Below are 57,671 nucleotides of genomic sequence, written 5' to 3'. Positions count from 1 at the left end.
TCGTAGACAGGCAAGCGAACCTCGACGGCGAGGTAGGCATAGCAATCGGGGTCGAGGATTCCGACAGAGAGACCCGGACGGACATCATCATCGATCCCGCCACAGGGCTGCTGATCGGAGAGCGAGTCGTCACTTTGGCGGCAGGAGAGACCTTCCCAGCCGGTACAGCGACCGCGTGGACGTCGGTCAAGACTTCTGTGGTCAACTCAGCACCATAACCATCCACGCAGCAGCGCGAAAAGGGAGGCGCGGCCGATCACCGCTTGGGTGGTCGGCCGTTTGCTCCCCTAACAGCAAGCAACGGACGCCGAATCGAACGGACGGATCCCGCCGTCGGCGCATTTTTTGTTCCCGGTGATCGCGTCAGCGTCCCCGACCGCCTCACAGCATGCGTTGCGGCCCGAGTCCGCCGCCAAAACCGGGGCGAAACGGATCGGCTGGCCCCGCATCACGATTTGTGTGGCGTCTCCTTTCCTCCACAGAATGGCCCATTGACGAAGCCGTCCACATCCGTGTTCCTCGGCCTGCTCACAGAGTGAGGCCGCGTCACGCTGGAGAGCATGAGAGCGAAAGACGAACTGGGCCGACGCGGTGAGGAGATGGCTGCGTCCTATCTTTCCGGCGCCGGCCAGCGTGTCATCGACCGAAACTGGCGCAGCCCCGACGGCGAACTGGACATCGTCTCCGTGGACGGGGCGACCATCGTGGTCTCCGAGGTCAAGACCCGGCGCAGCACCGACTACGGCCACCCCTTTGAAGCCATCACCGACGCGAAGGTCCGCCGTCTCCACTCCCTGGGGCACCAGTGGCTGCTCGACCACGGCATGACCGGTACGGCGATGAGGGTGGACGCCGTCGCGGTGCTCTACGGACAGGCACGTTGGCCCGTGATCGAGTACCTGAAGGACGTCGGCTGATGGGACTCGGACGGACGTTCTCGGTGGCGCTGGTGGGGCTGAACGGGCATATCGTCGAGGTAGAAGCGGACATCGGCCAAACCCTCCCGGCTTTTATTCTTCTGGGGCTGCCGGACGCGGCCCTGACCGAAGCCAAGGAACGCATCAAGGCCGCTGCGAAGAACGCGGGGGTCCCGCTCAGCAGGCGGAAGATCACGGTCAACCTTGTCCCCGCTTCGCTGCCGAAGAAGGGTTCCGGCTTTGACTTGGCCATCCTGATGGCCTCGCTCCAGGCGGCGGGAGACGTCCGGCCCAGCGGCCGCAACATCTTCCTGGCCGAGCTGGGTCTCGATGGGAGGCTCCGGCCGGTCAGGGGTGTACTGCCGGCGGTGATGGCGGCCGTTGAAGCCGGGTATCCGCATGTTGTCGTTGCCGACGCCAACGCCGCCGAGGCCGCGCTGGTGCCCGGCGCCCAAGTGCGCAGCTTCAGCAACCTGGCTGAGGTCCTCATGGCCTTCGGCGCCGACGCGAACCGGCTCAATCTCGCCCCGCAAGACCGGTTGGCCCCGTCCGTGCCGGCCACAGCTCCTCCGGCGCCCGCCCCCGACCTGGCGGACGTGGCCGGGCAGCATGAAGCCCGGGCCGCGCTGGAAGTCGCGGCTGCGGGCGGCCATCATTTGCTGCTCGTCGGCCCGCCCGGTGCCGGCAAGACGATGCTCGCCGAACGGTTGCCGGGCATCCTGCCAGATCTTCCCGACCACCATGCCATGGAGGTCACCGCCATCCACTCCCTGAGTGCCACCGCAGCCCCGCTGACCGAACTGGTACGGCGGCCACCGTACGAGAGCCCGCACCACACGGCAACGGCGGTTTCCATCATCGGGGGCGGCTCCGGCATGCCCCGCCCGGGAGCGGCCTCGCGGGCACACCGCGGGGTGCTGTTCATGGACGAGGCGCCCGAATACGACCGGCAGGTGCTCGACGCGTTGCGCCAGCCGCTGGAGAGCGGGCGGCTGGTGGTGCACCGGGCGGCCGGCAGCGCAGCCTACCCGGCACGCTTCCAGCTCGTCATGGCGGCGAACCCCTGCCCGTGCGGGCTCTCCGGGGGCAAGGGTTTGGAATGCACCTGCACGCCCGACCAGAGGCGCCGCTACTTTGGCAAGCTCTCCAACCCCTTGACCGACCGCATCGATCTGCAGCTGACTCTGCCACGGCTGACGGTGGGGATGATGGCCGCGGGTGCTCGGCGGGAGGACAGCGCGGCCGTCGCCGCCCGGGTAGCGGTGGCACGGACGGCCCAGCGGGTGAGGCTGCAGCCGTGGGGCATCGGGTTGAACGCGGAGATCAGCGGCGAACTGTTGACCGGGAAGCTGCGGCTTCCGGCCACTATCACCAGGGACCTGGACCGGGCCATGGAATGCGGAGTGCTGACCGGCCGTGGCTACTCGCGTGTCCTGCGCGTTGCGTGGACGCTCGCCGACCTGTCCGGCCTGGACCGACCGGACCGGGACTGCGTCAGTACGGCGCTGGCCTTCCGCCAACAGGTCAAGGCGGCCTGACCATGCCTTCGCCATCTGCGGCCGCCGGCCAGGAGGAGATGACCAGAATGACGCAACTGCCGTCCACCGATGAACGCCTTGCCAGGGCGGCGTTGTCCCGGCTGATGGAGCCGTCTGACTGGATCGGCCAGGCACTGGTCGCCGCTGCCGGCGCGCACGACGCCCTGAGAGTCGCCACCGGCCAGATCAAGGCCGGGCATGGTTTGCAGGCGGAATTGCTGCGCGCCCTTGACCGCGAACCCACTGCCGGCAACGCCCAGCCGCTCAACGACGCCCTCGAGCGATGGGCGCCGCGCATCAAGGACCTTGCGCCGGAACGCGACCTGGCCGTGATCGGCAGGCTCGGCGGCACCGTGCTCATCCCCGGAGACGCCGTGTGGTCGGCGTCGTTGGCGGACCTCGGGCTGGGCGAACCGCTCTGCCTCTGGGCGCGGGGACGGTTCACGGACGGCATCCCGGACGTCCGGTCAACGGTGGCCGTTGTCGGTTCCCGGGACAGCACGAATTACGGCAACCAGGTAACCGGCGACATCAGCAGCGGACTCGCGCAGCGCGGCTATTGCGTGATTTCCGGCGGCGCCTACGGGATCGACGCGCAGGCCCATCGGTCGGCCCTGGCGGCGGAGGCCGAACATGTCGCCACCATGGCGGTCATGGCCGGCGGCCTGGACCGGTACTACCCGGCCGGAAACGAAGAACTGCTCCGCGCCATCGCCAGCCGGGGGATCCTGCTCGCGGAAGTGCCGCCCGGCGCCGCACCCACACGGTGGAGGTTCCTGCAACGAAACCGGCTCATCGCAGCCTTGGCCGCCGCAACCATCGTGGTGGAGGCTCGCTGGCGCTCCGGGGCGCTGAATACTGCCCATCACGCCGCGGGGCTTGGCCGCGGCGTGGGCGCCGTTCCCGGATCCGTCTACAGCGCGAACTCGGCCGGTACCCACCGGCTGCTGCGGGACGGGAGCGCCACAGCCGTCACGGATGCCGCAGAGGCGGCCGAGCTCGCGGGACCGCTGGGAACAGTGCAGGCCGGGAGCCAAGAGGTGCTCGCCGACCACGACGGACTCGGGGTGGACAACCTGCTGCTGCTCGACGCCCTGCCGGTTCGCCGGGGAAGCACCGTAGACAAGCTCGCCACCGTCGCGGGGATCCCGGTCCGCACCGTTCTCGCGGGACTCGGCCGGTTGGAAGCGGCAGGACTGGCCGTCCAGGACGCCACCGGCTGGCGCCGCGGGCGCAGGGACTGAGTAGGACGCAGGGAAGGAGGCACGGCGGCAATTCGGCCACGTTCCCGTGCGCCTCCTTGAGTTCGGCGCGCCGGGCCAGCAAAGTGAGGGGATGAGCTCTGCAGACCAACCCGAACCGCAGGGCACCGAGCCGCTCCCACAGGCCTTCGACGCGGCCTTGGCTGGCTTCGCCCGCTATCTGAAGGCGGAGCGCGCTCGCTCGGAACACACCATCCGCGCCTATGTGACCGACGTCCGGCACCTGCTCGGCTCCGCAGCGGAAACCGGTGCCCGGGAGCTGCCGGACATCACGCTCGGGACCCTGCGGTCCTGGCTGGGCGCGATGAACGGAGCCGGCCTGGCCAGATCCACGCTGGCGCGGCGCACGGCCACCGCCCGCACGTTCATGGGCTGGGCGCTGCGGGAAGAGCTCATCCACACCGATCCGTCGCTCCGGCTGAAGGCGCCCAAACGCAACGGCTCGCTGCCCACCGTGCTGCGGCCGGCACAGGTCGACGAGTTGTTCCGAACGCTCGCCGAGGAAGCCGCCGAGGGGGAGCCGATGCCCCTGCGGGACCGGGCGATGATCGAACTGCTCTATGCCACCGGCGTCCGCGTCAGCGAGCTCGCGGGCCTGGACATCGACGACGTGGACAACGAACGCCGGACCATCCGGGTGCTCGGCAAGGGCAACAAGGAGCGGACCGTTCCGTTCGGGCTGCCGGCCGCCGTCGCCCTGGACGACTGGCTGCGCCGCGGCCGCCCAAGGCTCGCCATCGCGGAAAGCGGCCCGGCCCTGTTCCTGGGCCAACGGGGCAGGCGGGTGGACCCGCGCCAGGTTCGCTCCGTCGCGGCCAGGCTCTTCGGCCTGCTCGGCGACACCTCGGCCACCGGGCCGCACGCCCTCCGGCACAGCGCCGCCACGCACCTGCTGGATGGGGGAGCGGACCTGCGGGCCGTCCAGGAGATCCTCGGCCACAGCACTTTGGCGACCACCCAGCTCTACACCCACGTCTCGGTGGACCGGCTGCGCCGCAGCTACCAGCAGGCGCACCCGCGGGCCTGATCGCGCAAACAGCAGCGGCGGGCGGGACCGGCCGTCCGCCCGGAACGCGGCCGCTGGGCGAGCCCCGGACCGGCGTGCACCGGCGGAACGGGCGACACGCCATAACACATTGGTAGTTACACTGGCGCAATTCGATGCCGTACGGCACAATGAGGAACGAAGCGTCGGAAACAGCAGTACTGACAAGTTCCATCCGTTGACAGGCTGAAGGTCGTTGGGGAAGACGTACCTACAGCAAATGGAGGATGGGATGTCTGTTGTGATGACGCGTGGAGTGCTGTTTGTGCATTCAGCACCTTCGGCACTGTGCCCGCATATCGAGTGGGCCGTCGGATCCGTCGTGGACAAGCGAACGGATCTCGAGTGGACCCCGCAGCCTGCCGCGCCCGGAATGTACCGGGCCGAGCTGTCGTGGGTCGGCGCGCAGGGGACCGGCGCCATGCTGGCTTCCGCCCTGCGCGGCTGGGCCCATCTGCGCTATGAAGTTGCCGAAGAGCCGAGCGCCGGGGTGGACGGCGGCCGCTGGTCGCACACGCCCGAACTCGGAATTTTCCATGCCATGACCGACGTCCACGGAAATATTATGGTGAGCGAGGACCGCATCCGCTACGCCTACGAAGCAGGTGCCGGCGATCCCGCTGCCGTCTACCACGAACTGTCCCTCGCCCTGGGCGAGGCATGGGACGAAGAACTCGAGCCTTTCCGCCACGCCGCCGAAGGTGCCCCCGTGCGCTGGCTGCACCAGGTCGGCTGACGCCGGCTCACTCCCTCCTCCATCCACGCAAAAGGGAGGGCGACCGGTAATAACCGGCCGCCCTCCCTTTCGTGCTGCCCGCAGGCAAGCACATGGTGAACGGTGAACTGCTAGACGTTGCGGAACACGACGACGGCGTTGTGGCCGCCGAACCCGAAGGAGTTGTTCAGCGCGACGATGTCGCCCTGCGGCAGGTCGCGGGCGGAGGTGACCACATCCAGCGGGATCTCCGGGTCCTGGTTGTCCAGGTTGATCGTGGCCGGAGCACGGCGTTCGTAGACGGCCATCACGGTCATCACGGACTCCACGGCACCCGACGCGCCGAGCAGGTGGCCGGTCTGCGACTTGGTCGCGGAGACGGCAACGTTGCCGACATGGTCTCCGAGCGCGGCCTTCAGGGCAGTGTATTCCGGCTTGTCGCCGACGGGGGTGGACGTGGCGTGCGCGTTCACGTGCACCACGTCGGTCGCCTGTGCCCGGGCATCGAACAGTGCGGCCTTCAGCGCGCGGGTGGCGCCAAGCCCCTCGGGATCCGGGGCGGTGATGTGGTAAGCATCGGCGGTGACGCCGGAGCCGGCGAGCTCGGCATAGATGCGGGCACCGCGGGCCAAAGCATGTTCCTCGGCCTCGAGCACCAGCGCGCCGGCGCCTTCGCCCATCACGAAGCCGTCCCGGTCCAGGTCGTACGGGCGCGAAGCACGCTCGGGGTCGTCGTTGCGCCTGGACAGGGCCTGCATCGCGCTGAACGCCGCGATGGGCATGGGGTGGATCGCGGCCTCGGCGCCGCCGGTCATGACCACGTCGGCCTTGCCGGCGCGGATCAGGTCGATGCCCAAGGCCATGGCTTCGGTGCCGGAAGCGCAGGCGGAGACCGGGGTGTGGGCGCCGGCGCGGGCTCCCAGGTCCATGCTCACGGCCGCGGCCGGGCCGTTCGGCATCAGCATGGGCACCGTCATCGGCAGCACCCGCCGGGGCCCGCGGTCGCGCAGGGTGTCCCACGCGTCCAGCAGCGTCCACACGCCGCCGATACCGGTGGCGAAAGCCACGGCCAGGCGGTCGTGGTCCACCTCTTCGATGCCGGAGTCTTTCCAGGCCTCACGGGCCGCCACCACGGCGAACTGGGTGGAGGGGTCCATCCGCTTGGCTTCGACCCGGGTCAGTACTTCGTCCGGGCGGTTGCTGGCCTGGGCGGCGAACGTCACCGGCAGCTCGTACTGGGCTACCCAATCATCTTCGAGGGTACGGGCCCCGGAAACGCCCTTGAGCGCATTCCGCCACATCGTGGGGACGTCGCCGCCGATCGGGGTGGTGGCGCCGAGGCCGGTGATGACTACTTTGCGTGCCATTGATTCATTCTCTCAATAGTGATTGGGCAATAAATCCGGTGCGGCGGCCGGACCGGGGGTCACCCGCCGGCCGCCGAGTCCCGGGAGCCCCCGGGCGGCGCGGAACTACGCCTGGGCGTTGACGATGAAGTTGACGGCGTCACCGACGGTCTTGAGGTTCTTGACCTCTTCGTCCGGGATGCGCACGCCGAACTTTTCCTCGGCGTTGACCACGATGGTCATCATCGAGATGGAATCGATGTCCAGGTCATCGGTGAAGGACTTGTCCATCTCGACAGCCTCCGGGGCCAGGCCGGTCTCTTCATTGACGATCTCGGCCAGACCGGCCAGGATTTCTTCGTTGCTAGCCATGGTGGCTCCTTTTCTTGTGCTGCCGGACGGTGTCCGGACGGGGTGTCAAACCGCGGTCTGCGGCCTGGTTCTGGTGGGAATGTAGGGGAGGCCCGACTACCGCAAGGCAGTCTACGGCAGGACGATGACCTGCGCGCCGAAGACCAGTCCGGCGCCGAAGCCGATCTGCAGGGCTAATCCGCCGGAGAGCGCGGGGTTCTCCTGCAACAGGCGGTGCGTGGCCAGGGGGATGGACGCTGCCGAGGTGTTGCCGGCGTCGGCGATGTCGCGCGCCACGACAACGCTCTCGGGCAGCTTCAGCTGCTTGACCATCTCGTCGATGATGCGCATGTTGGCCTGGTGCGGCACGAACGCGGCGAGGTCTTCGGGCTGCAGGCCGGCAGCCTCCAGCGCCTGCTTGGCTACCTTGGCCATTTCCCAGACCGCCCAGCGGAACACTGACGGCCCGTCCTGGCGCAGCGTGGGCCAGAGCTTGCTGTCCGTCTCGTCGAAGGTGTCCGAGACGGCCGAGAGCGAGCCGGCGGCCTCTGCGGCCAGCGAGAGCTCGCGGACATGGCTGAGCGAGTGGGTCATGCTGATGGTGTCCCACTTGCTGCCGTCGGAGCCCCAGACCGGCTTGCTGATGCCCGGCGTGTCGGACGGGCCCACGATGACGGCGCCGGCGCCGTCGCCCAGCAGGAACGAGATCGTCCGCTCGGTGTTGTCGATGACGTCGGAGAGCTTCTCCGCGCCGACCACCAAAACGTAATCGGCGGTGCCGGAGCGCACCAGGGCATCGGCCTGCGCGATGCCGTAGCAGTAGCCGGCGCAGGCAGCGGAGATGTCGAAGGCGGGAGCCGGGGTGGCGCCGATCCGGTCGGCCAGGGCCGCGGCGGCCGACGGCGTGGCGTACGGGTGGGAGACGGTGGAGACGAGGACGGCCCCAAGCTGGTCGCCGGTGATGCCGGCCTGGGCCATCGCTTCCTTGGCGGCGCCTTCGGCCATGTCCAGCACGGATGTGTTGGCGCCCGCCCGGTGACGGGTTACGATCCCGGTCCGCTGGCGGATCCACTCGTCGGAGGAATCGATCCACTGGCAGACGTCGTCGTTGGTGACGATGACGTCCGGACGGTACGCTCCGATGCCCAGGATGCGCGTGAAGTCGCGTAGCGGGGTCTGCTGGATGACGGGTGTGCTCACTGCTCGGATTCTCCAGACGTGCGGTTCAGGACGGGGGTCTGTTCGGTGTGCTCGGCGATGAAGGCGCGGGCCGCTTCCAGGTCTTCCGGCGACTTCAGGGCCATGGTTGCCACGCCCTTCATGCCGCGCTTGGCCAACCCGGCGAGGGTGCCGGCTGGCGGCAGCTCCAGCAGCCCGGTAACGCCGACGGACACCAGCTTCTCCATGCACTTGTCCCAGCGGACCGGGCGCGACACCTGGGCGATCAGGCTGTCCAGGTTCTCGTCGCCGCCGAAGACCGGTTCGCCGTCGTAATTGGAGAGCAGGGTCAGCGACGGCAGGGCCGGCTTCAGCTGGGGACGCAGGGTTTCCAGGGCGCTGACCGCCGGGGCCATGTGTTCGGTGTGGAAGGCGCCGGCGACCTTCAGCGGGATCACGCGCGCCTTGGCCGGCGGGTTCGCGGCGAACGCCTGCAGCTGCTCGAGCGTGCCGGCGGCCACCGTCTGGCCGCCGCCATTGGCGTTGGCCGGGGTGAGCCCGGCCGCTTCGATCGCGGCGAGCACGTCGTCCGGTTCGCCGCCGAGCACGGCGCTCATGCCGGTCGGGGTCTGCGCGGCGGCGCGCGCCATGGCGTTCGCCCGTTCGCGTACGAAGTTCATGGCGTCGTTCTCGGTCAGCGCGCCGGCGATGGCGGACGCCGTAATTTCGCCCACGGAGTGGCCGGCCACGACGGTGGACAGGTCGAGGGGCTCATCGGCGGTCAGGGCCCGGGCGGCCAGCAGGCCGGCGGCCACGATCAGGGGCTGGGCGACGGCGGTGTCCTTGATGGTCTCCTCATCGGACACGGTGCCGTGCGTGAGAAGGTCCAGTTGGGCGATGTCGCTGAGCAGTCCGAGGTGTTCGGGCACACCGGGGACCTCGAGCCAGGGATTGAGGAATCCGGGCGTCTGGGAACCCTGGCCCGGGCAGACTATTGCAAGCACGTATTCAAGCTTTCCAAAGAGGAGGCGGTTTCCACGGTGTTTCGGCACACGAAGCTCGCCGAACCGCTTTGTAGGAAGTCTACAAGGTGCCGCGGACTACTGCCGAGCCGGCGCGCGGTCCTTCGGGTTCCGCGCGGGCGCCACCAGGCGGCCCACGCCGAGGGCGGTCTGGAGCACGAAGGCCTCCCGCGGCAGCAGCGGATCCCAGCCGGTCACGTCGCATACGCGGCGCAGCCGGTAGCGCACGGTGTTGGCGTGGACGAACAGTTCCCGCGCCGTGGCTTCGAGCGAATGTCCCAGCGACAAGTAGCTGGAGAGCGTTTCGACCAGCCCGTTGCCGGCGTTGAGCAGCGGCACGTAGATGTACTTGTAGAGGTCGCGGCGCGCGGCGTCGTCGCCGGACATCACCCGTTCGGGCCACAGGTCGTTGGCGGCCACGGGGCGCGGCGCGGCCGGCCAGGCCTTGGCCGCGTTGAGCCCGGCGAAGGCGGCCTGGGCCGAGGTGCTGGCGTCCACCAGCGAGCGGGCCTCCGGGCCGTAGACCACCGGTCCGGGCCCGAAGAGTTCGGCCAGGCGCACGAAGGCGGTGTCCTGGTCCGACAGGCCGCCCAGCACCAGGATCAGCCGCTCGCCCTGGATGCCCACCAGCGTGTCGGCGGCGTAGCGGGAGCTGGCGCGGCGCAGTTCGGTCACGAAGCTGGGGCCCGGTTCACCGGGGGAGCCGCCCACCATCACCGTGATGGGCCCGGTGGTCTTCCAGCCGACCGCGGCGATCCGGGAGCGCAGGGCGTCGGAGCTTTCGCCGCGCAGGATCGCATCCACGACCAGCGCCTCGAGCCGGGTATCCCAGGAGCCGCGCGTCTCGGCGGCGCGGGCGTACACGTCGGCGGCCGCGAAGGCGACCTCCCGGGAATAGCGCAGCACCGCCTCGCGCAGTTGGGCCTCGTCGCTTTCGCCGGCAAGGTCAGGCACTTCGTCTTCCACGGCTTCGACCACCACGCGGATCAGCTGCAGCGCGCGTTGCAGGCTAATGGAGCGGGTCAGCTCGGTGGGGGCCGTGCCGAAGACGTCGTTCATCACCCAGGCCGGGGACGTGGGGCGTTCGTACCACGTCACGAAGGACGCGATGCCTTTTTGTGCCACCAGGCCGAGGGCGGAGCGTTCGTCCGGCCGCAAGCCGCGGTACCAGGGCAGGTCCGACTCCAGCCGCTTCAGGGTCACGGTCGCCAGCGCGCCGACCTTGGTCCGCAGCCGCTCCAAGGTTGCCGGGTTGCCGGTGGCGGCCCGGTCGCCCTTCCGCCCTGCGCTGGCGCGGCGCCCGCCGGCGGCGGATGTCGACGGCGTCGCCTGCCGTGCCGTGGTTTTCTTGGCGGCCGTCGTGCCCGGTGGGGCAGCCGTCTTGGCAGGTTCGGTCCGGGCGTGGGGCATGCAACGAGCATACGCACTTGCCCGGGCAAGCTCCATTCCGGCTTTTGTGTGGTTCCTACTAAAACAGGCGGCGGACCCGGCCGCAAAGGGCCGGGTCCGCCGCCCGTCGGGTGGCGTGTTGCCGCGGTTAGGAGTCGCCGCCGGCGTTGCCCGAGGTGCCCGCGTTGACGTCCATCAGGCGGTACTTGTCGAACGCGTCCCGCGGCACATTCTGATCGACTTCGCCGCGGCGGGCCAGCATCTGCAGTGCCCGGACCACGATCGAGTGGCTGTCGATCTTGAAGAAGCGCCGGGCCGCGGCCCGCGTGTCGGAGAACCCGAAGCCGTCGGCGCCCAGGGTCGCGAACTCGTTGGGCAGGTACTGCCGGATCTGGTCCGGCACGGCCGCCATATAGTCGCTGACCGCCACGATCGGGCCGGTCGCCCCTTCGAGCTGCTGGGCCACGAAGGGCTTGCGCGGCTCGGCGCCGGGGTCCAGGAACGCCTCCTCCTCGGCGGCCAGGCCGTCGCGGCGCAGTTCGTTCCAGCTGGTCACCGACCAGACATCGGCGGAGACGCCCCAGTCATCGGCCAGCAGCTGCTGGGCTTCCAGCGCCCACGGCACGGCCACGCCGGAGGCCAGCAGCTGGGTGCGCGGCCCGTCGACCTTGGCCGGAGCCAGCAGATAAATGCCCTTGACCAGGCCCTCGACGTCCAGTTCCTCCGGTTCGACGGGCTGGACGATCGGCTCGTTGTACACGGTCAGGTAGTACATCACGTTGGGATCCGGATGGTTCCCGCCATACATGCGCTCCAGGCCGGCGCGGATGATGTGTCCGATCTCGTACCCGTAGGCCGGGTCGTAGGTGACGACCGCCGGGTTGGTGGAGGCGAGGACCGGGGAGTGCCCGTCCGCGTGCTGCAAGCCCTCGCCGGTCAGGGTGGTCCGTCCCGCGGTGGCGCCGATCACGAAGCCGCGCGCCATCTGGTCGGCGGCGGCCCAGAAGAAGTCACCGGTGCGCTGGAAGCCGAACATCGAGTAGAAGATGTAGATCGGCACCAACGGCTCGCCGTGGGTGGCATAGGAGGTGCCGACGGCGGTGAAGGCGGCGGTGGAGCCGGATTCGTTGATGCCGGTGTGCAGGATCTGGCCCTGCGGGGATTCCTTGTACGCCAGGACCAGGTCGCGGTCCACGGACAGGTAGTTCTGCCCCTTGGGGTTGTAGATCTTGGCGGTCGGGAAGAACGAGTCCATGCCGAAGGTCCGCGCCTCGTCCGGAATGATAGGGACCACGCGGGCACCGAATTCCTTGTCCCGCATCAGGTCCTTCAGCAGGCGCACGAACGCCATGGTGGTGGCCGCCTGCTGTTTCCCGGAGCCGCGCTTGGCAACCTCGTAGGCCTTGTCCTCGGGCAGGTGCAGTTGCTGGTGCGCCGTCCGGCGTTCCGGCACGGCGCCGCCGAGCGCGGCCCGGCGTTCCATCATGTACTTGATCTCCGGGGTGTCCGGCCCCGGCCGGTAGTACGGCGGCCGGTACGGATCGGCCTCGAGCTGCTCGTCCGAGATCGGGATGCGCAGGTGGTCGCGGAAGTCCTTCAGGTCCTGCAGGGTCAGCTTCTTCATCTGGTGGGTCGCGTTGCGGCCCTCGAAGTGCGTGCCCAGGCCGTAGCCCTTGACCGTCTGGGCGAGGACCACCGTGGGCTTGCCCTTGAATTCGGTGGCGGCGCGGTAGGCGGCGTAGACCTTGTGGTAGTCGTGGCCGCCGCGCTTGAGGTTCCAGATCTGCTCGTCGGTCATGTCCGCGACCATTTCCTTGGTCTGCGGGGTCTTGCCGAAGAAGTGCTCGCGGACGAACCCGCCGGATTCGGCCTTGTAGGTCTGGTAGTCGCCGTCGAGGGTGGAGTTCATGATGTCCACCAGCGCGCCGTCATGGTCCTTGGCGAGCAGTTCGTCCCACTCCCGGCCCCAGGTCACCTTGATGACATGCCAGCCGGCGCCACGGAAGAAGGCCTCGAGCTCCTGCATGATCTTGCCGTTGCCGCGCACCGGCCCGTCGAGGCGCTGCAGGTTGCAGTTGATCACGAACGTGAGGTTGTCCAGCTTTTCGTTGGCTGCCAACTGCAGGAAGCCGCGCGACTCCGGTTCGTCCATCTCGCCGTCGCCCAGGAAGGCCCAGACGTGCTGGTCGGAGGTGTCCTTGATCCCGCGGTTCTGCAGGTAGCGGTTCAGCTGCGCCTGGTAGATGGCGTTGGCCGGGCCGATGCCCATGGAGACGGTCGGGAATTCCCAGAACTCGGGCATGGAGCGCGGGTGCGGGTAGGAGGGCAGGGCGTGGCCTTCGCGGGACTTTTCCTGCCGGAAGCCGTCCAGGTCCTCCTCGGACAGCCGGCCTTCGAGGAAGGCACGCGCGTACATGCCGGGGGAGGCGTGGCCCTGGAAGAAGATCTGGTCGCCGCCGCCGGGGTGGTCCTTGCCGCGGAAGAAGTGGTTAAAGCCCACTTCGTAGAGCGTGGCCGCGCCGGCGTACGTGGAGATGTGTCCGCCCACGCCGATGTCCGGACGCTGGGCCCGGTGGACCAGCATGGCCGCGTTCCAGCGCATCCAGGCGCGGTAGCGGCGCTCGATCTCCTCGTCGCCCGGGAACGCCGGCTCCTGGTCGACCGGAATGGTATTGACGTAGTCCGTGGTGGTCACCATCGGCACGCCGACGCTCTGCGCACCCGCACGCTGCAGGATGGAGCGGACAATAAACTGGGCCCGTTCGGTGCCCTGGCTCTCCACCAGACCGTCGAAGGACTCAATCCATTCGGCGGTTTCTTCGGGATCGCGATCCGGCAGCTGGCTTGTCAGCCCGCTCAGGATGTGCGAGGTATCTTCTCCTGCGCTCACGTCCAACCTCTCATACGTGCAGATTGTGTCTGCGCCTTACGTGGCATAGCGACCCGGCGCATGGTCCGGCCGGGAGATATTCTTCAGTGCCACTCTAACTGTTCACGGCATTACAACGCAGCCGGAGCCGGCCGTGCCAGTTGTTACGACGACGGCGGAGGCCGCGCCGCCGTCGTCGTGGTAAGACGCACCGACGTCGGTCCCAAGGGGCGCGCGCCGTCATCCTTAAGAAAGAGGCGTAAGCGGCGCCGCGGCGCGGCAAAAACCGGCGGCGTCTTGCGGGTGGCTTGAAGCGACGGCGATTAGGGTGTTGGCTTGTAACTAGCAACACGCCCATCGCCATCGGTGGGATGAATCAATACGTTCCATACAGGAGGAGCACAGTGGGCGAGGCCGAAGCCGCCGCGGTAGAGAATGTGGCAGGCAATTTGGGTTTCAAAGACGGGGACCTGATCCAGGAATTCGGCTATGACGAGGACGTGGACTTCGATCTGCGTGACGACATCGAGGACCTCACCGGCTCCGAACTGCTGACCGAGGACGACCACGACGTGGTGGACGCAGTGATCCTGTGGTGGCGCGACGGCGACGGCGACCTGGTGGACGCGCTGGTCGACACGCAGACAACCCTCGGGCCGGGCGGGGTGGTCTGGGTGCTGACGCCGAAGTCCGGCCGGGACGGCTACGTGCCGCCGGCCGACGTCCAGGAAGCGGCGCCTACTGCCGGCCTGCACGTGACCACTTCCGCCGGTGTATCCGGCGATTGGGCCGCTACCCGGCTGGTCAGCAAGCGGACCAACAAGTGACCGCGGACGCACCCCGGACCGGGCTGCCCGCACCCGATTTCGAGCTGTCCAACCAGTTCGGCGAACCCGTCAGGCTCTCCGCCCTGCGCGGTGAGAACGTCGTGCTGGTCTTCTACCCGTTCGCTTTCTCCGGCATCTGCACCGGCGAGCTGTGCGAGCTGCGCGACGATTTGGGCCTCTTCCGCAGCGAGAATGCCCGCGTGCTGGCCGTGTCCGTCGACCATAAGTTCGCCCTGCGCGCGTTCGCGGAGCAGGAGGGCTACGAGTTCGACCTGCTGGCCGACTTCTGGCCGCACGGCGGCGTGGCCAATGCCTACGGCGTGTTCGACGACGACTCCGGCATGGCGCTGCGCGGCACCTTCATCATCGACGCCGAAGGCATCCTGCGGCACGTAATCCGCAATCCCCGCAGCCAGGCCCGCGACATTCAGGAATACCACCGCGTGCTGAAAGAGCTCTAGCCGCCGTGGAGTTGCTGCGGCCGGCGCTCGAGATCCTGGCTGGACGCCGTCTGGCCGTGTTGACCGGCGCGGGCCTCAGCACCGATTCCGGCATCCCGGACTACCGCGGCCCCACCTCCGTCCCGCGCGCACCGATGACCTACCAGCAGTTCGTCGGCGACGAGGACCTGCGCCGCCGCTACTGGGCGCGCAACCACGTCGGCTGGCGGCACATGCACCACGCCGCGCCCAACCTTGGCCACTACGCGCTGGCAGCGATGGAGCAGAACGGCCTGCTCAGCGGCCTGATCACGCAGAACGTGGACCGGCTGCATGAGGACGCCGGCAGCGTGAACGTCATCGACCTGCACGGGCGTTTCGACCGGGTGATCTGCCTGAACTGCGGGGACGTGACCAGTCGCTCCTCGCTGGCGGTGCGGCTGGAGGAACTCAACCCCGCCTACGCCGCCGACGGCGATGCCGGCGACGTCGCTCCGGATGCCGATGCCGACGTCGCCGACACCTCCCGCTTCGTCGTCGCCGACTGCCTGGTCTGCGGCGGCATGCTCAAGCCGGACTTCGTCTACTTCGGCGAGAATGTCCCCAAGGACCGGGTGGCGGCGGCCTACGCAATGGTGGACGACGGCGAGGCGCTGCTGGTTGCCGGGTCCTCGCTCACCGTGATGAGCGGCCTGCGGTTCGTCCGGCACGCCGCCAAACAGGGCAAACCCGTGGTGATTATCAACCGCGGCGCCACCCGCGGCGACGAACTGGCCGACCTGAAGCTGGAAACGGGCGTCTCCGAGGCTCTCGGCCACCTGGCGGCGGAGTTGCCGGGCCGGCTCCCGAAGCCGGCCTGAGGCGCTGCCAGGAGGACTGTGCTGCCCCGTCCGGTCGCCGACTGGTCCCCCTGAGGGAGGTCTCAGGTTACAGGTTGCATCGTGTTGATCCGCACGTAAATTTGGTTGGCGTTCACGCGGGTTTATCCGGTAGAGTAAATCCTCGTGATGTTGCGGCGGATAACGCTCCGCGGTCCCGCTTTCGACATTACAACGGGTCTTTAGCTCAGCTGGTAGAGCGCCACGTTTACACCGTGGATGTCATCGGTTCGATCCCGGTAGGACCCACGGACAAACCCCGCACTGTCAGGCTCGTCGCCTGGGAGCGCGGGGTTTTTTCGTTCCCGCGGCCCCTGGCTACGCCGAGCCGCAGTTTCCGATTCCCGGGTAGCAGGCCCCGATTCCTGAGCGAATCTTGGGGTCCAGCGGACGGCTGCCGGTGTAACGTGGGGCTCCCGGTAGCCGCTGCAGGGGGCAGTGGAGCCGGATGGATGAGGTAACGGCCCCGCCCGCTGTTGGGGGATGGGCGGGGCTGTCCCTCAGAGTTGGTGATGCCGGCTGAAGTGTTCGTCCGCGTGCAGCAGCCGACCGCGTCGAAACCCTTTCCCGCGATGCAGGCGGCTTACGGGCCCGAGCCGTATCTTCCCCACGGCGCGGCAAGCGGCACGCGGACCTGCCGCGAGGCTTCCGGCCGGAAGTGGGAAAAAGCAGCCAGCCATACTCGCCGGTCGTGTGGATCTTCGTCGGGGGATCGCCGTCCATTCACAGGTCCAAAGGGAAAGGCACTGTCCCGTGAGGGACAGTGCCTTTCGGGGCAGCCGTTAGATGGGGGATCAACGGAACTGCCAGGGGATAAGCGGTGCTGCAACCGGGAGATGGGGGCTCCCGGGCGTTCAATGCCACCGCCAAGCCACAGTCTGCCATGACCCGTGGGCATTTCTCAACCACCAAAATTGATCTGTCAAACGTGTCACTCAATATCCGCTTTTCCGGGCCAAAAGCCGGCACTGGGCCATACCATCCGCGACCCGCAGACGGGCGCGATCGGCCCCAATTGCGCCGATCTTAAGCCAAGACAGAGCAGCTGCTGAGTCATGCAATAACGGTTAAGCAACGGCGTCTCCAAACCCTCCACAACGGGCCTTGGGTCTGCAAGGCTGAAGCGGTCATGCCGGCTTTCGTGAGGGGCAACAATGGAGAAGTTCTGCCGGAGTGCAGGCCACACTTTCATCCCTGCGCGCACCTTCTCGGCACGGCTCTGTGCTTGCTCCGGCACGCACCGCCGGCTGTGCTCGGGACAAGACGCCGGCCGGATGCCCGGGCAGGACGTGCTGGATGAAGCAGAGCTGACCGCGGCAACGCCTCGTGCATCGACTCCCCGCTTGGATTTCGGCACGGACGCTATCGCCGGCAGTGGCATTCCCGGCGCCATGTCCGGCAGTGGCTTTCCCGACGGGGACGACGCAGACGATGCCGCAATCGACGCCTGGCTGCGCTTCCGTCCCTCGGCTGCCGCCGGCGAATGAGTCACAGCTAACGCCAGCCCGCTTAGCCGGTGCCGCCGGTCGGGATTAGGCTTGGGGAGGAACCTCGGCCCGCTCGGGCTGTACGCTGACGTCCCTGACCGCGGGGACCGCACACATGGAGACTCAATGAGCGCACACATCGGTGTGACAGGTCTGGCCGTCATGGGCGCCAACCTGGCACGGAACTTCGCCCGCAACGGCTTCACGGTCGCCCTGCACAACCGCTCCGTGGAAAAGACGGACGCCCTGCTGTCCGCCCACGGCGACGAGGGCGAGTTCATCCGCACCGAGTCGCTGCGGGAGCTGGTGGACAACCTGCAGAAGCCCCGCCGCGTTCTCATCATGGTCAAGGCCGGCAAGCCGGTCGACTCGGTCATCGAGCAGCTGGTGCCGTTGCTGGAAGAGGGCGACATCGTCATCGACGCCGGCAACTCACACTACGAGGACACCCGGCGCCGTGAGGCCGCCCTGGCCGAGAAGGGGCTGCACTTCGTGGGCATCGGGGTCTCGGGCGGCGAGGAAGGGGCGCTCCTTGGACCGTCCATCATGCCCGGCGGCTCCCGGCAGTCCTACGATTCACTCGGCCCCATGCTGGAAAAGATCTCCGCCAAGTACGACGGCGAACCCTGCTGCAGCTGGGTGGGCACCGATGGCGCGGGCCACTTCGTGAAGATGGTGCACAACGGCATCGAATACGCGGACATGCAGGTCATCGGCGAGGCCTACGACCTGCTCCGCACCGGTGCAGGCCTGGAGCCGCAGCAACAGGCCGAGATCTTCACCGCCTGGAATAAGACCGAGCTGTCGTCCTTCCTCATCGAGATCACCGCGGAGGTGCTCGCCCACACGGACGCCAAGACCGGCAAGCCGTTCGTCGACGTGGTGGTGGACTCGGCCGGACAGAAGGGCACCGGGCGCTGGACCGTCGTCTCCGCGCTTGAACTCGGATCGCCGGTCTCCGGCATTGCCGAGTCGGTTTTCGCGCGCGGCCTTTCCTCGCAGCGCGGTCAGCGGGCGATTGCCCAGGACGTGCTGTCAGGGCATGAAGAGGACGTCAAGGTCCCCCAGAGCTTCGTCGAGGACGTCCGCCAGGCGCTGTTCGCCTCCAAGCTGGTCAGCTACGCCCAGGGCATCGACATGCTCGGTTCCGCAGCGGGCGAGTACGGCTGGGACCTGAAGCTGGACGAGATCGCCTCGCTCTGGCGCGCCGGCTGCATCATCCGCGCCGAACTGCTGGACGACATCATGAAGGCCTACGCCGGCGACTCAAAGCCGGAAAACCTGCTCTTCGCCCCGGCCTTCGCCGAAGCGATCGGGGCGGCAGTCCCCGCCTGGCGCCGCGTGGTGGCCACCGCCGTCCAGCTGGGCATCCCGGTACCGGTGTTCGCATCCTCGCTGGCCTACTACGACGGGCTGCGCCGCAAGCGCCTGCCCGCCGCCCTGACCCAGGGCCTGCGCGACCTCTTCGGCGCCCACACCTACGGCCGGACGGACGCCGAAGGCACCTTCCACACCCTCTGGAGCGGCGACAAGTCCGAGGTTTCCGCGGTCGACACGCACTGAGGCTTAACTGTGGCGAACGCCCCGTACCTGCACAAGCAGATGCGGGGCGTTCGGTGTTTGCACGGTGACTTTCAGGGCGTCTTGCCGCACCTCAACTCCTGTTCGGTCGACGGCTCCGGCCGCTTCAACCCGGTTTCGTCCGGGACTCAGGAGGCCCGGAGCGGTGCGGAAATCATGCCGCCGACTTCTGCACCTTGGAGTAGAAGAATTGGAGGAGGTCGGAGCCGAATTCGGCGCTGAACAGCGCGGCGGTCCAGCGGGTTGGCTTGGGAGCCAGCAGCAGGCCGAAGATGAAGCCGCTGGCCACCCATTGGCCCAGGCAGAACGGGCACGTCAATAGTTCGCCGATGGCTTTCCGTGGTCCGGTGCCGCGTACGTCTTCGGCCAGTTCGGCTGCCCCGCTTTGCCCTTCGAAGGTAGTGAAGGGAGCCCGCAGCGGGCTGGTGACCGGGGCCTTGGTCAGCAGGCGGGAGAGCTTGTGCGTGGCGATGGCGATCAGCGCCAGGTCGCTCCACCGGGGAGCTTCCGGCAGGGGTGCGGCGTGAGCGGTGAACGGCGGCTGTCCCCAAGGCCAGTCCTGCGCCGTGAACACCCATCAGCAACAGGAATAAGCCCAGCGGCCGGTGCTCTCCGTGGGTTTATTCATCCTTCTCGCGCCGCAGCAGGGCCCGTAATGACTGAGCTTTTTCCTGATACATCTGTTGCTTGCCCTCCCGGTCTGGTGCCCTGGGGCGAGTTTATCGGCGCCATGGGGGACGCAACAGGGCGGGACACCCGTGGAACGGCACGACTGACGGGCTAAAACCGCACCGCTAAGCGGAAATCGGCCCCTCCTCGGAAAGTTGAGGAGGGGCCGAATTTTCAGGTCTGCGTCCTGCTATAGCTTTGAAGCGCGGTAGCCCGCTGCCCGAGCTGCACCCTCTAGGAGTGCGGCTGAGCCAGCTGGCCCGAGGTGCTACAGCAACTCGGCTCGCAGTTCGGCTGCCGATTTGGGGGAGAGCAGGCCAGGCGGTACGTCGAAGACGGTGACGGCGCCGAACCGGCCCTGCTGGTGCAGGCGGTGCACGGCCCGGGCGTAGGCCACCAGGACGCTGGCGGTGAACTCCGGGTTGCTCTCCAGCGAGAGTCCGTACTCGATGACCTGGGCGTGTTCGTCACTGGTGTTGCCGCTGCGGATGGTCATTCCGCCGTGCGGCATGGCGCTGTGGTCGCGGGCCAGCTCCTCGGCGGTGATGAAATGGACCTCGGTGTCGTACTGGTCGAAGTAATGCGGCATGGTCACGATGGCCTCGCGGACTGCGTTGGGGTCGGCGCCGTCTGCCAGCACCACGAAGCATTCACGGGTGTGCTTCTGCCGCGTCTCCAGCTGCGGGCGGCTGCCGTCGCGTACCTGTTCAATCGCGGCCTCCGACGGCAGCGTGTACTGCACGCCGGCAGCGACACCCGGAACGCGCCGGACGGCGTCGGAATGCCCCTGGCTCAGCCCGCGGCCCCAGAAGGTGTAGGTGTCGCCGTCGGGCAGGAGGGCTTCGCCGTACACCCGGTTGATGGAAAACATGCCCGGGTCCCAGCCGGCGGAAATCAGCGCCGTCTTCCCGGCGGTCCGCGCCGGCGCGTCAACGGCGTCGAAGTATTCGGGAATGCGGGCATGCGTGTCGAAGCTGTCCACCGTGTTGAAGCGGGCCGCCATGACCGGTCCCTGCTGCGGGAGGTCCTCCTTGGAACCGCCGCATAGGATCAGCACGTCGATGCTGTCTTCGTGGGCGGCCAGGTCGTCCATGGCGTATACGGCAGTGTCCTCGCGCAGCGTGGCAAGGTCGCCGGGGGACCGGCGGGTGAAGACCCCGGCCAGTTCCATGTCCGGGTTCTTGGCTACCGCGGCCTCCACGCCGCGGCCCAGGTTTCCGTAGCCGGCTATGCCGATGCGGATCGATTCACCCACGGCTTGTCCTCTCGTCAGGTTCAACGTTTATCAGGCAGCGGTGGAAGGTTAGATCCACATCGCCGGGTCGATGTATTCGGCCGGGTCGACGGCCGGCTTGGTTTCGCGCATCGGATCGCGGTGCCGGAAGGTGGCCGGGATGCCGGTGATGATCGATTCCGGCGGAGCGTCCTTGACCACCACGGCGTTCGCACCGACGGCGCTGTCCGCCCCGATGACCACGGGGCCCAGCACTTTGGCACCGGCACCGATGACCACCCGGTCACCGATGGTGGGGTGGCGCTTGACCTTGTCCAGCGAACGGCCGCCGAGCGTGACGCCGTGGTAGAGCATCACGTCGTCGCCGATTTCGGCGGTCTCGCCGATCACCACGCCCATGCCGTGGTCAATGAAGAACCGGCGTCCGATGGTCGCGCCGGGATGGATTTCGATGCCGGTCAGGAAGCGTCCCGCCTGCGAAATCAGCCGGGCCGGCAGCCGCAGCGACGGTTTCGCCCACAGCCTGTGGGTCAGCCGGTGGATCCAGATGGCGTGCAGCCCGGAGTAGGCCAGGAAATTCTCCACGTGGCCCCGGGCCGCCGGGTCGTGCGACCGGGCGGCCTCGAGGTCTTCACGCAGTCGCGCTAGGAAACCCATGTGCTCTTTCTGCTTGAACAGCGCCGCTCGGCGGCAACGGAAAGCTGGTCAGCCGCGGATGTCGTCGTACAGGATCGTGGAAATGTAGCGCTCACCGAAATCGGGCACCACGGCCACGATCAGCTTACCGGCGTTCTCCGGGCGCTTTGCCACTTCCAGCGCCGCCCAGACGGCAGCGCCTGAGGAGATGCCGCCGAGGATGCCTTCCTTAATGCCCAGATCGCGGGCGACGGCGACCGACGCCGACGTCGGCGCGTCCAGGACCTCGTCGTAGACGCTGGTGTTCAGCACCTCCGGCACGAAGTTGGCGCCCAGGCCTTGGATCTTGTGCGGGCCGGGGCTGCCGCCGGTGAGGATGGGGGAGTCTTCCGGCTCGACGGCGATGATCTGGACGCCGGGCTTGCGCTCCTTCAGCAGGCCGCCGGCGCCGGTGATGGTGCCGCCGGTGCCGATGCCGGCCACCAGGATGTCCACCTGGCCATCGGTGTCGGCCCAGATTTCCTCGCCGGTGGTGTTGCGGTGGATCAGCGGGTTGGCCTCATTGGCGAACTGCTGCGCCCAGATGGAGTTCTCTGTGTTGGCCACGATTTCCTTGGCCTTCTCCACTGCGCCGCGCATGCCCTCGGAACCCGGAGTGAGCACGATTTCGGCACCGAACGCACGCAGCATGACCCGGCGCTCGGTGGACATGGTCTCCGGCATGGTCAGGATCACCTTGTAGCCGCGGGCTGCACCGACCATGGCCAGCGCGATGCCGGTGTTGCCGGAGGTGCCCTCCACGATGGTGCCGCCGGGCTTCAGCGCTCCGGCCTTCTCGGCGGCGTCGACGATGGCCACGCCGATCCGGTCCTTGACCGAGTTGGCGGGGTTGTAGAATTCCAGCTTCACGGCGATCTGGGCCGGCAGGCCCTCGGTGAGCCGGTTCAGGCGCACCAGCGGGGTGCGCCCCACAACCTGGGTGACGTCGTCGTAAATCGGGGCCATGTTTTCCTGCCTTCTGGCCGTGGGGCCGTTACAGATGGGAGTAACAAAACTTCTTCCACACTAGTCAGCGCGGCGAGTGGTGGGCTAAGCGGTGAGCCATTCGGCGTAATATTTTCGGGCCTTGGCCAGCTTGGGATTGATGATCACCTGGCAGTAGCCGGCGTCGGGATGCTTGGCGTAGAAGTTCTGGTGGTATTCCTCCGCCGGGTAGAACTCGGGCAGCCGCACAACCTCGGTCACGATGGGGTCCTGCCAGTCGGCCTGCGCGCGCTCGATGGCGGCTTCGAAGGTCTGTTTCTGGTCGTCGTCGACGTAGAACATGGACGAGCGGTACTGTGTCCCGACGTCGTAGCCCTGGCGGTTCAGGGTGGTGGGGTTGTGCGAGGCGAAGAACATCCCCAGGATGACGTCGTCGGGCACCACCGTTTCGTCGAACGTCACGGCGACCACCTCTGCGTGCCCGGTCGTCCCGGTGCAGACCGCCTCGTAGGAGGGATTCTTCACATGGCCGCCGGTGTAGCCGGAAACCACCTCCGTGACACCGCGCGTCATGTTGTAGACCGCGTCCAGGCACCAAAAGCAGCCACCGCCAAGCACAAAAGTCTTCATGGCTTAACAATGTCACGGACCCCTCGAATGTTCCCGGGCCGCGAACGCGGGCGGCGGTTGGTGGGCGGACCACCACGGATGGGGTAGAAAAGGATTCATGGTCGACGACGAACAGCTCCGCACCGGGGAAGCCGAAGCCCCCGCAGGCACCGAAGCCCCCGGAACCGAAGCCGCCGAGGGAAGCGCAACATCCGAAGGCGCCAAAGCCTCCGAGGGAAGCGCAACTCCCGAAGGAAAGGAAGCCGCCGGGGGGCCCGAAGCCGCCGTGAAGACGGAAGCCTCGGGGCAGGACGAAGCGCGGCCGAAGACGCCGGTGCTGGGCGATGTGCTCCTGGCCATCGAAGAGCTCTGGCCCGAATCGCTGGCCGAGCAATGGGATGCGGTGGGCCCCGTCGTCGGCCGGCCCTCCGCCGCCGTGCAGAAGATCATGTTCGCGGTGGATCCGACAACCGAAGTGATCACAGAGGCCATCGAGTGGGGTGCCGACCTGCTGCTCACGCATCACCCGCTGCTGCTGAAGCCGGTCAACTCGGTCGCAACCACCAGCTTCAAGGGAGACGCCGTGCACCGGCTGATCGAAAGCGGCTGTGCCTTGGTCACGGTACACACCAATGCTGACAGCGCCGTCGGGGGCGTCTCCGACGTGCTCGCCGATGCGCTCGGACTGCGGGACGTGCGGCCGCTCTCGCCGGCCGACAACGGTTTGCCGGAAGAAGGCATCGGGCGGGTGGGGGAGCTGGCCGAGGCCAAGACGCTGGGCGAGTTCGCCGAGCAGGTGTTCAGCATCCTGCCGGCCGTCGCCGGGGGAGTGAGGGTGGCCGGCGACCGCAACGGGATCATCCGCAGTGTGGCCGTGTGCGGCGGTGCCGGCGACTCGCTGCTCGATCAGGTCCGCGCCTCGCGGGCGGACGTTTACGTCACGGCCGACCTGCGCCACCACCCGGCGTCCGAAGCGCGCGAGGGAGCCATGGACGGCCGGCCGTACCTCATCGACGTCTCGCATTTCGGCAGCGAATGGCTGTGGCTGACGCCGGCGTCCGTGGCGCTGGACAATGTCCTGGCTGACCAGGGCTACTCGGTGGAAGTCAAGGTCAGCGTCACCAACACCGATCCGTGGGATTTCGTCCTGACGCCGGGGTAGCAGCGCGTCGTCCGGACTGTAGGCTTGGACGAGTGCTGAACCGCAGTGGTTCCGCAGCGTTTTGAAAGGACGTACATGGCGAAGGCACCGGCTTCCGAGCAACTGAGGTTGCTCGACCTGCAGGCACTGGACGGCAAGCTCACTCAACTGAGCCGCCGCGCTGCAGCCACCGCCAAGAACGCCGACATCGACGCGCTGGCGGAGAAGCTGGCGGCCGCCGACTCGTCGCTGGTCGCCCTTAACACGGAGATTGCGGACACCGAACGCGAGCTGAAGCGCGCCGAAGGCGACGTCGAAACCGTCCAGTCGCGGATTGAACGCGACCAGAAGCGTTTGGACAGCGGAGCGGGTTCACCCAAGGACCTGACCGCGCTGCAGCACGAACTGGTGTCGCTGAACAGGCGCCGCAGCGACCTGGAAGACGTGGAGCTGGAAGTGATGGAGCGCCTCGAGGGGCTCCGCACCCGGCAGGCCGAGCACCAGCAGGCCAACGACCAGTTGCGCGAAGAACTGTCCGGTTTGGAGCGCGCCCGCGACGAAGAGCTCGCCGGCATCGAAAGCGAACGTGCCGCCGCAGCCGCTGAACGCCAGAAAGTGGCCGGCAGCTTCGAGGCCTCCCTGCTGGCCGTCTACGAAAAGACGCTTGCCCACCGGGGCATCGGGGCCGCCCGGCTGTTCCACGGCAAGTCGGAGGGCTCCGGCATGCAGCTCAGCCCCGGCGACCTGGCCGACATCCGCAAGGCCGCACCGGACGACATCGTCTTTTGCCCCGACTCCGGCTGCATCCTGATCCGCTCGGAGGAGTGGGGCAGCTAGCGGGCTGAGGAAGCAGTTTCAGCTACGCAACTACAGGGCCATCAGGGCGGACCGTTGCGGGCGCTTTCGTCCCGTATACTCGTCCGATGATCCAGACCGTGAAAAGGATTTACCGGCGGGCGTTCGGCTCGGACGTGGGTGCGGTAACCAAGTTTGCTATAGACGGTATCGAAGGCAAGGTCGGGCCCGCCAGCAGTCCCGGCGCTGAGAACCACGTCACGCTCTATATCAATGACTTTCCAGTGATGACAGCTCCCGTGCAAGTGGATTCTGACGGTCACGGAACGTTCAAGTTCGGCGTGTACGACCTCTGGCGGTTCGCTCAGAAGTCGGACGCGCTCTCGGTTCGGTACGGCGGTGAGGCATTAAGAGTGCCCTCGGGGGGAAAATCTCATCCGTCCCTGCGAAACGGCAAAGAAGACATTGATGCCCTAAAGCGCAGGTTTGCGAAGGGACAGGCTTTTGATAGAGCGGGCAAAATCAAGCCTCTCCCGAAAAACGAGGACACTGCATGGCAGGACGGCGTCCTCAGTCTGTACGGGGAGGTCGCCGAAATCATCAACGATGTGACCGGAAACCAGGCGTTCCTTTACAGCGGCACTCTTCTGGGGTACGTCCGCGAAAACGGTTTTATTCCTCACGACAAGGACATGGATTGCGCCTACCTGAGCCAGACGGCTACTGCTGATGAAGCCCGCGAGGAGTTCATACAGGTGGGCAAGGCACTAATAGCCGCCGGATATCAGGTGACGCCGAAGGCCTCTTGCATCGCCGTTCGTGATAGGCACGGTTCTCGGGACATGGTGGATATTGCACATCTTTTCCTCAAGCCGAACGGTTTTGTTGGCTTTCCCTTCGGCACCGTCGGGGTAGAGGAAGTCCCGACGACGGATTTTCTCCCGGTGCAGGAGTCCACCCTGAGCGGTCACCCCGTGAAAGTGCCGAGCCGCCCCGAACGCATAGTGGCGCATGTGTACGGCGACGACTGGAGCATCCCAAACCCGGATTTCCGGTGGAAAGATGCTCGGAGGCGACGGGATGCCCAGGCCCTGCTGAGCTACACGGACCGGACCCGACTCGCCATGGACGACTTCTACGCGCACGACGCCGTCACCTCGCCATCCGACTTTGCGCAGTGGGTGGCGTCGGGCGCCACCGGCATCGGTGCCGTCATCGACTTGGGAAGTGGGAACGGCCGCGACTCGGTCTTCTTTGCCGACAATGGCTTGTGGGTGACTGCCATTGACGCCAGCACTTACGCCGCTGCTGCAGCGCGCGCCCATGCGGGCGGTCGCCAGGGAATAGATGTCATCGAGGGGGACGTGCTGGAAGATGGTCGGTTGGCAGCTCTCAGGAGGGGAACACGTGACAGCAGCGCCGTGCTGTTTTACGCGCGATTCTTGCTGAACGGTTTAACGGAGATCGAGGGGCAGCGGTTCTTCGAACAGCTGGGATCGGCTGTAGCCCCGGGGGACGTTGTCGCTGTGGAACATCGCACTGAACTGGACGCCAGTCTCAAGAAGGCCCGGTTCCGGTCCTTCCGCAGGTTCATCCCGGCAGCCGAAACCCTGCGGGAGCTCCAGGGGCTCGGCTTTGAGGTCATCGAGCAACAATCCGGGACAGGGTTGGCCCAGTTCGAACGCGAAGACCCGGAGGTCGCAAGGATCCTGGCCCGCAAGCGCTAGAAGTTTCCGACGCCAGCGGGGTATTCCGGAACTGCAGCCGAACCCATAGGTCACGGCAGGGGGGGCCTGGCGAGTCGCCCGTACGGCTCCAGGAGGATATTCAGCGCGTGCGCCTTCCGTGCCGTGCCCTCGACAAGTTCCGCCTGCCAAACTTCCTGCGCTGCCTTTAACAATCCAGCCGGCGTCTCGGGCGCCTTGCCGCGCCTCGTCACCAAGTGGCGGGCGAGTTCCCCACGGGTGTGCTTGGCGAAGTGCGAGACCACCGTGCGTTTGCCGTTCCGCTCCTGGAAAACGTTGACCACTACCGTCCGGGCGGGGTCAGGAATCCAAGCGGCGGCGTAGGTGCTGGAGCGGCAGTCCACCAGCAGGTGGTCCTCCGCATGGGTGTCCAGCGCCTGGGGGAGCCGCTTCTTCCAATAGGAGGCAAGCTTCCCGACTTCCGGTAGGCCCACGGACATGGACAGCCGGTAGGCCGGGATGCTGTCCGCAAAACCTATCGCCCCCCACAGCGCCGAAATGACGACGACGGCGGCGTCCGCCTTGCGTTTTTGTGCCGCGGTCATGGATCGGTAGCCGAGGGCGTCGTAGAGCACACCGGAGTAGACGGTGTGCGCCGGGGCGGAGGGTTCCTTGTGCAGCCGGGTGTTGCGTTCCACCTCCGCGGCCAACGAGGCGCCGACGCCCAGGTGGGTGAGCGCCTCCGGGCTCCGGCTGACGTGGGCCAAGGCCGCCAGCACTTCCTCGCGGGCCGGGTTCAGCTCCGGAAACTGCAGGTCCTGCAGCTCGAACGGGTGTCCCTTGGCGGCAGCGGTCTTCCCTTCGGAAGGCGGAAGAAGAATCAGCACCGTAAGAGCCTACCGTCGGACGGCACTGCCGAACGAAAGGCGCCCCGCCGCCGTCGTTCCCGATGGGAAGCGGCAGATGTGGCAGATTACGGGTCACGGGTAGCCAGGCCGTATCCTGAAGGCGGGACGGGTTGGCTGGGCGATCGCGTCGGGCTGGTCCGCGAGGACGAGTCCGCCGAGGAAAGTCCGGGCTCCACAGGGCAGGGTGGTGGGTAACGCCCACTCGGGGAAACCCGCAGGCAAGTGCCACAGAAAACAGACCGCCAGGACTGCTCCGGCAGGGCCTGGTAAGGGTGAAACGGCGGTGTAAGAGACCACCAGCGACCCGGGCGACCGGGACGGCTAGGTAAACCCCACCCGGAGCAAGGCCAGACAGGGCACGATCGAGGGCTGCTCGCCCGAGTGTCCGGGTAGGCCGCTTGAGGGTACCGGCAACGGTGCTCCTAGATGGATGATCGCCACCCGGCGGCGGGCAACTGCCGCAGGTGACAGAACCCGGCTTACAGACCAACCCGTCCCATTTCCCAAGTGATTAGCCTAATTCGGCCCTCGCTGCCGTAGGTCTCAAATGACTCGCCCGAGCTATCCACGCCACGCCAACTGTGGTCCCCACCCCTGCGGGCGGGCGTCACAAGCGTTCCCGGCACGCCGTGCGGTGTGCGGGTTTAATCGGCATCCGACCTACGAGAATTCCACTTGGGTCATTCACCGCCTTCCGGTGACTGATTGTCCTCGTCCCCTTGAACCGATTGCTCCACAGAAGCAGTCTCAACCTGGTTCTCGACAATGAGGGCTCCGCTTCAAAGCGCGCCCTCGCGAGGCTGCGTCCCGCCGACTTATCGAACGAGAGGTGTTTGCTCGGGTGACGGGGCGCCTTTGAACGCCGAGTAGTAGCTGCTGCTGAGATGGCCAATGTCGAGAGTCCAAACGTCCCTCAGTGCCAGTAGGGAGGCAAGGATAGTTCCAGAGGGGCCGAGGGACGCGAGGACAAGGTCCGGCTTAAGGGCGACAAGTTCTTCGACGAGGCGCGGTACGTCTGCAAAAGCCTGGGTCGGTTCGGAATGGACACTGCGGACGCTGGCCACGTTATCGAACAGCTCGGGGATCAAGTCGAACCGTGAGCCCCTGCCAGTAACAATGACGACATTCAGTCCATCCCAGACTTTGCGCCACGCTTCCACTGCTTGCTGACCGTGGACGTTAAAAACCAGGGGTCGGCTGATCATGCTGTTGGCCAGCCGGTCCAGTGGTTCGAGGCGGGGCCGCACTTGCCGCCACATGTCGCCGTAGGCGTTTGCCCAGAACCTGTCGCGGTGGGGGTGAGGCATCCCGACAATCAGCTTGTCGGGGAGTTCCCTACCCTGGATAAAGACCTCCTCCAAGGCAGCCATCAGTTCGGGCGAGTTTTTCTGAAACTTTGCGCTGTAGTCGAGACGCAGCATTAGACGGAGCTCACCGTCGCCAAAGCGTGCCAGATTCAACCGTTCTTCGCGGATGGTGTTGATGGAGTCGAGCATGCCGAGCTGTCGCATCTGAAGGAAGGCTTGCACGTCATCTAGGACAGGCGTGGCAAGACCCGCGCGGATCGAGTCTTGTATCTCCCTGGACTGTCCCAGATGCCACAGCACCCGCCGCAGCAGCTCTGATTGCGTTGTCAGGGCTTCATTCTGTTGTTGAAGGAGGGCGTTTTGCGCGTTGAGCAGGTCGCGCAATTCGCGGTCCGACCTCACGGCGGTTTGTGCAAGGACTGCTTTTTTCTGCAGCTTCCCGCGAATCTTCGATATCACCTCGGCATTCTATCCGCACTCCCTACATGTGCTGTTCAAGCCGCATACTGCTCGTCTTCCCAACAACGGCGTCTCCGCTGGAGTACTTAGCAGTCGAAGGTAACGGTTGCTAGGGGCGGTGAGAACAGCCCAAAACTTCGCGACTCTCCTCTGGGCAGGGCCCTTTTTAGTTCAACTTTGCATGCCACTTCTGCCCTGCCGAACGATTAAATGCGACCCGCTAACATTGCGCTGTCTGAGGACGACAGTAGTCGGCGATGTACTCTCCGCAGGTTCCATCACCAAACCTCACTTTTCTCCGGGGGAACTATGAACCGCCCTTCGCTGTCGCCTGCTTCGCTGCGTTCCATGCTGCGCGTTGGCCTAACAACAGCAGTCCTCACGACGCTGCTCGCCTCGACGCTGCCTGCCTTCGCTTCCGGGGAGGCGGCACCGGCCGTCCAGTCTTCCCAAGCACCCGCTCCCGTTGATCCAACAGCGGACACCTTGCCGAACGATGGCGAAAGCCCCGTCCCGACCGAGGGCCCAGTCGGCGAAACGAGTCCGGAACCCCAGCCGACACCAACCAACGTTGTTTCTTCGCCGTCGACTCCGGCGGATCCATTCAGCGGCGCGTCGGAGGAGCAAGCCGTTCCCGCGACCCCGACGCCGTCGGTGCTGCCCACAGAACCGGGGAAAGCACCAGGGGAGCGTTCTAAGGCGCTCATGCAGCAGAGCGACCCGCAGGAAACTCCCACAACAGAAGAGCCGGTGGCAGAGCCTCCGCATGGAGCAGCAGGTCAGAAGGCAATCGCCGCGAAGGCCATGGCCTTGAAGCTCAGCCCGGTCAACGACTTCCGTTGCACGCTCAAGGACAGCGGCTGCGTCCGTACCTACACGGACAGCGGTGGAACGGCGCGAATCGGTATCTACTGGTCGGCGGCAACGGGCGCTTACGCAATAGACCTCAAGCACCCGATCTACAAGGCTTTCCAAGCGGCCAAGTACGAAAGCGGCAAGTACGGCTATCCCATCGCAGACATGAAGGTTGCCTCGGACAAGAGCGCCTCGCAGCGATTCCAGGGCGGCACCATCAGTTACACGCCACCGCACATTGTCGCCGGCAAAAAGGCCATCGAGGCCAAGGCAAAGCTGCACAATCTGATTGCCGTCAACGATCTCAACTGCCGCCTGGTGGGCAACGGGTGCGTCCGTACCTACAAGCCGTCCTCCAAGAGCACCAAGCGCATCGGCATCTACTGGACGGCGAAAACCGGTGCACGAAGCACGGACCTCCAGCACCCGATCTACAAGAAGTTCGCGGCCGCAGGATATGAGCGCGGGACCGTGGGCTACCCGACGGCCGACCTGAAGTGCGGACTGAAGTCCAAGGGATGTGTCCAGTCCTTTCACAAGGGGACGATCGCGTACTCGCCCTCTACTGGTGCCAAGATCCTGACTGCACAGATGAATTACAGCTGGAAGGCCCGCGGCAGCCAGAACGGCACGTTGGGCTACCCCCTGCAGGACGCCGTAAAACGCAGCGGCAAGACCACGCAGGTTTTCCAAGGTGGTTCCCTGGTGGCGGCCCGGGTGGGCGCCGTGATGTACCCGAAGAATGAGTGCTGGGCGATCGGCGCGCACAAGACCCGCTATGCCCACAACTGGGCCAACCGCATCTCCTTCACCATCGCGGAGACGTACGGAACCTACAAGGCCAGCTACATCAACTGCGTGCGGGTTGGCTCCGTCTACAAGCAGGAATGGAAAACGGGCAAGGCGACCGTGGGACTCAAGGGGTTCAAGCGCCCGGGAGTGGCATCCGGGCACACCCAGTACCGCTGGTCCCCGCAGGGCAGCTTCACCGTCCATGAAGCATTCGGTGAGGGCAACCCCGGCACGGACCTCAAGTACAAGAAGCTGACCAAACGGTCCAGATGGTCCGGTACGCTCGGCTCCTCCTATAACAAGTACTACGAAGCCGGTTCCGTGGGCTACGAACGGTGGCCCGACGAGAACATGTGGTTCTACATGCGCCTGCCCACCGGAGACTACCGCCAAGGCGCGGTGATCGACTACAACCGCGGGCCGGGGCAGACCATCAAGCAGGGTGCGGGGTTCGCCATATTCCTGCACGCCAACCCGGTTCCGACGGCGGGTTGCATCGCTCTGGACCTCCAGAACGTGGTCCGCTACCTCAAGACCGCGGACCCCGGGGACAGGATTATCATGGGCGTCCGGCAGGACATCTTCAAAGCGTGACACTGGAACTGCCGACGGCGGTGCGTCCCTGAGGGGGGAGCACCGCCGTCGGCGCCAGGCAGCGGACCGGCCGGCCACCAATCCGCCTCCCTGTGAGGCAGTTCACCTGTAACGGTGCGTCCCTGCTCCGCGTAGTCTCTAGAATGGATAACGGATAGGCCCGAGCCGCCGCCGATCGAGGGTCGGCGACGGGAACAGGCCGATCCGCAAGCTTCCCGCCGGCACTTGGCGGTGGCGTGCCGTGTGGCCGGACAGTCTGTCGGGCCAACCGGCGTCGTCGTGAAAATCCACGGCGGTGACAACCGGGCTCGAGGGAGAACCCGGCTGATGTAGGAAGGTAATTCTGTGAACCAGATGTCAGAGTCGGCCCTGGATACGTGGACCAACCGCGAGGCACTTGCCGAAGCGATGATCCCCATGATCGGGCGCTTGTACCGCGAAAACAACGTAGTCACCTCCATCCACGGGCGCAGCCTGATCAACCAGTCCGTGGTGGGCATCCTGAAGGCGCACCGCTTCGCCCGCCAGATTGACGACGCCGAACTGCCGCTGGAAGAGACCTTCCCGGTGCTGCAGGCGATGAGCGAGTTGGACCTCGGCGCGGGTTCGGTGGACTTGGCCCGCCTGCTGGTGAAGTTCAAGAACGAGGGTGACGGCGCCGAACTGAAGGACTTCGTCCGCACCGAGTTGGCGGACATCGTCGGCAAGCGCGGCGCCGACGAGCGCACCAGCACCGACGTGGTGCTCTACGGCTTCGGCCGCATCGGCCGCCTGCTGGCCCGGATCCTGGTGGGCCACTCGGGCGGCGGCCACGGCCTGCGCCTGCGCGCCGTCGTAGTCCGCAAGGGCAGCGACGACGACCTGGTCAAGCGCGCCAGCCTGCTGCGCCGCGACTCGGTGCACGGCCCCTTCGAGGGCACGATCTCCGTGGATGAAGAAAACAACACCATCCAGGCCAACGGCACCCTGATCCAGTTCATCTACTCCAACGACCCGGCGACCGTCGATTACACCCAGTACGGCATTAAGGACGCCATCGTGGTGGACAACACGGGCAAGTGGCGCGACGAGGCCGGACTGTCTCAGCACCTGCAGTGCCCCGGCGTTTCCCGCGTGCTCCTCACCGCCCCGGGCAAGGGCAGCCTGAAGAACATTGTGCACGGTGTGAACCACGCAGACATCACCGACGAGGACAAGATCGTCTCCGCCGCCTCCTGCACCACCAACGCCATCACGCCGGTCCTGAAGGCGCTGAACGATAAGTTCGGCATTGCCCACGGCCACGTGGAGACGGTGCACTCCTACACCAACGACCAGAACCTGATCGACAACTTCCACAAGGGATCCCGCCGCGGCCGCTCCGCCGCGCTGAACATGGTGCTGACCGAGACCGGCGCGGCCAAGGCAGTGGCCAAGGCCCTGCCGGAGCTGGAAGGCAAGCTGACCGGCAACGCCATCCGCGTCCCCACCCCGGACGTTTCCATGGCCATCCTGAACCTGAACCTGGAACAGGACGCCACCAAGGAAAGCCTGAACGAGTACCTGCGCGGCATGTCGCTGAACTCGGACCTGCGGAAGCAGATCGACTACATCGACTCTCCCGAGGTCGTCTCCACCGACTTCGTCGGCTCCCGCCGTGCCGGGATCGTGGACGGCCTGGCCACGATTGCCAGCGGCAAGAACGCCGTGCTCTACGTCTGGTACGACAACGAGTTCGGCTACAGCTGCCAGGTGGTCCGCGTGCTCGAGGAGATCGCCGGCGTCAACCCGAAGATCTTCCCGGCCGTCCTGGAACCGGTGGCCGAGACGGTCTGATCGCCCTTAGACGGCACTAACGACGGCGGGGCCGGCGGCATGCGTATGCCGCCGGCTTCCGTCGTTAACCGGCCGGTGGCATCGGGAACGTCATGCTGGTTTAGGGGCGTAGCGACTAAAACGGCCAAGCCGGCTGTGGGCGCCCGCGCGACTGCCGCCGCTATGGCTTTGCGGCGACGCCGTTCCTACAATGGCGAGCATGGTAGAGATGACGCGTTGGGAACGGGCGCAGGTCAATTACAAGGAGGCCCAGCGGCTGCTGGACGCGGCGCACGACGCGTACGCCCGCGGCAATGTGACGTCGAAGCGCATCGACGAACTCAAACGGCTTCGGGACATCGCGCTGGAAGATCTGCACCGCTGCGAAAAGGACCATCGATCCAGTCTCACGGACAGCTGACCGGAATCCTGCCCCTGGGGGCTTGAGACCTCGAAGGATAAAGATCTCGCTTCCCCAGAGGGCGGACGGCTAGTGGCCGAACGGGTCCGGGTCGACTCCCGGCAGCCACGTGTGGCCGGGGACACCCCAGCCTTCCTTCTTGATGTTCTTGCGGGCGCGCTTGCCCCACCGGTCGTTGAGCCGGTCGATGTACAGCTTGCCGTCTAAATGGTCGTACTCGTGCTGCACCACCCGGGCGAACCAGCCGGTCGCCTCGAAATCCACCGGGGTGCCGTCGGCGTCGAACCCCCGCACGCGGGCCCACTCGGCCCGCTTTAGGGGATAGCTGTGCCCGGGCACTGACAGGCAGCCCTCGTTTTCCTCGTCAGGGTCGGGTTCCGCACCGGAAACCTTGCCGAGAACCAGTGTGGGATTGACCAGGACGCCCCGCGGCGGGACGTCGTCGTCGTTGGCGAATTCATAGGTGAAGATCCGTAGTCCCACCCCGATCTGCGGAGCCGCCAGTCCTACTCCGTGGGCCTCGTCCATCGTCTCGAACATGTCAGCGATGATCGCGCGGAGCTCATCGTCGAAATCATCGACTTCGGCTGCACGGCGGTGCAGCACCGGCTCGCCGGTGATAGTGACGGGGCGGACGGTCATTTCTCTCCTTCGCTCAGGATGTCAGCGCGAGGCGCCGCCGTCGCGGCCGGACATGCGAAGAGCCGCCCCGGCGTCGGGACGGCTCTGCCTGCCGGCTGCTGCCGGACCTTCGGGGTGAGTAACGGGGATTGAACCCGCGACCTCCTGGACCACAACCAGGCGCTCTGCCAGCTGAGCTATACCCACCGCGTGCCCTCTTGTTCCTCCCGACGGGCCCCGCTCGAGCGGTTCCTGCCGGTCTCCAACCAGTAAGGCAACGCAGACTAGTTTACATGCTTTTCATCTGGCTTTTGCCACTTTAGGCCATTCCAGCAGTGAAAGTGGCGCAGCTAACGTCCTAGTCCCCGGAAGTAGCGCCGATGCTTGCGGCGATCTTCTTCGCGGTGGCCGAATCCGGGCCGGGGGAGGGGACGAAGACGGCCTGCCGGTAGTACCGGAGCTCATTGATTGAGTCCTTGATGTCGCCCAGTGCCCGGTGTCCGCCGCTCTTGGCCGGCGCCTGGAAGTAGGCCCGGGTGAACCAGCGGCGCGAGAGTTCCTTGATCGTGGAAACGTCGATGATCCGGTAGTGCAGGTGATCAATGACGCGGGGCATGTCGCGGGTCAGGAAGGTCCGGTCCGTGCCGACGGAGTTGCCTGCCAACTGCGCCTTGCGGGGCTCGGGAACCCACGCCGTGATGTATTCCATCACTTTGTCTTCGGCCTCGGCCATCGTCATGCCGTGCGGGAGTTCGTCCAGCAGCTTGGAGGTGGTGTGCATGGTGCGGACGAAGTCGTTCATCTGGGCGAGGGCCTCGGCGGTGGGCTTGATGACGACGTCGACTCCCTCCCCCAAGATGTTGAGTTCCGAGTCGGTGACCAGGACGGCGACCTCGATGAGCGCGTCGGCTTCGAGGTCCAGTCCGGTCATTTCGCAGTCGATCCAGACAATATGTTCATTAGAGATTGGCACCCGATAAATGTATCGCGTCGGCGTGCTGGCGCGCGGGACAGGCGGCAGGGAATGCCGCCGGCCCGGTGCTAACATGCAGAGAACACCTCAAGCAGGCGTGCCTCCCGCGCTGCCTTCGACTGACCGTTCCGAGGCGTGCAGACCACCCCCGCGGCACGCGCCGCACCGGACCAGGTGTACTGACCCCGGAGTGATTGGACCGCCGAGAAGATGACCGCCCAAAGACCCGAGACTGAACCTTCCAGCTCACGCAGCGGAAGCGTCGTCAAGGAACGGTCTGCCCGGAGCATCCTCGAGGGCGCCATCGGGTCGATCATGATGTTCCTCGGGTCGCTGGGCGTCGGGTGGCTGGCCTCGGTGTCCGAACTGCGGCGCTGGCCGCTGCTGATCTTCCTGCGGGTGGAACTGGTCGGCGTGATCCTCTCGGTGATCCTGCTCGCCCTCGGGGGCATGATCCTGGTGCGGGCCTGGCTGCGGCTCGGCCAGCAGTTCACCGTCTGGGGCGAGTCCGCGCGTCGGGCAACGCTGACCGCCATTGTTGCCTGGGGCACCCCGCTGGCACTCTGTATCCCGCTGTTCAGCCGTGACGTCTACGCCTATATTGCCCAAGGCAAAGTCATGGTCAACAACCTCAATCCTTACGTGGACGGGTACGACCAGCTGCAGAACTATCTGCAGACCGGCGCCGACGACCTCTGGGCACGCAGCCCCACGCCTTATGGGCCGATCTTTCTCTGGATGGAGGAGTTCACCGTCTGGCTCACCGGCGGCCACCCGGAATACTCCATCATCATGTTCCGGATCCTCGCCATCGCCGGTGCCGCAATGTGCGTTTACTACGGACCGAAACTTGCCGAGCTGCACGGCATCAACCCCAACCGGGCGTTGTGGCTGGCCTGCGCGAATCCGTTGTTCCTGACCACCTTCATCGCCAGCATCCACAACGACGCCCTGATGCTGGGACTGGCCCTTGCCGGCCTCTACTACGCGGCGAACCGGCGGGTTCTGCTGGGCATCTTGCTGGTGACACTCTCCATCGGCATCAAACCGATCACCCTGATCTTCCTGCCATTTGTCGGCCTGTTATGGGCGGGCAAGGGAGCCAGTTGGCCGCGCAAATTCGGATACTGGGCCCTGACGGCCGGGATTTCCTTCGGGCTGCTGGCGATACTGGGCATGATCAACGGGCTGGGATTCGGCTGGGTCGGGGCCCTCAGCCAGCAAGGAGCCGGCCTGATGATCTGGTACGCCCCGGTCGGGCTGCTGGGGATCTTCCTGGGACTGGTCTCCGGCGGTTTGGGATTCGACGGCGCGCTGGTGCAGTCCGCCGTCTACACGGCTGGCCGTGTGGTGGCCGTGCTGATCGTCCTTTACACCATGTTCCGGGGCAGCTACGACCGGATTGTTCGTCGGCTCGCGCTGGCGCTGGCCGCCGTGGTGCTGCTTGGCCCAATGATCCAGCCCTGGTACATCGTGTGGCTGCTGCCGCTGTTTGCGGCCACAGGGATCCGGAACGACTGGCAGGTACAAACTGTCTACGCAGTGACGTCCTTCCTGATGATCTACGCGATCACCGACCAGCTGGACATCTTCCCCTACATCGAATTCGATCTCGACATGGCGCGGCTTCTCGCCTGCATCGTGGCCGTCGCCTTCGCGCTGTACCTAGTGTTTCTGGATCCGAAAACCCGCAAGCTCTTCCGCAAGAAATACGCCGACTCGCATGACCAGCGACTCTTCTGACGCGCTCGGCAACCGATCTAGGAGAAACAGGGCATCATGACCGACGCCGAACACATCATCGCCGCCGACTTCGACGTCACCGATTGGGTGCCGGAACCCTATGAGGTCGAGGGAACGAGCTCGGACCTGAGCCGGGTCCGCGTAACCAAAGTATTTGACGGATTGATCACAGGCACGAGCCGGGCAGAACTGCTGATGGCCGGTAACAGCACCGGTGCCGGATACGTTGCATCCGAAGTGTTCACCGGCTCCGTGGATGGCCGCGAAGGCACGATGGTGATCCAGCACTGGGGCCTCGCGGAGGGCGAGGCCGCCGCGAGCGACGGGCACATCATTCCGGGCTCGGGCACCGGAGCGCTGGAGGGAATCGGGGGGAAAGCCATCTACGTTCAGGACGCCGCGGGCCAGCACAGCCTTGAACTGCGAGTGTTCTTCCGGGAGGGCGAATCCACGGTTCGGGGTTGAATCATCTAAACTCGGTAGGTGCACCGCCGGTCCCTCAGGGAGGGCGACGCCGACATACACCTGTAAGTAAGGGAAACTACCTGGCATGAGCCTTGCCGAATATGCGAGCGAAAACCGCCTCCACCGAGTCGGCGCCCGCCCTTCGCTTTTGCGCTATCTCGCGGAAGCGTGGACCCGCCGTGACTTCGCCATCGCCATGGCGAGGTACAAGATCGAGGCATCCAACCAGCGCAACAGACTGGGCATGCTCTGGGTGTTCATCAAGCCCACGCTGAACGCCTTGATGTACGGTGCCATTTTTGGCATCTTGCAAGGGGCGAGCAGGCCCGAAAACTTCCCAATGTACGTGGTCATAGGGGTGTTTCTCTTCGAATTCTTCACCAACTCCATGAACAACGGAGCGAAGTCGATCACCGGTAACGGCGCCCTTGTGCAGTCGTTGGCCTTCCCGCGCATCACGTTGCCCGTCTCGACGGTCATTCAGCAGCTTATGACCTTGGTACCGATGCTGGGCGTGATGTTCGTGTACATCCTTATCCTGGGAGCGCCAATTAGTGTGGAGTGGCTGTTGATCATTCCGCTGGTAGCAATCTTCACCGTATTTAACATGGGCGTTGCCCTGATCGGGGCCCGGCTGACGGTGCATGTACGCGACCTGACTCAGCTCCTGCCGTTGATCACACGGATCTTGTTCTACACGTCGGGTGTCCTGTTTTCAATCGACCGCATTCTGGCCTCGGCCCCATGGGCCATCGCGTTGTTTGATTATCATCCGCTCCATGAGATGCTCTCCATCGCGCGAGGGATCTTGATGCCGGGCTTGGACTACGACCCGATGTACTGGGCGTACTTTTCCGTCTGGTCGCTGGCCGTCTTCGTCGCCGGTGTCCTGTTCTTTTGGGTAGCTGAGGAGCGGTATGGCCGAGTCGACTAAGACTGGAGAAGCGTTGATGGGCACAGATGCGACCGGCGCCGCCCGCAAACCCGTGGTCGTCGTCGACGATCTGCATGTGAAGTACTACGTCCATGCCGGCGGAAAGCCTGTGAAAGGCACCGGCCGGTCGCTGCTGCAGCGGGGAGCAGGCAGGCTCCGTACAGTCCACGCCTTGAAGGGAATCTCCTTCACCGCCTACGAGAACGAATCGATTGGCGTCATCGGCTCGAATGGATCCGGCAAGTCCACGCTGATGCGTACTTTGGTCGGTCTGACTCCTCCGGCCCAAGGTGCTGTCTACGCCTCCTCGCGTCCAAATCTGCTGGGAGTCGGAGCTGCCTTGATCCCGGATCTTTCTGGGGAAAAAAACATCCAACTGGGCGGTTTGGCGCTCGGCTTTTCCAAGCAGGAAATCAACCGGCTCCGGGACGATATCGTTGAATTCGCCGAACTGGAAGACTTCATCGACTTGCCCATGCGCACTTACTCGTCGGGGATGCAGGCCCGCCTGAAGTTTGCCATAGCCGCGTCGAAGCAGCACGAGATTTTGATCGTTGACGAAGCCTTAGCGGTGGGGGATCAGCGCTTCCGTGAACGCAGTGAGGCCCGCATCCGTGAAATACGCGAGAACGCCGGCACCGTCTTCCTTGTCTCGCACTCGATGAAATCGATACTGGATACCTGCAGCAGGGTCATTTGGATCAATAAGGGCGTGTTGGAAATGGACGGCGACCCGAGAGAAGTCGTGGACGCCTACAAGGAGTCCAGGAAATAGTGCCTTCTGCATCCGTCTTGCCTCCGTTGGAGGAGTACCCCGGCGTGTCCTACATCATGCCCGTCCTCAATGAGGCGGCGCATATCGAGGACGCGGTCCGCAGCATTTTGAACCAGGACTACCCCGGGCCGAAGGAAGTGGTTTTGGCGCTGGGGCCTTCAGCGGATGGCACAAACCGGATCGTGGCGGACCTGCAGGCGCGGGAGCCGCGGTTACGCAGCGTCAACAGCCCCACCGGCCGTACCCCGGCCGGACTGAATCTTGCCCTGCAAGCCTCGAGTCATCCGGTCGTTGTCAGGGTGGACGCCCACACGGAACTCGAGCCCCACTACACAAAGCGCGGGGTGGCGACGCTGCGGCGGACCGGTGCAGCTGATGTCGGTGGGCTCATGGACGCTCGAGGCAAGACTCCCTTTCAGCGGGCAGTCGCAGCCGCCTATGTTTCGCCCTTGGGGCTCGGTGGGGCCGCGTATCACAGCGGGGCCCCGGAGGGCCCGGCAGAATCTGCCTATCTCGGCGTTTTCCGGCGCGAGGTCTTTGACGAGGTCGGATTTTTCGAGGAGACGCTGTGGCGGGGCCAGGACTGGGACATGTGCCTGCGCCTGCGCCAAGCCGGCTATACGGTCTGGTTCGACCCTGAGCTGAAAGTCGTCTATTGGCCGCGCGCGCAGTGGGGCAAGTTGGTACGGCAGTTCTACGCCGCGGGTATCTGGCGGGCAGAGCTGGCTAGCCGGCACAAGGAAGGAAAATCTGTGAGGCACTTCCTGCCGCCCGTACTCGTTGCCGCGTTGAGCATTGGCGTTGCCTCCGCCAGCACGCTCGCCACTGGCACGGCCAAGACGTGGCCGGCAAGCCTGCGGCTTGTGGCGGGTGCAGCGGCCGCCGTCCCCGCGCTGTACGCGGCGGGCGTCACGTACGCCTCCGCAAGCATGCCGGGGGACCTCGGCCGGCCCGAACGCCTGCGGCTGCTGGCGGTGCTGCCAGGAATCCATATCAGCTGGGGGCTGGGGTATCTCCGCGGACGGCTGTTCGGAGCGGCAGGCACAGTAGATACCAGCCGGAGGAAATCGTGACAGCCGTTCAGCGGCCGGCGCGTCCCACTCTAGAGCAGCTCCGCTCCGTGGCCCAGCCGCCAGAGGTCAGAAGCAGAAAAAACGCTGAGCATTGGACTGCCGAGCTCTACTTAAGGCATATCTCCATCTACCTCACCAGCGTCCTGGTCCGCACACCGATCTCAGCCAACGGTGTCACAGGCCTCATGATTCTGTCGGGGTGGGCTATTTCCGCGTCGCTGCTGATTCCGGGAATCTCGGGGCCGTTGCTCGCGGTCTTCTTCTCGCAACTCCAGTTGTACTTCGACTGCAGCGATGGAGAAGTCGCACGGTGGCGCGGCACTCAAAGCCCCAAAGGCATATTTTTGGACAAGATCGGCCACTACACTACCGAGGGGCTGATTCCCATCGCCTTGGGGCTGCGGTGCCTCGGAGAGTTGGGCCTGCTCGGCAGCGACCCGGGGAAGGCATACTTGTATCTTTTCCTCGGCAGTATGCTGGCGTTTCTCATCGTCCTCAATAAGGCCCAAAACGAGATGGTGCATGCTTCCCGCGCCTTGGCAGGGATGGACAAGCTCCCGGATACTGCAGCAGCGAAAGCTGTTCCCGCTTCTTCCATGGTCGGCACGCTGCGCCGCCTCGCCCGTTTCCTCCCCTTCCACCGGGTACTGCATTCGGTCGAAATGAGTCTATTGGTTCTGGCTGCGTCCATCGTGTCTCTGGTCGCCGGCGAGCAGGCGTTGGGGGAGCGCTGGTTGCTGTACGTTCTGGTGCCCGCAGTCCTGTTCGTGAATATCGGTCATTTCATCGCCATCATGGCCTCTCCTAGGCTGCGGAAGTGAGCGAAATGCAACAAGAAATGATTTCACAGGATCCCACCTTCGGTGTTGTCCTCCTGACGCAGGGAACTCGACCCGCTGAGTTGCAACGAGGATACGAATCGTTGCAACGGCAGCAAGGGGTAAATCTGGATGTCGTGGTAGTCGGCAACGGCTGGAAACCGGAAGACGTGCCGGCCGATTTCAAGACGCTGCATATCGAAGAGAATATTGGCATACCCGCTGGGCGGAACGCCGGCGTTCCCCATGTAAAAGGGGAATACCTCTTCTTCCTAGACGACGACGCTTGGCTGCTCGACGACAACTTTCTTGCCCGTTGCGTCGGCCTGTTCAAGGAACACCCTGACATCGGCATGATCCAGCCTCGAATCGAAGATCCCGAGAATCCCGATGCGCCGCATCGGTGGATTCCCAGGCTGCGCAAAGGAAGCCCTTACCGCTCCAGCAATGTATTCTCGGTCGTCGAAATGGCGATTGCCATGCGCCGAAGCGTCTTCGAAAAGACGCCCGGGTGGCCTTCGACATTCTGGTACGCCCACGAAGGCATCGAATTCTCGTGGCGTGTTTGGGACACTGGGTACCGAACATGGTACGCCGGGGATCTGCGGGCGGGGCATCCTGTTATCGATCCTCGCCGTCACGAAGCGTTCTACCGACTCAACGCCCGGAACAGGGTATGGCTCGCTCGCCGGAATCTGCCTTGGCCCCTTAGCTGGGCTTATGTCGGTTCATGGACGCTGGTGCAGACGGCCCGCATGCGACGGGAACCCGCAAAGCTGAGGCATTGGTTCGCAGGCTGGGTCGCGGGCTGGAGGCAGGACCCATGGGGGCCGCGCGAGGAGCAACGGAAGCTGGGATGGTCCACGGTCTTTAGGATGGGTTCCGCGGGCCGCTGGCCCGTGATTTAGGGACGGGACGAGCGCCCATATCCGGCGACCTGAACGGATTCTACGGAGGGATAAAAATCCCACGGTCACCGGTGCGCGGCCTCAAAGAGGTGGGCCACCTGAGACGTATAAACGGCAGTAAGAGGTAGGACAGTGCAGAGAATTACTGATATCGGAGACCTAAGAGCGCTTGCAGCGGTTGGAGAAGGAACCAAAATTCGAGGCCGCAGCTTCGTTGAGCTGGCCGACTCGGCGCGGTTTGAGTGCGGAGAGGGTAACGACCTCGTAGACGCGCTTATAACGGTAAAGGAGGGCTCCAGTTTATCGATTGGCGATAAATGCGTGATCCGCGGCAGAATTATTGTTGAACCCGGGGCAGCGGTTCGAATTGGTGATGGTCTTATCTGCAATGAAGGCGTCAAGATTAGATCCGTCGAAGCAGGTACGATTAGCATCGGTTCTGGATGCCTGTTCGCGAACACGACCATATACAACTCTGACTATCACGCCATCTTCGACCTTGGTTCTGGGGCACGCATCAACCGAGGACGCGACGTCACGATTGGCAATCGTGTGTGGTTGAGTCTGTCCACAATGATTCTCAAAGGCGCGACCATCGGTGACGACTCGGTCGTCGGTGCTGGGGCAATTGTAAGTGGTGCGTTCCCTCCGAACGTCGTGCTGGCCGGAAATCCCGCCAAAGTCGTTCGATCGGGAACAGCCTGGACACGTACAATGCAGGACCGAATGCCTGGATGGTCGCCTCGAGTTGAGAGTCGACGCGCCACGTCGTGGAAGGACTATCTGCGGCGGATCCGCCGAAAACTCTCGACATCTGCCACAACGATCGCCGGCACGGCTCGGCGCTAACGCGTGAATACTCAATTTTTGCGTTCGAGAACAGATAACGCGATAACAGTTTTCGCTTAGTTCTCAAATTCGCACAATTGCAAGTCGCTACAGGCCACCTCTCGAGCCACTGGTTTGTAGCTCATCCCATAAATACAACGGAGCCTGAACTTGAATTCTCAAGAAGTGAATGCCTTAGGGCGAACCCAGCCAACGGGAGCGCGCTTCTCGATCATATCTGCTATCTATAACGTTGCCCCCTATCTACCTGAGTACCTTCAATCGCTTGACGCACAGACGTTTGCTAGAGAGCGTCTGGAAGTAATCCTTGTGGACGACGGATCGCCGGATGAGTCTTTGGACATCATCCGACGGTGGAAGAGCGAAACGCGCTGTCAAGTCGTTGTCTTATCCAAGGAGAACGGCGGGCAGGCCTCGGCCCGCAACATGGGACTCGAGTATGCAACCGGTGAGTGGGTGACGTTCTGTGATCCGGACGATTACTTGGCCCCAGACTATTTCCAAGTGCTCAATGCTGCGATTGTCGCCGATAAAGAGCAGGTGGCATCGATGTATGCCACTCATTTAATCACGAACGATGAGGCTAAGGGGATAATTGCGGACACGCATCCTCTTAAGCGCCGGTTTCGAGATGGCAACCGGACGGTAGACCTGCATAGGTCGCCCGATTTTTTCCACATGCATGGACCCACCGCCGTTATGAAGCGGGAGCGCCTCGAACGCGATCGTTTGCGTTTCGAGGAGGCGTTGCGCTTCAGTTTTGAGGATGCGCATTTTGTTGCGTCCTATCTCCTCCTGCAAACAAAGCCTACTATTGGGTATGTAGCGTCGGCTCATTACATCTACCGCAAGCGTGCAACAGGCGACTCCTCTGTCCAAACCGGAAATCTCAAACCTGAGAAGTACACAGATGTTCTGCGTTTCGGGCACTTGGATCTTCTGCGGAAAGTGAACGAAGCAGAGCGGGAAACTCCTATGTGGTTGCAACTACTCCTGCTCTACGACATCCTGTGGTATTTCAGAGGTGATCGTCGTTCAGGTTCGCCGTCTAAGCAACTGAGCGATTCGGTATTGGAGCAATTTCATGCTCTAATCTCGGAAATAATGGCGGGCATCTCCGAAGTAGCTGTTCACGCATTCGAGATTATGGGAACTGATCTCGAACTACGAGACGCACTCCTGCTTGGTTATAAGCGGCAGAGCTCTCGCCCCGATCGCGTATTTGTCGAAAGAATAGACAAAGACCAAAAACTAACGCTACTAACTTACAAGTACTCGGGCAAGGCTCCGACTGAGGAGGTTCGTGTTAAGGGACTCCACGTCGAGCCGAAGTACAAGAAGTCGCAAGCAGTCAGTTTTTTGGGCCGAAAGCTGTTCAGTCGCCGTTACCTTTGGATCCCCTCCACCGGGACATTTTCCGTCACCCTCGACGGTGTAGCTGTGCCTTTGGAGTTAGGCCGGGAGCGTCGCCCGCGCTACGTCCTTCGCCCCTACACGGTGAGCAAGGCGCTTCTGGGAATTGATGTTACTGCGCGGGGTCGTGCTGTGAACGCGGCCGGATTGCCAAGGGAAAGCGGTGTCCGAGAAGGTCTGCGGAAGGTCGTTGCGACCATCCAAGGCGCTCTGAAGAGATTCGAGAACAGGCCGGCACTTGAGGTGCGGGTGGCTCAGCGCGTCGTCAAGGTGTCCAAGCGGCTGCATGTCCGACGCCGTTACCGCGGGGCATGGATTCTGATGGACCGGGTTGATCGCGCCAATGATAATGCAGAGCACCTCTATCGATACATAACGCAGAACAAACCATCAGTAAACGCATGGTTTGTTCTAAAGAAGTCGTCACCAGACTGGCAGAGATTGGAACGCGACGGGTTCCAGCTTCTGGAATATGACTCTGTAGAGTGGAAAGCTGCGCTCCTGCTCGCCGACCACTACATCTCTTCTCATCTTGATCACTTTGTAACCAATCCACTGGACACGAAGCTTTATGGTCGTATGCCCTGGAAGTTCACGTTCCTCCAGCACGGCGTAACCATCCATGATCAGTCACGCTGGTTCAACAGTAAAGAGATAGACCTGCTAGTTACGGCCAGTGAGGCTGAATATCGATCGATCGTTGAGGACGAATCACGATATAAATACACCCCGAAAGAAGTTAAGCTGACAGGGTTCCCCAGGCATGACGCCTTACATGCCGCCATGAAGAACGCAAAACCCTCTCGAATTTTGATTGCCCCTACTTGGCGCAATTGGTTGACCGGCCCGGCAGATGCTCATGGTCGACGGACAAAGCTGGAGGGATTCGCAGAATCTGAGTATGCCATAGCCTGGTCTGAGCTCTGCTGCTCTCCTGATCTCCAAGTATGGGCTAAGGAGCAGGGACTTCGAGTGTCCATGCTCCCTCACCCGAGTATGCAGGAGTATGTTCGAGAAATGAACCTTCCTGATCACGTCGAAATACTCTCTTGGGATTCGATGCCGTTCGGTGAGCTGCTTGCTAGCAGTTCAGTAATGATTACTGACTATTCATCAACTGCTTTCGATGCGGCATATGCCGACGTTCCTCTGGTTTACTATCAGTTCGATCGTAAGCGCGTATTGTCGGGCGGGCATATCTTTGAGCAGGGTTACTTCGACTATGAAAGGGATGGATTCGGGCCGGTAACGGAGTGCGCCGAAGATGCCGTGGCGGCGGTAAAAACGGCCACCGAAGAAGCGCCCTCTCAGTACACCGCTAGAAGAAAATCGACATTTCCAAATAGGGATGGAAGAAATGCCGAGCGGGTATACAATGCCATCCGCGGTGTTCGACAGGAGTTGCCGTTTTCGGAAGCAGTGAGCGTCGTATTCGATCAGTCATAACTTCGCTCTTCCGTCCGGGGTGTTGGCTGTCACCCCGGACGGAGAGCTTTAGGCAGAGGGTCAAGCGTGACCTGTTGAAGAGTGTTCTGCCGCTACTTATCTCTCGTTCGTGACTGCCACGATCTGTTGGGTGCTAAGGCGCTCTCCGCATGAACCTAGGCAAAGGCACATAGTCCCTGAAACCACGCCTATGGCTGGCAGATGCCATGCGGTCTTCGCTGTTCCCCGAGACACCTGGTCAATTGCGCCTTCTGATGGTCGTTCTGGATAGAATGAGCGGCATTGTCGATACTTTGTGGTGCCAATGCTCAGCCGAGGCCAGCGACTATTGCTGGTGAAGCGACAGCGGAGCGCCGTCGTGCAACCAACTTTCCGACTTCCCCCTGTACCCGGCGGCGCCGAAAAACCCCCTAGCTGGCCAGGGAGGTTTATAGTCCAGCGGCGCTTGTTCGCCAACTCCGCATTGCATAGTCTTAATTGAGAAACGTGTGCTTGCGCGCACACCTGGGTTGATCAACAAGGCGTATCTGATTGCTTTTCGGCCACGCCCAAGGAAGCCATCGACCCAGGCTGGTTCAGGTAGCTCCCAGGGTCCAGTCGCAAGTAATCAGACTTCGAACGTGCTCTTGACCGGAAAATATCGCTCAAAGAAGTGGGATATACGTTTATCGCTCAGGGGCTCTGCTCCCGGAACAGGGGCATCATTTACACAGAACACGTCCCGGTCTCTGTACTCCAAGGTTGATCTAATCACGCTTTCGTAAGTGGCATCGAGCACATTGATATAGTTGTACCGAAGATTCCCGGGAACGGCTTTGCCGGTAATTTGCGCATAGTAGTGAAAGAGCTGATCGGCCACGATATCGTCGTGGTGCCTAAAATGACTCGCCCAAGTCTGCTCAAAATGCTTACCGAAGCGCTCTTCCATTTCTAAGTGCACGCTGCGCAACTGAGGGTGCGGGGTGTGCTTGATTGCCCTTGACACGGTGACGCCGAACTCCTCCCGGAGCAGAGCGCGTATGTTTCGTGTCAAATTGATATGCGGCTCGTCCAATATACTGGGTTCGCCGAAGGGCCGGCGGTTGTTTGAAGGGGAAACCCTCGCTAATCCACTAGGAAGGAAGAACTGATCCGGGGAGACGGGGCGACCGAAGAAGACATCGTCATTGATGTATACGTAATGCTCGCTCAACCCCGGGATGTGGTGAAGGCGGGAGATAATTGAATTACTGTTGAATGTGGGCAGACATGATTTGTCATCGTAGATTTCTTCGTGTGTTACCAGTTCGAGCTTGGGGTGGCTCAAGTTCAGCCACGAAGGCTTCTGGCCGTTGGTGACAAGGAAAACCTTTCTGAACCAGGGCGCGTACATCTCGAGTGATCGCAAGGAGTACTTCAGTTCATCCCGCGAACGGAACCGCGCGGCGTGATTAGCTTCTTCGTGATACCGGACGCCCCGGAGCTTCGCCTCAAGGCGTCTCTTGGATTCAATCCATTCGGAATCGTCACCATCTACCCACGTGTAAACGGCATCGATGGGAAATGGGATGTCATCCAGCATCTGCTGATTGAAAATTGAAAAGGTAGGGTAGTCGTGCCCGTCGATCTTCGCAGTGTCCGGACGGAGCTCATTGACCGTGATGAGTTGTGCAGCGGAATTTCTTCGGGGCGTGAGCACATTTGCTGGATTTAGGGAGTCTTGCTGCCAGAACTCTAAATCACAGCCATATTCCATGGCTGTCCTGAACTTTGTCCTGCGGTCTTCGAAGAAGCTAGCAAAACTCAGAACCTTGGCACTTTGCGCCAATGAAATTTCGTTCAGACTGCCCGCAAGATGTAGACGTCGGTCCGTGACAACTTCGCTGGCGTCCTGCACATAGACAGCTTGGTCACGTAGTCCGAGACTGATGGCTTCAATGACCCTTCCTCGTTCCGACTCCTGCACCGCGATGGTGAAGCGAGTTCGGGAAGTGTTTCTGATTACGGACCAGTCGACGCCGGCCGAAGACAGAACACCTGAAACTACGTCGAGATGGTGCTTCCGAATCTGCAGAGGCATGCGAGATTCGAGCGGCATGCACACGACTCCATCGGAGCGGAACGAGGTGTCTTCCAGTTGCAGGAGGCGTTGTTCGGCGATGAGGCGCTGCCGGGGTATGCGCCTGTCGCCGACAGAAGACGCGACCCCAGCGAGTGACTTGCGAATGTGACGGTATGCCTCTGGGCCCAGTGCCTCGCGAAGTGTGCGTGTGGCTCCGGACTTGCGGATGATCCTGCGTATGGTGTCAGTGTTGAGGGAACTCATATTGTCTCTATCGGGGTCGGAGTACAGTCAGGCTGGTTGCAACACGATCTGGGCCAATATTCCTCGGCGCAGAACCTATGGCTTGTCGCGCTCTTCCCCTCATAGAAACGTCTCCTTTGGTCGGTTCTTCGCCTGATGTGGCCAGAGATCTCCGATCTTGTGGACCGGATTCCAGCAGTCCATGCTAGCAGGCGACCCTTCCAGGCTCATTGCTCAACAGTGGCCACCCTGGACGCCTAGAATGGTGCGTGACACCTACCTGCACCGACACAAGGAACACTTTGGGTAAAACAGTACTCACGTACGGCACCTTCGATCTGTTTCATATCGGCCATCTCAACATACTCAAGCGGCTCAGTGCCTTGGGAGAGCGGCTGATTGTCGGTGTCTCGACCGACGAGTTCAATGCGGTCAAGGGCAAGAAGCCCGTTGTTCCATTCGAACAGCGCATCGAAATAGTCCGGTCCATACGCTACGTCTCCGAAGCCATTCCGGAGGAAAGCTGGGAGCAGAAGCGGTACGACATCGAGAAGTACCGGGCTGACGTATTTGGGATAGGTGAAGACTGGAAGGGGAAGTTCGACGACCTGGAAGACAAGGTGGAGGTAGTCTACCTGCCCCGGACGTCAGGCATCTCCACTACCGAAATGAAGCGTGTTCTAAGTGCCTTTGACGAACGCCACGTTGAGGAGCTGAAGCGAACACTGGACAGCCTTAGCCAGATCGTCAAGGAACTGACCTAGCGGCATACCCGGCTAGGGCATCAGACTGTGCGGCGGAAACCCGTCTAGCAAGGGCCCGCTCCTGCTCCCCTCGCCCTATGCCGTGCGTAGGAATGCCATCCGATCATTTCGAAGCGTCGCATCGAGGAGTCGGCCGATGCCTCGGGGCTCAATGACAAATTCACTTCTTCGCGTAATCTGATCGCAAACGGCCCAGGACCGCCTGCTGCAGTCCGAAGCGGATCGCGTCGTTCCCGACATCTGGCGGCGTGGGACCGGGTGCGCCTTAGACCTCCTCGTTGGAGCAGCAGAGGCCAACGTTCTGTCGTTCTGGCTCACCCGCCTTCTTTCTGTCAGTCAATTGGGAGGGGCGGAACCACCCCCACCAGCCGTGGGTGAGAACTCGAGCCCAGGTCGCCGGTGTAACGGCCAATGATGTGCTTGCTGAACCGACCGGCAATATGGCGTCGGACTGTGCCTATGTACTCGCAAACGCTAGCGGTGCATCGGCTGCCAACGGCGAGTTGAGTGTCTTGGCGCCAAGGTTGCTCACCCAGACCACCAATATCTCTTAGCGGGACATCGCAGCCCCGTCCCAAATGCGGGCAAGGTCGCTGCACGCCATGATCGTGGCTCACATACGGAGTGCGGTCGACCCCTGACCGCAGATGGACAGCGAGGAACCTGAAGGAAACCAGTGCATGTCCGAGAATTCTGTGTGGATGAGGCCCACCGGATGACTCGACAGTTTCCACTGCCCGTGAGGTGAACCAGCCCGGCTTGCGCCTGAGCGACGTTCAGACAGTCTTGGCCTTGGCCTTCCGGAGCTGATCAGTCTTGCAGGGACTTCAAAAACGGGCGTTCCAAGTATGGGGCTAGCGTTCGAGCGTAGGTCGCCGTGATGTGCGAGCCATCAAAATAGGTGACCACTGATCCAATGACCGCAGGGCAGATACCGTTTACGCAGAAGTATTGGTCGGCGTTTAACGTCTTAACGTTCTGATGGTCCAGTTCAAGGGCAGCCGTTGTGACGGGGTCCATCCAAAACCATTCCGCAGGTGTTCCCGAGCATTTCTGAGGATTGCCCGGGTTCTCGGCCAGGCAGTCCGGAATCGAATCAATCGTATTGCCGGGGAAGGGAGGATCTTTGATGACCAGGACTCTTGCGCCGCTCTCCGCCCAACGGGAGAGGTAGTCCCGATATCCATCAACGGCAGGTTCTTCAGTGCTGGCCCAGGATTCGCCTTTCACAGGGACGGACTGACGTTCCGAGGTTACGACCAGGTCGAAAGCATCGCCGGACGTTTTGTCCAACACCCACTCTCCGTAAGCTTTGCAATTGGCGGTCTTCTCCTCCGTATCGAACTCGAGCGGTGCCGTCGTGGGGTTGCATCGCGAGACAAGGAACGTCGAGAGCGTCCAGTCATTGCGGTCAGCCAGCACTTGCAGCGCGGGGAGCCATTGCCCGGCGTGCGAGTTGCCAACGAGGGCGACTCTGGTGGGCCCGTCACCATACGTACAGACGGGACGGCTGGTAAAGGGTTGGTTCGACCAGCACCCGTCGGCATACGCATCAGACTTGTCCTCTTTGGCCAGCGACGGTTCGGGCACGACCGGTGCGTGGGGGGCCGGGACGCACTTGTCAAAGCCGTGGGCTATGGCGGAAGCACCTAGACAAGGATCGCCATTGCTCATCACCGCAGCGAGTTGTTGTTCCGCCTGGGAGGCGCGTTGGGTGGCTTCCACTAATTGCGCAGCGCCCACGGCCGTAAGCAACACCATACCCGCAGCGGCGAATCGGTAAGTTGGCGCAAGGCGCATTTGGGCGGAGGGGAACCGGAAACGATCCTCAATAAACGTCTTGCTTAGCCCCGACAGCACCAGTGTCGCAGCCACGATCAGCAAGTCGTCCAGCCAGCTCAGTTGGCGACCGGTGACGTACGGCACGAGAACGATCAATGGCCAGTGCCACAGATATATCGAGTACGAAACTTCCCCAAGCCACTGAACCGGACGGTTTCGGAGAAATCCGGTGGGGGAAAGCCGTCCTTCGGCAGCTGCGAGGATAACCAGTGCTGTCCCCGAGACGGGCAGGAGCGCGGTATACCCAGGGAAAGGGGTCGACTCCGAGTAAAGCACACCGGAACAGACAATCGCTGCAACCCCGACCCACGCTACCGCTGCCCGCGCAACGCTGGGCAGGTGCCGTGCCAACGTCGGCGCCGCCAATGCCACCAGGCCGCCGAAGCCCAGCTCCCACATCCGGGTGGGCGTGACGAAATATGCACTTCCCGGTTCAGTAGCCGTAGCCGCGATGGAGAAGGAAAGTGACAGACCCACGACGGCGGTCACGGCTTTCAGGAGCAGGCGCCGCGCGGCTAACGAGCGCTTTTCCGCGAACCAGAAGACCGCGAACACGAGGACTGGCCAGAAAAGGTAGAACTGCTCCTCGACTGACAAAGACCAGAAATGCTGGGTAGGAGTGGGGGCGTTCTCGGCCGCCAGATAGTCGACGGAACTGCCGGCCAGCACCCAGTTCTGCACATAGAGTGACGAGGAGATGATCTCCTTAGCGATCGCCCCCCACTGAGTAGGCGGTGCTACCAGCCTCGACGCAACAGCCGTTGCCGCCAGGACAACGAAAGCGGCAGGCAATAGGCGGCGAATCCTGCGGCCCCAAAAAGCCGTCAGGCCTTGCCACCCCGTCGGCGGCCGTTTGACCAAATGAGAGGTGATGAGGAAGCCGGAAATGACGAAGAAGACATCGACTCCGACGAACCCCCCGGTTAAACCTTCCGACCATAAGTGGTAGACAACCACAAGGGCTACGGCTAGGGCCCGCAACCCCTGGATGTCCAGACGCACAGCCGCCGGCTTGATAGGCGGAGTGCTGACATCGGGCTCTGCTGCCAGCGCGATGGTCAACTCCCTGAAGTTCCAAGAGCACCAAGATGTGCATTACACCGGGCTGTCATTTTCGCGGACCGGACGCCCGAGCGCAATGGATTGCCAGGTCCACCTTGGCGCGCATTGCTAAGCTAAAGCAGTCGTGGGCGCCAGAGAGCGGCGCTACCAGCGGCCGTGGAATAGCAGCGGACACTGCTGCAGGAAAGGAGCCCATGCGCCTCGGACTCAAGGGCCGCGCCGCGGCGGCCATTCCACAAAGGGTGGTTGAAGCCGCATTCCGCGCCTTCGGCAGCGGCGCTGGCCCCCAAGGCATCCTCCAGTTTTTGGCAACTCATCGTCGATTGCCGGGATCACATCCCGCTTCGGCCTCTTCCTTACCAGAGGGCATCCGAAACGTGGACCGCTTTTCGGCGCGGAGCCTGCGGCACGACACGGCGGCCGTCGTGCTTGATGCCTTGGCGCGGGCCAAAGTCGATTACCGTGTACTGCGCTCCGAGGCGGGGGTCCCAGCAGTCGTGGACATCCCGGATGCCCAATGGTCATCGGCCCTGGGTGCCATCGCTTCTGCTGCCGGTACCCGTCCGTTTTACATCCGGGCCAATGGCGAAAACAAGCCGGTTACAGGAAGGTGCCTACCAGCGTCTTCAATAGTGTTTGAAGCAGTGGGGCACGAAAATCGACGACTGGGCGACCATCAGTTGGGCATCAAGATCGTTCCACGCGAAGCGGGCCTGCCAGAGAAGGGTTTGTTAACTTCTGCCGACTTCCCGATCGACGCGGTGTACACATGGGTGGACGGCGATGACCCCCAGTGGCAGCGCAGCAAAGCACAGATGCTAGCCCAGACGGATCCTACGAGCAGGAATGAGACTGCGGCAAACGAAGCGCGTTACGCGTCGCGCGACGAACTGCGCTACTCGCTCAGGTCGCTGGATTACTTCGCCCCTTGGGTCAATCACGTGTACTTGGTGACCGCGGGACAGACGCCCCCGTGGCTGGACACGTCCAACAGCCGGATCACGGTTGTGGATCACCGCGAAATCTTCTCTGACACAAGCGCATTACCAACCTTCAACTCGCACGCTATCGAGTCCCAACTGCACCACATTGACGGACTGAGCGAACACTTTCTGTACCTGAACGACGACGTATTTTTTGGGCGGCCGGTGACCCCGGAACTGTTCTTCCACGGCAATGGGCTGGCCAAATTCTTCCTGTCCGAACAGACCGTGGATTACGCGCCGCGTTCGGTGGACGATCTGCCCGTGGACAGCGCGGCGAAGAACAACCGCGCGCTGCTGGAGGCGGCCTTCGGCAGGACCGTGGAGCGCAAGTTTCAACATGCAGCCCATCCGCAGCGAGTTAGTACCCTTTCCAGACTCGAACAGGAGCATCCGGAGGAACTCTTCAGGACGCAGGGGAGTAGGTTCAGGCATCCGTCTGATCTTTCCGTGACGTCGTCCCTAGCTCACTACTACGGTTTCGCCATCGGTGCAGCTGTTCCCGGAGAACTGTCTTACCGCTATTGTGACATCAACGATCCGTCTGCGCAGGCGAAGCTCCTGCGGTTGTTGCGGCGCAGAGACGCGGACGTGTTCTGTCTCAACGAGGTTGCAAGCACCGGCAAAGATACGCGAAAGGTGGACTCGCTGACCCGCAGTTTCCTGAACGCATATTTTCCCGTCGCTAGTACTTTCGAGAGCGAACCCCCATGGAATCACGAGCCGGCATTATTCGAGACGCCGTCTCTGCCGTCGGTCGGCTTACAGGCAGAGGCGGTGCGTCGGCGCGGGAAGAATTCCGAGCGCTAAAACTTCAGCAGCTAGGCAGTATTCTCCACGTGCGGTTCACGGTCTCCGCCCGGATCGAGCCCACGTCCTTGTGGTGCAGGAATTCAGGCAACGTGTGGACGAAAGTGGCCGACTTGTCGGAGGCAGTAGACCAGTCCGGAAACGAATTTCGGAGATACAGCGCACAGTTCGATTTGGCGACTGCGGTGCCCTCTCCAACTGATCCCCGCGAGGAGGGGGAAACCCTGGGACTGTTTGTTCAGTTCGAGGCTTCCGCCAAAGATCTGCCCGGGTTCAGCACCAACATTCATGAGGGCGGACCAGCCTCCATTGGAGAAGCGTCTGAAGGAATGCGCCTCGCAGAGTTACGGGCGGCGCTGGCCGATGGTGCGCTGGCCCGTGACGCGACGATGACGGCGTGGGCTTCGTTCGGGCGCTTTGCTGACACCGACGTTGGTTCCCTGCGCAGAATCACCACTCAGGCGTTCACGGTTGAACCGTACGTCAACCGGCGTGGCCTGGTCTCGTTGGCTGTAAACCGGCAGCTTAAACCCTACAATGCCGTCTACGTGCACCGGCTCACCGTCAGCGGGGCCACGTTGGACCTGCGGGCAACTCTAGTCACCCGACACGGTGAGGCTGAAGCAGTCGACCTTGAGCTGTTCGGACGAGAGAGCGCGGCTCACTACTCCGCGCGCGCCAATACCTCGCTGGACGCTAGGGCAACTCGCCGGAAGTTCGGACTGCGCAGGTACCAGGTGCGCGCCCGCTTGGATCTGGGCACCATCTCGAGCCAGGACCTGGCCCGCGACGAAATCCTGGATGCGTGGCTTGCTATATATACTCCAGGCGGAACAGAGCCGCAGCGGGCGCGCATCGGGCGCACCCGATATGTCACCCGGAAGCTCACCCGTCCCGGTTGGCAAACGCGTGGGGACAAGACGCTGGCGGTTACGCCCTACTACACCTTTAAGGCTAAGAACACGTCCTTCCACATCGAATTATTGGACACTGACGCCTTCGAATTCATGCTGCGGCAGTCCCACAAGAGGCAGTTGCCGGGCCGCGGAGCACAGCAAAAGCCAGTCTGGCTAGTGGGCGAACGGCCGTACAAGGCCCAGGACACCGGGTTGCACTTCTTCCGCTACATGCGCCGGGAGCACCCCGAAATAGACACTTATTACGTCATCGAACCGTCGTCACCGGATCTTCGCAATCTGGAGGGGCTGGACCACGTAGTGGAGTACCGATCCAAGGAACACTTCGACGTCGCACTGCGGGCAGAACGGTTTATTGGCTCCCACCATCCCGACTTCCTCTATCCAACGTGGCTACCGCACTTTCGTAGAGCAGTGGGCGGGGTCAAGGTATTTCTCCAGCACGGGGTGATGGGTACCAAGTGGATGGTCCCGAATTACGGCAAAAAGGCTCCCGGATTCGACACCGACCTGTTTCTCGTCAGCTCCGAGCGGGAGAAAGAGTACATCGTCAGCGACTTCGGATATCCGGCCAAGGACGTCGTGGTCACCGGTTTGTCCCGCTTCGACGCCTTGTTCGCCGGCGATGTAGCAGTGCAGCGAAACCAGATCCTGATCTTTCCTACTTGGCGGGACTGGCTCCATCGCCCGGACGACTTCGAAGAGTCCGAGTACTTTCGAGAGTGGGATGCGCTGCTCAACGATCCCCGGCTGCGCGCTCTTGTCGATAGGCAGCGGGCAGAGGTGGTCTTCTGCCTGCATCCGAACATGCAGCAGTTCCGACACCACTTTGCCAGGGCACCGGCGCGCGTCGTTTCCCAAGGCGAGGTCGACGTCCAGTACTTGCTGAAGGAAAGCGCGGTGTTGCTCACCGACTACTCGAGCGTGGGCTTTGACTTCAGTTTCCTTGAGAAGCCGGTCCACTATTTCCAATTTGACCGTGAGCGCTTCCTGGGACCGCGGGGATCCCATCTGGACCTGGACGAGGAACTGCCGGGCCAGATTGCGTTTGCCCGATCCGCATTGCTGGACCAACTAGAGGCCACGCTCGCCCGCGGCTGCACGCCGCTGCCCGAGGACGCTGCCAAGTCGCGTAGATTCCTGGCGTTCAAGGATACCGACAACTGCAGGCGCATTTTCGAGGCAGTGGCAAAAGCCCGTCGCGCCGACCCCGGGTGGAAGAAAGCCATCGACCCGGAGCTGGCCGAGCGGTTGTTCAACAGGTTCCGCCGCAGCCGCTTTTATTTCCCGACGATGCGCCGGATGTTCGCGTTGGTTTCGAAAACCCCGATGGACAAAGACTTAATGGTGTTCGAGTCAGGGCTTGGCAAACAGTACGCGGACAGCCCGCGCTACATTTACGAGGAACTGGTGCGGCGCGGGGACACCCGGCGCAAAGTGTGGGTCTACCACGGGAAGCTGCCGGAGCCCGACCCTTACACCAACGTGGTGAAACGGCTGTCTCCTGGCTACTACTGGTATCTGGCAAAGGCGAAGTACTGGGTGAACAACCAGAATTTTCCCTATTACGTCCGGCGCCGCAAAGATGCGGTCTTCATCCAGACCTGGCACGGAACGCCCCTGAAGAAAATGGCCCACGATGTGGACACCGTTCACGGAAGGGACCCGGACTACCTTGCCCATGTGGACGCAGCTGTTCGGCAATGGACGACTCTGCTTTCACCAAGTCCCTATGCAACCAGAGTCTTCAGGAGCGCTTTCCGCTTCGCTGGGGCGATTGTGGAACTGGGGTACCCGCGCAATGACGTTCTCCTGGGCCCCGCCGTCGAGCGACGGTCTAGCGCTTTCCGCCGCAAACTTGGTGTTCCCGATGGAAAACGGGTGGTCCTCTACGCTCCAACGTTCCGGGACGATCAGCCGACAGGCATGGGACACTTTCGCTTTGATCTGCCGTTCCAATTGGAAGCCTTTAGGGAACGCTTTGGCCAGGACACAGTGCTGCTCTTGCGCATGCATGTGCTGGTGAACAACGCCGTGCCTATACCGGAGGATGTCCGCGACTGCGTGTACGACGTCTCCAAGTTCCCCGATATTCAGGAACTCTACCTGGCCAGCGACGTGCTCATCACCGACTATTCATCCGTTTTCTTCGACTACGCCATCCTGCAGCGGCCCATCATCTTCTACGCCTACGACCTGGAAAACTACCGCGACACGCTGCGCGGTTTCTACCTGGACTACAACACCGAACTGCCGGGGCCTGTGACACAAACCGAGGAAGAACTGTTCGACGCCATAGACGAGAGTCGTTCGAGTGACCCTGCACGCGAGCTAAGGCTCAAGAAGTTTGTGGACAAGTACGCACCGCGCGACGACGGCAACGCCGCCGGACGCGTGGTAGACCGCTTGCTGTCTTAGGGTGCCGGCTGTTCCAAGAGGATCTTACCCACGGCGCTGACGAACCGCGCAGTGCTCGCGCCCGGCGTGGTATCGCCGAAGTGGTGGGCGATCAGCTCCAGCTGGTCGGGGCTGATGCCGGCTGCTGCGGCCTCGGCCAGCAGCGCCGGCGTTCGTGCCGCCTCGGACTGGTCAATGAGCCTGGTCTTGGCGGCCACGCCTTGAGCGTCGATGTGGGCGCCGGGGTCCGACGGCCTCGTCATGAGCAGGGGCTTCCGGCTGGGAAGCCAATCCAAGGCCATGGCAGAGATATCGCAGATGCACAGGTCCGCTTCCGCCATGGCGGCTGAAAAGTCGGCCGACGTGTCCACCCGGTGGCCCGCTGGCTCCGCCTTTTCGGCGGAGACGATCATTTTGGAGATCTGATTCAGGGCCGTTCGGTGGGAGGGGAGCCTGCTGCCGGTCCGCGGGTGCGGCCGGAAGACCAGCCGGTAGCGGGCATCAGCCAGGACGGAGGCGACAATCTCCCGTCCATGGCTGGCCAACGAGCCATAGGCCATGGCCGGGCGGTCCCCTTCCCAGGTGGGGGCGTACAGAACGGTGAGGCGTCCGCCGTCGTTCTCGGTTTGCGGCGCAGCGGCGGCGAAGTCCAGTTGCGGCCGTCCCACTTCCACCAGATGGGACTCATCGAACCGCCGCAGGGCGGTGAGGATGCGTTCCCGGGAGGCCGGGCCGGCGATGAAGGCGAAGTCGTAGGCCTTCAGCTGGTTGGAGACCATCGACACTTTGTCGCTCTCCCCGTGGGGCAGGGGCCCGGTGCCCAGCGCCCGCCGGCCGCGAAACCGGAAGTTATGGGGGGTGTTATTTTCGAAGAAAAACACCCCGG

At 63.6% G+C, this 57,671-nt stretch carries 46 protein-coding genes, 2 tRNA genes and 1 other RNA gene (1 of these 49 running past the window's edge); 30 read left to right on the top strand and 19 right to left on the bottom strand.

From position 1 onward, the window contains the following. The 6 genes from AC5RVZ_RS32050 to AC5RVZ_RS32025 form a co-directional block, all read left to right on the top strand. Positions 1–218, top strand: partial view of a CU044_5270 family protein gene (locus AC5RVZ_RS32050; protein WP_494069631.1) — the 3' end only. The gene continues 835 nt to the left of window position 1, outside the view; 218 of the gene's 1,053 nt are visible here — the last part of the coding sequence; its start codon lies beyond the left edge, outside the window; the stop codon is at positions 216–218. A 342-nt stretch (positions 219–560) separates the two neighbouring features. Continuing rightward, positions 561–917 (top strand): YraN family protein, encoded by a 357-nt coding sequence (locus tag AC5RVZ_RS32045; protein WP_494069630.1) that lies wholly within the window; start codon positions 561–563, stop codon positions 915–917. Then, the gene (locus AC5RVZ_RS32040) at positions 917–2,455 is read left to right on the top strand and encodes a YifB family Mg chelatase-like AAA ATPase (protein WP_494069629.1); all 1,539 of its coding nucleotides are present in this window, start codon (positions 917–919) and stop codon (positions 2,453–2,455) included. Before AC5RVZ_RS32045 ends, AC5RVZ_RS32040 begins: the two co-directional genes overlap by 1 nt. Before the next feature lie 38 nt (positions 2,456–2,493). Continuing rightward, on the top strand, positions 2,494–3,699 hold the full coding sequence (locus AC5RVZ_RS32035) for a DNA-processing protein DprA (protein WP_494069635.1): 1,206 nt from the start codon (positions 2,494–2,496) through the stop codon (positions 3,697–3,699). A 91-nt stretch (positions 3,700–3,790) separates the two neighbouring features. Further along, positions 3,791–4,744, top strand: a complete 954-nt coding sequence (locus AC5RVZ_RS32030; RefSeq protein WP_494069628.1) for a tyrosine recombinase XerC — start codon at positions 3,791–3,793, stop codon at positions 4,742–4,744. A gap of 250 nt (positions 4,745–4,994) precedes the next feature. After that, positions 4,995–5,498, top strand: a complete 504-nt coding sequence (locus AC5RVZ_RS32025; protein ID WP_493977382.1) for a DUF3145 domain-containing protein — start codon at positions 4,995–4,997, stop codon at positions 5,496–5,498. Positions 5,499–5,608: 110 nt separating this feature from the next. Here the strand turns inward: AC5RVZ_RS32025 and fabF are convergent, their stop codons facing one another. The 6 genes from fabF to aceE all read right to left on the bottom strand — a co-directional run bounded on the left by fabF (position 5,609) and on the right by aceE (position 13,633). After that, positions 5,609–6,844 carry a beta-ketoacyl-ACP synthase II gene (fabF, locus tag AC5RVZ_RS32020; RefSeq protein ID WP_494069627.1) on the bottom strand — a complete coding sequence of 412 codons (1,236 nt, stop codon included), beginning with the start codon at positions 6,842–6,844 and terminating at the stop codon, positions 5,609–5,611. Between the two features lie 105 nt (positions 6,845–6,949). After that, on the bottom strand, positions 6,950–7,195 hold the full coding sequence (locus AC5RVZ_RS32015; protein WP_127514824.1) for an acyl carrier protein: 246 nt from the start codon (positions 7,193–7,195) through the stop codon (positions 6,950–6,952). 111 nt (positions 7,196–7,306) lie between these two features. Further along, a complete protein-coding gene (locus tag AC5RVZ_RS32010) occupies positions 7,307–8,374 on the bottom strand; it encodes a beta-ketoacyl-ACP synthase III (RefSeq protein ID WP_494069626.1) in 1,068 nt (355 codons plus the stop codon). Then, positions 8,371–9,336: an ACP S-malonyltransferase gene (locus tag AC5RVZ_RS32005; RefSeq protein WP_494069625.1), complete on the bottom strand. Its 966-nt coding sequence runs from the start codon at positions 9,334–9,336 to the stop codon at positions 8,371–8,373. The genes AC5RVZ_RS32010 and AC5RVZ_RS32005 overlap by 4 nt, the downstream gene beginning before the upstream one ends. A gap of 96 nt (positions 9,337–9,432) precedes the next feature. Further along, positions 9,433–10,764: a PucR family transcriptional regulator gene (locus AC5RVZ_RS32000; protein ID WP_494069624.1), complete on the bottom strand. Its 1,332-nt coding sequence runs from the start codon at positions 10,762–10,764 to the stop codon at positions 9,433–9,435. Between the two features lie 127 nt (positions 10,765–10,891). Beyond that, positions 10,892–13,633, bottom strand: coding sequence for a pyruvate dehydrogenase (acetyl-transferring), homodimeric type (gene aceE, locus AC5RVZ_RS31995; RefSeq protein ID WP_494069623.1), 2,742 nt, complete (start codon positions 13,631–13,633; stop codon positions 10,892–10,894). Between the two features lie 383 nt (positions 13,634–14,016). Between aceE and AC5RVZ_RS31990 the strand changes: the two genes are divergently transcribed. The 6 genes from AC5RVZ_RS31990 (at position 14,017) to gnd (ending at position 18,807) form a co-directional block, all read left to right on the top strand. Then, positions 14,017–14,439 (top strand): DUF3052 domain-containing protein, encoded by a 423-nt coding sequence (locus tag AC5RVZ_RS31990; RefSeq protein WP_493986977.1) that lies wholly within the window; start codon positions 14,017–14,019, stop codon positions 14,437–14,439. Beyond that, entirely contained in the window at positions 14,436–14,900 is a 465-nt protein-coding gene (locus tag AC5RVZ_RS31985) for a peroxiredoxin (protein WP_494069622.1), read from the top strand. Before AC5RVZ_RS31990 ends, AC5RVZ_RS31985 begins: the two co-directional genes overlap by 4 nt. After that, positions 14,873–15,739 carry an NAD-dependent protein deacetylase gene (locus tag AC5RVZ_RS31980; RefSeq protein ID WP_494069634.1) on the top strand — a complete coding sequence of 289 codons (867 nt, stop codon included), beginning with the start codon at positions 14,873–14,875 and terminating at the stop codon, positions 15,737–15,739. Before AC5RVZ_RS31985 ends, AC5RVZ_RS31980 begins: the two co-directional genes overlap by 28 nt. 194 nt (positions 15,740–15,933) lie before the next feature. Then, positions 15,934–16,006: transfer RNA gene (locus AC5RVZ_RS31975), tRNA-Val, on the top strand. A 905-nt stretch (positions 16,007–16,911) separates the two neighbouring features. Next, on the top strand, positions 16,912–17,244 hold the full coding sequence (locus AC5RVZ_RS31970; RefSeq protein ID WP_494069621.1) for a hypothetical protein: 333 nt from the start codon (positions 16,912–16,914) through the stop codon (positions 17,242–17,244). A 126-nt stretch (positions 17,245–17,370) separates the two neighbouring features. After that, positions 17,371–18,807 (top strand): NADP-dependent phosphogluconate dehydrogenase, encoded by a 1,437-nt coding sequence (gene gnd, locus AC5RVZ_RS31965; protein ID WP_494069620.1) that lies wholly within the window; start codon positions 17,371–17,373, stop codon positions 18,805–18,807. 172 nt (positions 18,808–18,979) lie between these two features. On the opposite strand, the gene AC5RVZ_RS31960 is transcribed toward gnd, so the two are convergent. The 5 genes from AC5RVZ_RS31960 to msrA form a co-directional block, all read right to left on the bottom strand. Further along, positions 18,980–19,399: a DUF1360 domain-containing protein gene (locus AC5RVZ_RS31960; RefSeq protein WP_494069619.1), complete on the bottom strand. Its 420-nt coding sequence runs from the start codon at positions 19,397–19,399 to the stop codon at positions 18,980–18,982. Positions 19,400–19,762: 363 nt separating this feature from the next. Further along, on the bottom strand, positions 19,763–20,749 hold the full coding sequence (locus AC5RVZ_RS31955) for a diaminopimelate dehydrogenase (protein WP_494069618.1): 987 nt from the start codon (positions 20,747–20,749) through the stop codon (positions 19,763–19,765). A 48-nt stretch (positions 20,750–20,797) separates the two neighbouring features. Then, the gene (epsC, locus tag AC5RVZ_RS31950; RefSeq protein ID WP_494069617.1) at positions 20,798–21,385 is read right to left on the bottom strand and encodes a serine O-acetyltransferase EpsC; all 588 of its coding nucleotides are present in this window, start codon (positions 21,383–21,385) and stop codon (positions 20,798–20,800) included. A 48-nt stretch (positions 21,386–21,433) separates the two neighbouring features. Further along, a complete protein-coding gene (gene cysK, locus AC5RVZ_RS31945; protein ID WP_494069616.1) occupies positions 21,434–22,369 on the bottom strand; it encodes a cysteine synthase A in 936 nt (311 codons plus the stop codon). Positions 22,370–22,453: 84 nt separating this feature from the next. After that, positions 22,454–22,978, bottom strand: coding sequence for a peptide-methionine (S)-S-oxide reductase MsrA (gene msrA, locus AC5RVZ_RS31940; RefSeq protein ID WP_494069615.1), 525 nt, complete (start codon positions 22,976–22,978; stop codon positions 22,454–22,456). 97 nt (positions 22,979–23,075) lie between these two features. Between msrA and AC5RVZ_RS31935 the strand changes: the two genes are divergently transcribed. From AC5RVZ_RS31935 to AC5RVZ_RS31925, 3 genes are all read left to right on the top strand, one after another. Continuing rightward, positions 23,076–24,119, top strand: coding sequence for a Nif3-like dinuclear metal center hexameric protein (locus AC5RVZ_RS31935; RefSeq protein ID WP_494069614.1), 1,044 nt, complete (start codon positions 23,076–23,078; stop codon positions 24,117–24,119). A 75-nt stretch (positions 24,120–24,194) separates the two neighbouring features. Further along, the gene (locus tag AC5RVZ_RS31930; protein ID WP_494069613.1) at positions 24,195–24,935 is read left to right on the top strand and encodes a zinc ribbon domain-containing protein; all 741 of its coding nucleotides are present in this window, start codon (positions 24,195–24,197) and stop codon (positions 24,933–24,935) included. 86 nt (positions 24,936–25,021) lie between these two features. After that, complete coding sequence (locus AC5RVZ_RS31925) at positions 25,022–26,620, top strand: LicD family protein (RefSeq protein WP_494069612.1); 1,599 nt, start codon at positions 25,022–25,024, stop codon at positions 26,618–26,620. 50 nt (positions 26,621–26,670) lie between these two features. Here AC5RVZ_RS31925 and AC5RVZ_RS31920 read toward each other — a convergent pair whose 3' ends face one another. After that, a complete protein-coding gene (locus tag AC5RVZ_RS31920; protein WP_494069611.1) occupies positions 26,671–27,465 on the bottom strand; it encodes a YaaA family protein in 795 nt (264 codons plus the stop codon). A 127-nt stretch (positions 27,466–27,592) separates the two neighbouring features. Between AC5RVZ_RS31920 and rnpB the strand changes: the two genes are divergently transcribed. Continuing rightward, positions 27,593–27,984: RNase P RNA component class A (gene rnpB, locus AC5RVZ_RS31915), an RNA gene on the top strand. Positions 27,985–28,301: 317 nt separating this feature from the next. Here rnpB and AC5RVZ_RS31910 read toward each other — a convergent pair. Next, positions 28,302–29,252 (bottom strand): GT-D fold domain-containing glycosyltransferase, encoded by a 951-nt coding sequence (locus AC5RVZ_RS31910; protein WP_494069610.1) that lies wholly within the window; start codon positions 29,250–29,252, stop codon positions 28,302–28,304. A 309-nt stretch (positions 29,253–29,561) separates the two neighbouring features. On the opposite strand from AC5RVZ_RS31910, the gene AC5RVZ_RS31905 reads away from it, so the two are divergent. The 3 genes from AC5RVZ_RS31905 (at position 29,562) to AC5RVZ_RS31895 (ending at position 33,708) form a co-directional block, all read left to right on the top strand. Next, complete coding sequence (locus tag AC5RVZ_RS31905) at positions 29,562–31,493, top strand: L,D-transpeptidase family protein (RefSeq protein WP_494069609.1); 1,932 nt, start codon at positions 29,562–29,564, stop codon at positions 31,491–31,493. Between the two features lie 354 nt (positions 31,494–31,847). Further along, positions 31,848–33,308 (top strand): glyceraldehyde-3-phosphate dehydrogenase, encoded by a 1,461-nt coding sequence (locus AC5RVZ_RS31900; RefSeq protein WP_494069633.1) that lies wholly within the window; start codon positions 31,848–31,850, stop codon positions 33,306–33,308. Between the two features lie 199 nt (positions 33,309–33,507). Next, positions 33,508–33,708: a hypothetical protein gene (locus tag AC5RVZ_RS31895; RefSeq protein WP_494012272.1), complete on the top strand. Its 201-nt coding sequence runs from the start codon at positions 33,508–33,510 to the stop codon at positions 33,706–33,708. Positions 33,709–33,777: 69 nt separating this feature from the next. Here AC5RVZ_RS31895 and def read toward each other — a convergent pair whose 3' ends face one another. The 3 genes from def to orn all read right to left on the bottom strand — a co-directional run bounded on the left by def (position 33,778) and on the right by orn (position 35,302). Then, a complete protein-coding gene (gene def / locus AC5RVZ_RS31890; protein WP_494069608.1) occupies positions 33,778–34,350 on the bottom strand; it encodes a peptide deformylase in 573 nt (190 codons plus the stop codon). Between the two features lie 113 nt (positions 34,351–34,463). Then, positions 34,464–34,536: transfer RNA gene (locus AC5RVZ_RS31885), tRNA-His, on the bottom strand. 151 nt (positions 34,537–34,687) lie between these two features. Continuing rightward, positions 34,688–35,302 carry an oligoribonuclease gene (gene orn / locus AC5RVZ_RS31880; protein WP_494069607.1) on the bottom strand — a complete coding sequence of 205 codons (615 nt, stop codon included), beginning with the start codon at positions 35,300–35,302 and terminating at the stop codon, positions 34,688–34,690. Between the two features lie 210 nt (positions 35,303–35,512). On the opposite strand from orn, the gene mptB reads away from it, so the two are divergent. The 8 genes from mptB to AC5RVZ_RS31840 all read left to right on the top strand — a co-directional run bounded on the left by mptB (position 35,513) and on the right by AC5RVZ_RS31840 (position 45,726). Next, positions 35,513–37,045, top strand: a complete 1,533-nt coding sequence (gene mptB / locus AC5RVZ_RS31875; RefSeq protein WP_494069606.1) for a polyprenol phosphomannose-dependent alpha 1,6 mannosyltransferase MptB — start codon at positions 35,513–35,515, stop codon at positions 37,043–37,045. A gap of 36 nt (positions 37,046–37,081) precedes the next feature. Then, complete coding sequence (locus tag AC5RVZ_RS31870) at positions 37,082–37,510, top strand: DUF3224 domain-containing protein (RefSeq protein ID WP_494069605.1); 429 nt, start codon at positions 37,082–37,084, stop codon at positions 37,508–37,510. An 85-nt stretch (positions 37,511–37,595) separates the two neighbouring features. Then, positions 37,596–38,444 (top strand): ABC transporter permease, encoded by an 849-nt coding sequence (locus tag AC5RVZ_RS31865; protein WP_494069604.1) that lies wholly within the window; start codon positions 37,596–37,598, stop codon positions 38,442–38,444. After that, entirely contained in the window at positions 38,428–39,219 is a 792-nt protein-coding gene (locus AC5RVZ_RS31860) for an ABC transporter ATP-binding protein (RefSeq protein WP_494069603.1), read from the top strand. The genes AC5RVZ_RS31865 and AC5RVZ_RS31860 overlap by 17 nt, the downstream gene beginning before the upstream one ends. A gap of 44 nt (positions 39,220–39,263) precedes the next feature. Beyond that, positions 39,264–40,292, top strand: coding sequence for a glycosyltransferase family 2 protein (locus AC5RVZ_RS31855; protein WP_494069602.1), 1,029 nt, complete (start codon positions 39,264–39,266; stop codon positions 40,290–40,292). Positions 40,293–40,339: 47 nt separating this feature from the next. Beyond that, a complete protein-coding gene (locus tag AC5RVZ_RS31850) occupies positions 40,340–41,113 on the top strand; it encodes a CDP-alcohol phosphatidyltransferase family protein (protein WP_494069601.1) in 774 nt (257 codons plus the stop codon). Between the two features lie 5 nt (positions 41,114–41,118). Further along, positions 41,119–42,018: a glycosyltransferase family 2 protein gene (locus AC5RVZ_RS31845; RefSeq protein WP_494069632.1), complete on the top strand. Its 900-nt coding sequence runs from the start codon at positions 41,119–41,121 to the stop codon at positions 42,016–42,018. A 999-nt stretch (positions 42,019–43,017) separates the two neighbouring features. Further along, positions 43,018–45,726 (top strand): CDP-glycerol:glycerophosphate glycerophosphotransferase, encoded by a 2,709-nt coding sequence (locus AC5RVZ_RS31840; protein ID WP_494069600.1) that lies wholly within the window; start codon positions 43,018–43,020, stop codon positions 45,724–45,726. Positions 45,727–46,333: 607 nt separating this feature from the next. Here the strand turns inward: AC5RVZ_RS31840 and AC5RVZ_RS31835 are convergent. Then, positions 46,334–48,031 (bottom strand): stealth family protein, encoded by a 1,698-nt coding sequence (locus AC5RVZ_RS31835; protein ID WP_494069599.1) that lies wholly within the window; start codon positions 48,029–48,031, stop codon positions 46,334–46,336. Positions 48,032–48,312: 281 nt separating this feature from the next. Here AC5RVZ_RS31835 and AC5RVZ_RS31830 point away from each other — a divergent pair, with 281 nt between their 5' ends. Next, positions 48,313–48,774, top strand: coding sequence for an FAD synthase family protein (locus AC5RVZ_RS31830; protein WP_494069598.1), 462 nt, complete (start codon positions 48,313–48,315; stop codon positions 48,772–48,774). A gap of 810 nt (positions 48,775–49,584) precedes the next feature. Here AC5RVZ_RS31830 and AC5RVZ_RS31825 read toward each other — a convergent pair. Continuing rightward, a complete protein-coding gene (locus AC5RVZ_RS31825; RefSeq protein WP_494069597.1) occupies positions 49,585–51,678 on the bottom strand; it encodes an acyltransferase family protein in 2,094 nt (697 codons plus the stop codon). A gap of 194 nt (positions 51,679–51,872) precedes the next feature. Here AC5RVZ_RS31825 and AC5RVZ_RS31820 point away from each other — a divergent pair, with 194 nt between their 5' ends. Both AC5RVZ_RS31820 and AC5RVZ_RS31815 read left to right on the top strand, forming a co-directional pair. Next, complete coding sequence (locus AC5RVZ_RS31820; protein ID WP_494069596.1) at positions 51,873–53,471, top strand: stealth conserved region 3 domain-containing protein; 1,599 nt, start codon at positions 51,873–51,875, stop codon at positions 53,469–53,471. A gap of 29 nt (positions 53,472–53,500) precedes the next feature. Further along, positions 53,501–56,806, top strand: coding sequence for a CDP-glycerol glycerophosphotransferase family protein (locus tag AC5RVZ_RS31815; RefSeq protein ID WP_494069595.1), 3,306 nt, complete (start codon positions 53,501–53,503; stop codon positions 56,804–56,806). Here the strand turns inward: AC5RVZ_RS31815 and AC5RVZ_RS31810 are convergent. Continuing rightward, positions 56,803–57,671: CDP-glycerol glycerophosphotransferase family protein (locus AC5RVZ_RS31810; RefSeq protein ID WP_494069594.1), on the bottom strand; the 869-nt coding region annotated here is incomplete at its 5' end. The two genes, AC5RVZ_RS31815 and AC5RVZ_RS31810, sit on opposite strands and share 4 nt — an antisense overlap.

The sequence above is a fragment of the Arthrobacter sp. Cza30 genome (genome assembly GCF_059090765.1).
Note: the sequence above shows the minus strand (reverse complement) of the source record. Positions and strands in the feature narration are given on the sequence as shown.

Excerpts from the sequence above, each read along its gene's own strand:
- AC5RVZ_RS32045 (WP_494069630.1), top strand. The coding sequence starts at position 561 with ATGAGAGCGAAAGACGAACTGGGCCGACGCGGTGAGGAGATGGCTGCG.
- AC5RVZ_RS32040 (WP_494069629.1), top strand. The coding sequence starts at position 917 with ATGGGACTCGGACGGACGTTCTCGGTGGCGCTGGTGGGGCTGAACGGG.
- AC5RVZ_RS32035 (WP_494069635.1), top strand. The coding sequence starts at position 2,494 with ATGACCAGAATGACGCAACTGCCGTCCACCGATGAACGCCTTGCCAGG.
- AC5RVZ_RS32030 (WP_494069628.1), top strand. The coding sequence starts at position 3,791 with ATGAGCTCTGCAGACCAACCCGAACCGCAGGGCACCGAGCCGCTCCCA.
- AC5RVZ_RS32025 (WP_493977382.1), top strand. The coding sequence starts at position 4,995 with ATGTCTGTTGTGATGACGCGTGGAGTGCTGTTTGTGCATTCAGCACCT.
- fabF (WP_494069627.1), bottom strand. The coding sequence starts at position 6,844 with ATGGCACGCAAAGTAGTCATCACCGGCCTCGGCGCCACCACCCCGATC.
- AC5RVZ_RS32015 (WP_127514824.1), bottom strand. The coding sequence starts at position 7,195 with ATGGCTAGCAACGAAGAAATCCTGGCCGGTCTGGCCGAGATCGTCAAT.
- AC5RVZ_RS32000 (WP_494069624.1), bottom strand. The coding sequence starts at position 10,764 with ATGCCCCACGCCCGGACCGAACCTGCCAAGACGGCTGCCCCACCGGGC.
- AC5RVZ_RS31970 (WP_494069621.1), top strand. The coding sequence starts at position 16,912 with ATGGAGAAGTTCTGCCGGAGTGCAGGCCACACTTTCATCCCTGCGCGC.
- gnd (WP_494069620.1), top strand. The coding sequence starts at position 17,371 with ATGAGCGCACACATCGGTGTGACAGGTCTGGCCGTCATGGGCGCCAAC.
- epsC (WP_494069617.1), bottom strand. The coding sequence starts at position 21,385 with ATGGGTTTCCTAGCGCGACTGCGTGAAGACCTCGAGGCCGCCCGGTCG.
- cysK (WP_494069616.1), bottom strand. The coding sequence starts at position 22,369 with ATGGCCCCGATTTACGACGACGTCACCCAGGTTGTGGGGCGCACCCCG.
- msrA (WP_494069615.1), bottom strand. The coding sequence starts at position 22,978 with ATGAAGACTTTTGTGCTTGGCGGTGGCTGCTTTTGGTGCCTGGACGCG.
- AC5RVZ_RS31935 (WP_494069614.1), top strand. The coding sequence starts at position 23,076 with ATGGTCGACGACGAACAGCTCCGCACCGGGGAAGCCGAAGCCCCCGCA.
- AC5RVZ_RS31930 (WP_494069613.1), top strand. The coding sequence starts at position 24,195 with ATGGCGAAGGCACCGGCTTCCGAGCAACTGAGGTTGCTCGACCTGCAG.
- AC5RVZ_RS31925 (WP_494069612.1), top strand. The coding sequence starts at position 25,022 with ATGATCCAGACCGTGAAAAGGATTTACCGGCGGGCGTTCGGCTCGGAC.
- AC5RVZ_RS31905 (WP_494069609.1), top strand. The coding sequence starts at position 29,562 with ATGAACCGCCCTTCGCTGTCGCCTGCTTCGCTGCGTTCCATGCTGCGC.
- AC5RVZ_RS31900 (WP_494069633.1), top strand. The coding sequence starts at position 31,848 with ATGTCAGAGTCGGCCCTGGATACGTGGACCAACCGCGAGGCACTTGCC.
- AC5RVZ_RS31895 (WP_494012272.1), top strand. The coding sequence starts at position 33,508 with ATGGTAGAGATGACGCGTTGGGAACGGGCGCAGGTCAATTACAAGGAG.
- def (WP_494069608.1), bottom strand. The coding sequence starts at position 34,350 with ATGACCGTCCGCCCCGTCACTATCACCGGCGAGCCGGTGCTGCACCGC.
- mptB (WP_494069606.1), top strand. The coding sequence starts at position 35,513 with ATGACCGCCCAAAGACCCGAGACTGAACCTTCCAGCTCACGCAGCGGA.
- AC5RVZ_RS31870 (WP_494069605.1), top strand. The coding sequence starts at position 37,082 with ATGACCGACGCCGAACACATCATCGCCGCCGACTTCGACGTCACCGAT.
- AC5RVZ_RS31865 (WP_494069604.1), top strand. The coding sequence starts at position 37,596 with ATGAGCCTTGCCGAATATGCGAGCGAAAACCGCCTCCACCGAGTCGGC.
- AC5RVZ_RS31860 (WP_494069603.1), top strand. The coding sequence starts at position 38,428 with ATGGCCGAGTCGACTAAGACTGGAGAAGCGTTGATGGGCACAGATGCG.
- AC5RVZ_RS31845 (WP_494069632.1), top strand. The coding sequence starts at position 41,119 with ATGCAACAAGAAATGATTTCACAGGATCCCACCTTCGGTGTTGTCCTC.
- AC5RVZ_RS31835 (WP_494069599.1), bottom strand. The coding sequence starts at position 48,031 with ATGAGTTCCCTCAACACTGACACCATACGCAGGATCATCCGCAAGTCC.
- AC5RVZ_RS31820 (WP_494069596.1), top strand. The coding sequence starts at position 51,873 with ATGCGCCTCGGACTCAAGGGCCGCGCCGCGGCGGCCATTCCACAAAGG.